This window comes from Serratia sp. DD3, from assembly GCF_000496755.2.
Genome location: NZ_AYKS02000112.1, coordinates 1 through 57,671, shown reverse-complemented (window position 1 = coordinate 57,671; position 57,671 = coordinate 1). Strand labels below are relative to the sequence as shown.

Below are 57,671 nucleotides of genomic sequence, written 5' to 3'. Positions count from 1 at the left end.
GAACTCTCTCCACAACACTAGGGAACTATCCGATATTTTTCAAAGGTAACGACACCGCGTCTTTCACGGATACGAATAATACAAATATAGGCACGTGGAACGGCTTTGCTATTGTGCCAACAGTTGGTGTAGGGCTTAGCCCCGGAGTGAGCCAAGGTAAGCCTGTTTTCTATGTTAACGCGAGAACAGGAATTACATATGCTCTGAACGGCTTGTTTGTCGGGAATAAGCCAGTAGTTGCAGGCGTTGATGTGCAAATTGCGCCGCCGCTGATTCCGTCTGCATCATCCGGTGAGCGTTATTGTAAAATCGCGCAGCAGAGCATTACTGCGGGGAGTAGTCGCGGAATGCTTTTTATGATTACCCAAGGGCGACAATACGGTGAAATTGGAATGGATATTGCGTATATCTATTTCAGTGCGCGGGGAGCAACCACAACTATCCTCGCGTCCAACGGGTTACAGATGATGAGGCACGGCATGACATCATCAAACCCTCTAAATAATATAAACTGCGGCGCAATATATAATACCACTACTGGGATGTGGGAATTATGGATATCCGGTAACGGATACAACTCTCCGCGCGTTGCACTGATTGGCAACGTTGAAACAGGAACGCTCAACGGTGTAACACCAATAGACGGGCTTGTGTGGACAGCAACAAAGCCCAGTGGATACACTCCAATTTCTGAAAAGCGCACATGGACGGATTTCAACACCACAGTGGACGCCAACGGCTTTATCAAAGCCGCTAGCCCCATTGTTAAGTTGTACGGTGATGGTTCCAGCGAGCTAAATGATGAGAGTCAGGGTGTGACAACTGAGCGCATTGATACTGGTATCTACCGGGTTTCCGGGGTGCTCGGGTTTAACGGCGATGGTGCATGGGGAGGGGCTGGGAACGGCATCGAAATTCCTGTTGATGATAACAAACGGCCAGTAATTTGGATTGAATCAAGAATACTGCCGGACGGCGACATAGAGATCCGCACGTATCATCGCACATACGATACGGGCCCATATTCAGCACGGAATATTGAAACCATGGACAGTGGCGAGGTTTACAACAATATCCCCATTTATGTACCAATGCCTGACGGCACACCGTTCGATATACCATCCGGACGCTGGATTGACCTGCGCGTAGAAATGCCCGCGAGTGATGAGCCAGACCCAATTTTTGATCAAGATGAGTAATGATAATGCCGGGAGGGAACCCGGCTATCTATGCAATATTGGTTCGTAACATGCCGCAATTAGGTTATGTAACTATATGATCAATGGTAAAGCAAACACGATTGTGACCCCGCTCTCCCTTTGGGGATTCTAGTGTTGACCTTTATATTCATTTTTATGAATATAAAATCAATACCGAGAAAAATGACAAAATGAACCATAAATTTATAAAAAAAGAGGGCATTGCCCAGTCGTTTCTGGCCCGTTATCTGTTAACCGAACAGCCAGGTAACCGGCTGAAAACCATCGATGCCCTGGCGAAAGAGAGCGACTTATCGGTCGGGCTGATGCAGGGGGCGTTAAAGAGCCTGGAGCAGGCGGGGGCGATTGGCATTGAACGCCGTGGGCGCAATGGCAGCTTTATTGTTACCGCTGACCAGAAGGTGCTGCTGAAACATGCCAATATCGGTAATGTGGTTTGTGCGATGCCGCTGCCTTATACCCGCATTTATGAAGGGTTGGCCAGCGGTTTGAAAGCCCAGTTTGCCGATATCTCTTTTTATTTTGCCCATATGCGTGGTTCGGATGTCCGTATCGAGTGTTTGCTGAATGGCCTTTACGATTTGGCTGTGACCTCCCGATTAGCCGCAGAAAGTTACGTTAAACGGCAACAGGTGCAGGTGGCGTTGTCTCTGGGGGAGCACAGTTACACCGAGCAGCACCAACTGATTTATCGGCGCGGTGAACGGGACACCATCCGCAAAGTGGGGATAGACAGCGCCTCTGCGGACCAGAAAATCATGACCGCCGCCTTTTTTGCCGGGCAGCCGATCACGCTGGTGGAGATCTCTTACCATGAGTGCCTGAAGCAGATTGTTAGCGGTGATATTGATGCTGCCATCTGGAACGTCGGCCATGATGATGATTTGACCCCACTGGGGTTGGTGACTGAATCCCTCTGTGGTGATGAGTGTTTTACCAGCGCGTCAGAGGCGGTGATCCTCACCCGGCCAAATGATGTGCAAATGCAGCAGTTGTTACACACCCTGTTGGATCGCCACCGGCTGTTACAACACCAGCAGCATGTGGTTGCTGGCGATATCAGGCCTGTGTATTGAGAGATAACAATGAGTAAGAGATAACCATTATTGAGGAATAACCGTGGAACAAAGATTACAACTGCTCCGTCTGGGTGGGGTGATTGATAGTGAGGTGCGTGATGGCATGCTCAAGGTGCTGGATGCGCTGGAGAACCGCTGGTCAATTACGGTGCGCAATGATCAGGGGATTATGGCGCTGACCCATATGGCCAGTGCGTTAATGCGCTCCAAGCAAGATGTGGTGATTCAGGGCTTGGATGAAGAACTGCTGCAAGAGATCCGCGAGGCAGAATGTTATCCGCAACTGCGGTTAATCCATCAGGATCTGTTACAAGTTTCCGGTCATCAAGTACACCCTAATGAAGAAGGTTACTTGTTGGCTAATCTCTATAGTTTATTACAGCATAGTTTATTGCAGCGGCAGGAGCAGGGTGAGCACTAGCGCACTGTTTTGTGATTTAAATATTCACATTAATGAAAATTAAACAGTGACGACCATCAGGGCTGCAGAAGGGAAAATATGTTTATTAATGCACTGCAAAAACAAAACCCCCGGCTGATTGATGCCGCCAGGGCGTTATGGGCTCAGGGGCTGATTTCACCTGATACCTATATCATTGATGTTGATAGGGTTATGGCTAATGCCCGTCTGCTGCTGCAAACCGCTCAGGCCTGTGGCATAGAACTCTATCTAATGACCAAACAGATTGGCCGTAACCCTTGGTTGGCGAAACGCTTGGTGGCATTGGGTTACCGTGGCGTGGTGGCGGTGGATTTCCGTGAGGCACAGCAGCTTGCTGCTGCCGGTGTGCCGCTGTGTCACGTTGGGCACCTGGTGCAGATCCCCGATAACTTGATCCCGCAAATATTGGCGCAGCGCCCAGAGGTGATAACGCTGTTCTCGCTGGAGAAAGCGGCCAAAATCTCGGCACATGCCCAGCAGTTAGGGATGGTCCAGCCGGTGATGTTAAAGGTCTTTGCCGAGGGAGATCTGCTCTATCCGGGTCAGGAAGCGGGTTTTGCATTGGAACAATTGCCGGATGTCGCGGCACAAATCGCGGCGATGCCAGGGTTAGTATTGCAAGGGGTGACTCACTTCCCTTGTCTGTTGTGGGATCCACAATTGCAGCAAACCTTACCCACTCATAATCTGCAAACGCTGCTGCGAGCCAGCCAGCAATTGCAGCAAAGTGGTGAGGACATCAAGCAGATCAACGCACCTTCTGCCGCTAGTTGCACCACCTTGCCGCTGTTGGCACAACAGGGGGCGACCCATAGCGAACCGGGCCATGCGCTAACTGGCACCATCCCCGCCAATATTACTGGGGAACAGCCAGAGCAGATTGCCATGCTCTATCTCACCGAGGTTTCCCACCATTTTGCTGGTAACAGCTACTGCTATGGTGGCGGCTACTATCGCCGTGGGCATCTCCAGCAGGCATTAGTGACCACTGATGAAAACGGTTTATGGCAGCGGGCAACAGTGCAACCGCCGGATGATTCAAGCATTGATTATCATATCGGTTTATCCGGGGTTTACCCCATCGGTAGCCCGGTGGTGATGTGCTTCCGTACCCAAATTTTTGTTACCCGCAGCGATGTGGCACTGGTGTCCGGTGTTGCCAGCGGCGAACTGAGGCTGGAAGGGATCTACGACAGTCTGGGCAATATGAAGAAGGGGAACGCCTGTGGCTAAGTTTCTGGTGCTGGTGATTGATAGTTTCGGTATTGGTGCCATGGACGATGTGGCACAGCAGCGGCCAGAGGACCTGGGGGCCAATACCTGTGCGCATATTTTGCAGGCCAACCCGGATGTCCGTCTGCCGATGTTGGAGCGCTTGGGGTTGATTAATGCATTGGGTTTTCAAGCCAATGTGATGCAACCCAGTGCCAGTGCGTTGTTTGGCCGGTCCAACCTGCAGCATGAAGGGGGGGATACCTTTATGGGGCACCAGGAGATCATGGGTACCCGGCCACAAGCACCACTCTGCATTCCTTTTTCAGCGGTGATTGATCAGGTTGAAGCGGCGCTGCAGCAGGCGGGCTATCAGGTGGAGCGCAAGGGGAACCCGCTGCAATACCTGTGGGTGAATGATGCGGTGGCCGTGGGGGATAATATCGAAGCCGATCTGGGGCTGGTATTTAATCTCACCGCCAACCTGACGCTGATCCCGTTTGATCAAGTGAAAAAAATGGGCCGCATTGTGCGTGAGCAGGTCAAGGTTGCCCGGGTGATTGCCTTTGGCGGCTTGATTGGCGATAACCAGCGCATTCATCAGGCGGCGGAGAGCAAGCTGGGTCAATATATCGGCATCAATGCTCCGGCCTCCGGTGCCTATGAAAACGGCTTCCAAGTGCTGCATATGGGGTACGGCGTCAATGCGGCGGTACAGGTACCAGAAAAACTGCATCAAGTAGGTATCAGCACAGTATTGATTGGGAAAGTCGCCGATATTGTGGAAAACCCTCACGGCACCAACTATCTCGATCTGGTGGATAGCCAGACGATTTTAACCATCACGCTGGCGGAGCTGCAAAAGCCGGGGGATGGTTTTATCTGCACCAATATTCAGGAAACCGACCTTGCGGGGCATGCCCAGAGTGTCGAGCGTTATCTTGACCGTTTACAACTGGTGGATCGTCATCTGGCGGACATCTTACCGGCCATTGGCGAGGGCGACTGCCTGATAGTGACCGCCGATCATGGCAATGATCCGACCATTGGTCATAGTAAACACACCCGGGAAAGGGTACCGCTGCTGGTTTATTCCCCAGGGGCCCCCACGGGGGATTTTGGCTTGCGTAGCAGCTTGGCTGATATTGGTGCCACGGTGTGCGATTTCTTTCACGCCCCGGCACCACAACATGGCAGCTCATTCTTACCCCTGATCCAGACCGATGATTCACTCAGGAGCCCCTTATGAGCAGCACAACCTGGATTGATAGTAGCGGTTACACCTATGTGCATGAGCATCTGCATATTGACCTTTCTGGTGGCAAAAACGATATCGACTGCAAGTTGGATCAATATGAGCTGATTTGCCAGGAGATGCGTGAACTGTTTGCCCTGGGGGTGCGCAATATTGTCGAAATGACCAACCGCTATATGGGGCGCGATGCCGCGTTTCTCCAAGCGTTGATGCGTGATAGCGGCATGAACATTGTCGCCTCTACCGGCTATTACCAGCAGGCATTTTATCCTGCTCATCTGGCACAACTGAGTGTGGAGCAAATTGCCGCTGAGATGTGCGCTGAGATTGAGCAGGGGATTGATGGTACTAGCATGAAAGCCGGTGTGATTGCTGAAATTGGCACCAGCCGGGGGAAGATTACTGATGAGGAGCGGCGGGTGTTTGCCGCCGCAGCATTGGCCCACCAACAGACGGGCAGGCCGATCTCCACTCATACTACCCTCAGCACCATGGGTTATGAGCAGTTACAACTGCTGAAAAGTTTGGGGGTTGCCGCCCAGCATATTGTGATTGGGCATTGCGACCTGAGCGACAATCTCGCCACCATTTTGCCGATTCTTGACCAAGGTGCCTGGGTGCAATTCGACACCATTGGTAAAAATAACTATTACCCAGACAGTAAGCGGGTGGCGATGCTGCAAGCTATTGCCGAACGCGGTCAACTGGGGCAAGTGATGCTGTCTATGGATATTACCCGGCGCTCGCATCTCAAAGGTAATGGTGGGATTGGTTTTGCCTACCTGCTGCACACCTTTGTGCCGATGTTGCTTGAGGCTGGTTTTTCGCAACGAGATGTGGATTTGATGTTACGTGACAATCCGGCGCGGTTTTTTAACTGATCGCTACTTACGCTGAATAAAAAAAGGGAAAACAGATGAAATTTGTTATTGGTGGCCAGATTGAAAAAGAAAAAATTGCTGATACGGTGCGCCGCCTGGCAGGCGATAAAGCAACATCCGTCAGTATTATGAATGATATTGAAGCGGCGATGAGCCTCAAAAGTGGGCAGGCGGATATCTATCTGGGTGCCTGTAATACCGGCGGTGGCGGTGCACTGGCGATGGCGATTGCCATTGCGGGGATGGATAAATGTGTCACGGTGGGTATGCCCGGCAAGATCCTGTCTGAAGCGGAAATTGTCGCCCATATCAAGGCGGGTAAAGTCGCTTTCGGCTTTACCGGTCAGGATATTGATGTGGTGGTGCCGGTGATCATTAACACGCTGCTCCCTAACTGAGGTTTTAGCTATGGATCACTCATTTTTAATGCGGTTGATTGAGATCGACCCGATGAAAGCGGGGTTGTTGGCAGTGATTGGTGCGATCTCCGCCATGATGGCTAACCGCGGGATTGCGGTATTCCATGATGGTCTGCGCCCACTGATACCAGAATATCTGGAAGGGCGTATGAGCCGTAAAGCGCTTGCCGCCACCAGTTTTGCCCTGAGCTTCGGGCTGATTATTGGCTTCGGGCTGCCATTTTCCCTGGCGGCACCGATTATTCTGGTGCATAGCCTGCTGCTGGGTACTGACGTGATCGGTGTTTGGTGTGCGGATAGCCGCAAGGGATTGATAGCATCCGGTATTATTGGTGCACTCTATGCTATCGCCCTGATGACCGGGTTGCGTTCGGTGGTGGAGCTGTTCAGCCATATGCCGGTTAACTTTATGGATAACCTGGGCAAAGTCGGTGACCCGATTGTCGCCTGCTTTGCGCTATTCCCGGCCATTGTGGTGGGTTATCAGTATGGTTACCGTAAAGGGATTTGGGTGCTGCTGGCAACGCTGGTGGGGTATCTGGCAACACAATCTATCGGTAGCCTGAGCTTTGGTGGCCTGATTGAAAAACCGGTGAAACTGGACCCTAACGGCACTGCGTTGCTGCTTTCCATGTTGGCGATGTTCTATTTCGCCATGAAAGAGCGCCCGGCGCAGGCCGAAGGGGGCACCCAGCAACCCGGTGCCAATGAGATGCTGGTGGGGCTGTTTTCCAGCCGTATCGCCCGTATTCAAAAGAACAAATGGTTGCTGGTGCTCAGTGGCGGTTTGACCGCAGTGGCGGCCACCATGTCATTTAGTCTGTTGGCGGAAGGGCCGGTGTCGTTGCAATTAATGGCCCATGGCGAACAACACAGTGCCATGTTGGTGGCATTGGCCCGTGCTATCAGTTTCGTGCCGTTGGTGGGGATGACGGCCATTGCCACCGGTGTTTACAGCCCGGATGGTATGAAGTTTGTGTTTGTTGCCGGCCTTGCTACTAATAACCCGTGGATCGCCTTTGTTGCCGGTTGCGTCATTATGTTGATGGAGATCCAACTGCTGACCAAAATCGCCATCGGCCTGGATAAATACCCGGGTGTTAAAGCCTGTGGTGACCATATTCGTACCGCCATCACGCGGATGCTGGAAGTGTCATTGTTGGTGGGGGGGATGATTGCCTCAAATGCCATCCTGCCGGGAATGGGCTTTATGGTGGTAGCGGGTCTGTACTTGCTGAACCGCACCTCGAAACGGCCACTGGTTGAGATGGCGATCGGCCCGATTGCCACCATTATCGTCGGGATATTGGCGAATGTTATTCATATTGTCGGTCTTGGCTGATAGTACGTTGGCTGATAGTACGACAGTGCACAGAGGTGAATCATGATCAGAACGTTTCCGCTCACCAGTATGGATATGGAGCAGGCACAGCAGGCTCAGTTCCGGCTGGTGGATACCATTTGCCGGCATTTCCCAGGGGCTGAGTTTTTAACTCAGGGTGATTTGGGGCTGGCTCCGGGGCTAAATCAGCCGCGGATTACCCGGCAGGTTGAAGCGGTGATTGCCGAGTTTTTTTCTGCCGAAGCGGCGGCCTTGGTGAGTGGTGCGGGGACTGGGGCGATTCGCTGTGGCTTGGCGGCGTTGCTGAAAACCGGTGATAGCCTGTTAGTTCATGATGCACCGGTTTACCCCACCAGTTTGGTGATTGCTGAACAAATGGGGTTAAGGCTGATTCGGGCTGATTTTAATCAAGCGGATCAACTGGCGGCAGCGGTGTGCGAGCACCGCCCAGTGGCGGCATTGGTGCAACATACTCGTCAGAAAATTGACGATAGCTATGAGTTGGCGGCGGTACTCAGTCAATTGGATCAACTGGCCATTCCCACGCTGGTGGATGATAACTACGCGGTGATGAAGGTGGCACAGATTGGCTGTGAGTTAGGGGCGACGGTGTCCACTTTCTCCAGTTTTAAGCTGTTTGGCCCGGAAGGGGTAGGGGTGGTGGTGGGTAAGCAATCGGTGATCACCGCTATCCGTAACAGCATGTACTCCGGTGGTAGTCAAATCCAGGGGCATCAGGCGATGGCGGTATTGCGTGGCTTGACCTTTGCCCCGGTGATGCATGCGGTTCAGGCGCGGGTGAATGAGGAGTTGGTGCGCCGTTTGAATCAGGGTGAAATTCCCCAGGTCAAACAGGCATTTCTGGCTAATGCACAATCCAAGGTGTTGCTGGTGGAATTTCACCAACCCATTGCGGCAGCGGTGCTGTCACATGCCCAGCAGTTGGGGGCGTTGCCTTATCCGGTAGGGGCTGAATCCAAATATGAGATCCCGCCGCTGTTTTATCGCGTCTCTGGCACTTTCCGCCAGTCAGACTCGACACTGGAACAGCGGATGATCAGGATTAACCCCAATCGCAGTGGTGCCGATAGCATTATTCGCATTCTGCAGGAGAGTTGCCAAGTCGCCAGTTGAGATTCCCTATGCCATATATAGGGGCGCTAATTGTGCCCCTATAATCTAGATATATCGGGCAATACTCAAAGAACCGAGCTCACTTAACGCTATAGCCAAACGGGAGTGATGCGGAACGCCGACACGCCGTGAACCCCTCCCTGGGGGCTCGTATCGCGCATCCCTGCGCTCCACGGTCAGCTAACCTGCATCATTCCCTCTAAGTATCATGAGTTAGATGATCTGCGGCATAATTTGCTGGCAGGTGATCGCGGTACGGTTGTTATCAATGATTTCAAATACCGCATCCAACATGGCCGGGACATCTTGCCTGACCATTTCAATTTCGTGATCCAGCAGTGCTACAAACGGGTCCCAGTCAAAGCAGCCAATTAGCGGGTGTGGCGTACTGCTGTCTGATGCGTCCAGCCATTTCACCACCCCTTCCAGCGAGATTGTTGAGTTGACGAATAAACCATAGATAGGCGTGGTGCTTTGTGCCATCCACTGGCTGAGGGCGTTTTCCGCTTTTTCAGCCGCATAACCACAGGTGAGAATCTGCTGTTTATCGACCTCCAGACCTAACTCCCGGTGCGCATCGGTGAATCCCCTGAGCCGCTCTTGAGTGTTGTGATCAGTGCCACGGCCACCAATAAAAATAAGCGGTTTGGCTGTACCGTAGCGCTTGCGGCAGTGGGTGAGTGTGCGGCGTGTCAGCTCCTTGGCCCCAGCATAGTTATCAGAAATTACCGAGGGAGCCAGTTTACCGGGTAAATCGAGGTTAATGGAGGGCACACCAAGGGATGCGCAGAGTGTGGTGATCTTATCCGGGTCAGTGGCACCGGTGGCGATTAGCCAGTCCACCTGATAAGAGAGCATGGTGCGAGCGGCGGCAATTTCTAATGCTGGGTCGCGTTGGGTACAGGTGATGATCGGGAATAATCCGCGTTTCCTGGCCATTACTTCAAAGCGTTCGGCAATAGAACCGAAGTAGCGGTTATCGTATTTGGGCACGATCATGCCGATAATCTTTGATTTTTCGCTACGCAGCAGGCTGGCTTGTTTATTCAGCGCATAGCCTTGTTCCTCAGCGGCACGGGTAATCTTTTCCGCCAACTGGGCACTGATACGGCGTTTTTTCCAGTTGCCGTTCAGCACGGAACTCACCGCCGTTGGCGATACCCCCAGCAGTTCAGCCAGATCATAAATAGTGGTTTTTTTGCTTTTTCCCCGTTGCGTCACGCTGTGTTCTCTTTTTAGCTCACTTGCGTTAGGTAGACTGACAGCAAAATGAAAAGGAGGCAACTTGAAGTAGGGAGAGTATAAAAAACCTGTTTATCTATTTTTATATGGCCGGTTTCGGTTGGCTAAATCATCGTGCCTAAAGCCGCTTCACGTTAGCATCTGGCTGGTGGGCATGATGCGGAACGCTGACACGCCGTAAACCCGTCCCTGGGGGCTCGTATCGCGCGTCCATGCGCTCAACGGTCAGCTAACCTGCATCATACCCATCCGCAGCACGATTAGGCGTCGCTATTGAGTGTTTTCGATGGCGTTAACTACCGTGTTCACCTCGACAATGGATTTATTGGGTGGGTGCTGGTTTTTATGTGTTAAGGGCATTGCAGGGTAGGGCGAACCCGCTTATGCACCCAATCGCTGTCACTGCCCATAATAAGCATTAGCCCCATGTTTACGTAGGAAATGCTTATCCAGCAAGGTACGGGGAAATGACACTGGCTGAGTGGCCAATTTAGTCGTCCACATATTCATATAGGCGATCTCTTCCAGCACTACGGCATTATGCACCGCGTTATCCGGGTCAGAACCCCAGGCGAAAGGGCCATGACCCTGCACCAGCGCGGCGGGGATCGCTAATGGGTCGATATTCATCTCGCGTAGCGTTTCAATAATTACCTGCCCGGTATTGGCCTCGTAATCCTGAGCGATCTCTTGGTCAGTCAACGGGCGCGTGCAGGGGATGTCACCATAAAAATAGTCGGCATGGGTGGTGCCCATGGCGGCCAATGGCAACCCCGCCTGGGCCCAAATGGTGGCGTGCCGCGAATGGGTATGGACAATTCCCCCCAGTGAAGGATAGGCGCGGTAGAGTGCCAAATGGGTGGCGGTATCTGATGAGGGTTTATATTTCCCTTCAACGACGTTGCCACTTTCCAGCTCGACAATAACCATATCGTCCACCGTCATTGTCGAATATTCAACCCCAGAAGGTTTTATGACGACCAACCCATGTTGACGATCAATACCACTCACATTACCCCAGGTAAAAGTGACCAGGTGATGTTTTGGCAAAGCCAAGTTTGCCTCAAAAACAGCGTTTTTAAGTTCAGGTAACATGATAAATTCCAGAAATAAAATTTTTAATTTAAGAAAGCACGGTGATATTTATTCTCTAACCACGCTTTGGCTTGTTTAATACGATTAAAATCTGTGCCGTCATTTTTCGCCCACATTTCAATTAGCCAGGCACCGCGATAATTAAGCGTATGGAGTGTGCGGAATACCTGATCAAAATCGACGCAACCCTCACCAAAAGGGACATCGCGGAATTGCCCTAAAGAAAAAGGGGAAACTTGTTGGGTATCTTTCAAATGAATAGCGGAAATTTTATCGATGCCTTTGCTTAATTCGGCGGCAACATCATTATTCCATGCGCTTAAGTTGCCGACATCCGGGTAGACACAAAACCATGGGCTGCGTATTTTGCTCTCTAAATCTAGCCAGCGTGAAATATTACTCATAAACACGGTATCCATGATTTCTACTGAAAGCATGATTTGTGCTTTTGCCGCTTCAGCCACTGCCCAGTGGATCCCTTCAATAAACAGTTCACGAGTTTGTGGGCTACTGGGCTCATAATAGACATCGTACCCTGCAAGCTGAATATTGCGGATACCTACCTGACTGGCAAATGCCAGTGCATCCAGCATTAAGCTACGGGCTTTTTCACGTGTTTCTGGGTTGATACTGCCGAACGGGTAGGCTCGATGGGCCGATAAACAGAGGCTCGGTACATCCATGCCGCTATTGATTTTCGCTGCGACAAATTCCAGCCGCTCACTGCGGCTCCAGTGCAATCGGGCTTGCCGCTGCGGTTTTTCATCCACTGACATTTCAACAAAATTAAAACCGAGGTTAGCAGCCTGGTCAAAACGCTCGGCCCAACTCAGGTCATCAGGGAGCGCTTTTTCATAAATACCTATTTTGGCTGTCATTTTACCGCTCCTACCTGTGATAAAGCGTCTGCCACTTGCAAGTAGCGGCTATAACCTTCGCGCAATTGCTGGTGGTGTTGCTGGTCAGGTTCAAATATCACCACTTCAGGTTGAGTTTGGGCGATCGCTTCACTGAAGCTGGCATAGACACCTTTGCCCACTGCGGCACATAACGCGGCAGCTCGGCAGCCAGCTTGTTCGATATCCACCACTTCGAGAGGCAGATTGGCGGCATCAGCGTACATCTGCGTCCATTTTTTCGACTGGCTGGGTCCACCGGTAAAACGGATTTTATTGATAGCCGGATTGAGGGCGATAATCCGGTCCTGGTGCACCAGATGAGAGAAGGTAATGCCGCGATAAATAGCGGCGAGCACATCTTTTTTGGTGTGATGACCACTTAAGCCAATTAACCCACCTTGCAGATCCATGGCTAAATTTGAACCAAACAGATAGGGCAGGAAGACCAGGTTGCTATCACTGCTCTCCCCAATCCACTGTTCAAATTCTTGATAGCAGTTGGCTTGGTCGCTAAAGAATTGTTTTACAAACCAGCTTAAATTGCTGGCAGAGGTCGGGCTGCCTTCATGAACAAAATATTTGTCCGGGATACAGTATTTCCCCCAAATATAGGGGTAGTCACTTTCGACAATACGGTCGGTAACGGAGGTGGCAATGCTCCAGGTTCCGGCTACCGCACTTAAGGTTTTATCATCATCAATGCCGGAGGCGATGGCTGAAGAAACCACATCAAAGAAGCCACCAAAAACTGCGGTACCGGGGCATAACCCGCTCTCTTGTGCCGCACTTGGGGTGACATAGCCGACACAATCTGTGGAGTTGACCACCGGGGCGGTTTTATCCACCACTTCAGGGATGCCAAATAACGCCATCATGTCGCTGTCGTAACGCGAAGTGAGTTGATTATAAAAATTGCTGCCAGAAATATTGGTGATTTCTGCATTAACTTCGCCAGTAAATTTAAAGCGGATATAATCATGCACCATCAAAACAGCATCTATTTTATCGTAATTGGCGGGTTCACGATCTTTCAGCCAAGCCAGTAAAGAGACTGGGTGCCCGGTCCATAACTGCTGTAGACCTTTAGGGTAGGCCTGTTTATCGATGCCGGTTTGATACCATTTTTTTACATAATCAAGTGCCCGAGTATCGGAAGAGATAATACCGTTGCGCACTGCCGCGCCATGTTTATCAATGGCATACAACCCTTTACCGTGTGAGGAAAAGCTAATGCCTTTAATACTGTCGGCACCCACCTGGCTTTGTTCAATCACTTTTCTTACCACATGGCAGACCGTTTGCCACAGTTCATCCATATTGCGTTCGGTAAACCCAGGTTGTTCTGACAGAACCTCGGCGTACTGTGCGACCACATGCACCTCGTTACCTTTTTCGTCATAGATGCCTGCTTTGGTCACCGTGCCACCAATGTCGATCCCGATGAAATTCATTATTTTTTCCTTAATTGGATGCTGTTAGGAAAAAGCGTGATTAACGCCGACTGGAGCTAATAAAGGTCGCACCCCAAATAATCAGGCCTTTAACCAAATATTGAACATAAGGTGAAATACCTAACAGATTAAGGCCGTTGTTCAGTACACCAAGCATCATGGCACCAATCAAAGTACCAATAATCATGCCCCGACCACCGGCAATGGACGCTCCCCCTAATACCACGGCAGCAATCGCATCAAGTTCAAAGCCAACGCCAGCATTGGGCTGACCACTCATTACGCGGGAGGTAAAGATCAACCCGGCGAACCCGGCAGTAAAACCACTGATGACATACACCATCAATTTATAATAATTAACCCGCAAGCCACTCAGCCTGGCGGCTTCTTCGTTGCCCCCCAGTGAGTAAACATAACGGCCGAAAGGCATATGGTTGAGGACGATATAGAAAATGATATACAGCAGTGCCATCAACACAATGGGAACCTGGATACCGAAAATATATTCCCGCCCCCAGAAGGCAAAGGAATCCGGCAGACCGGCGATGGGATAACCCCCGGTGTAAATCAGTGCTAACCCTTTGGCAATAATCATCGCCCCCAAGGTAACGATGATCGGGGGCATTTTCCCATAAGCAGTTAAAAAGCCATTGAGGAAACCAAATGCGACACCGGCCAATAAGCCAAGTGAAATGGCCATCCAAGGGTCAAGGCCATAGAACTTCATTAAGCCAGCCATTAATGTGCCGCATAAGGCCATCACCGCACCCACTGACAGGTCAATCCCCCCAGTTAAAATGGCGAAGGTCATGCCAATAGCAATAATCGCGTTAATCGACACTTGGCGTGCAACGGTGGATAAGTTTTCAATGGTAAGGAAATAGTCATTAAATATCGACATGCAGCCGAATAACAGCACCAAGCCAATAAAAGGTAAGAAGGCCGGGGTTTTCATTAATCGAGCCATCACCCCAATTTGTTTATGGGGTTTAACGATATTCTCAGTAGAAATATTGATATTACTCATTTTTACTCCCTAAATAATATTACCGGCGGCATGTAACATGATGCATGTCGAATTGATATCATCGCCTTCCAGTTCAGCGGCGATACTGCCATCACGGAAAACCATTACCCGGTCACTGACCCCAATAATTTCCGGTAACTCAGACGAAATCATGATGATAGAAATCCCTTGCTCCGTGAGTTTGCGCATGATCTGATATATTTCTGACTTGGCGCCAACATCAATACCCCGTGTGGGTTCATCGAAAACAAGAATGTTAATGTCATGATTGAGCCAGCGAGAGATCACCACTTTTTGCTGGTTACCACCACTTAATGTGCCGACCATGGTCCAGGCATCGGGGGTTTTTACCCCCACATGTGAGATTAATTTATTGGTGGTTGCTAACTCTTGTGAGTCGTTAATCAGTAAATGGTGCAGCGAATGTTTATTCAGCCAAATATTATCTTTAACTGAAAAGGGCAGAATGAGCCCCTGTGTTTTACGGCTTTCCGGTAATAGACCAATCCCCAGTTTTAATGCCTGGGCGGTGGAATTAATGGTGGTCGGTTTACCATACAAGGTAATGCTCTTATTAAAGCATTTATCGGCCCCGGTCATCGCCAGAATAGTTTCACTACGCCCTGAGCCGACCAACCCCGCCAGACCTAATATTTCCCCTTTGCGTAACGTCAGCCGGTTCTGTGGGCTGTCATTGGTGAGTTGAATTGCCGCATCCAGGATCACTTCCCGCGGCCCCAGGGTGCGTTTTTCTGGATAAATATTCTCCACCTCACGGCCCACCATCATTTGAATCATGGTGGCAATATCGACATTATCTACTTGAGCGGAACCAATATATTGGCCGTCACGCAGGATACTCAGGTTGTCGCAGATCTCATAAATCTCTTCCAGATGGTGTGAGATAAAGAACATCCCCACCCCTTTGGCTTTGAGATCTCGCATCACGCGGAACAGGTGTTCGGCTTCACTGGGGGTTAAGGTGGCGGTAGGTTCGTCAAGTACCAGAATGCGTGCCTCCAGTGACAAGGCTTTGGCTATTTCAACGAATTGCTGCTCGGCCACACTGAGATGACAGATTTGCTCATCGGGATTGAGCGTAACACCCAACTCATTAAAAATTCTTAGCGCCTCCTGACGCATTTTTTTACGATCAAGTAAACCAAGACTATTGGTTATTTCGCGGTTCAAGAATATATTTTCGTAGGCATTCAAGTAAGGAATTAAAGAGAACTCCTGAAAAATAATCCCCACCCCGGCGCGAATAGCATCACGATAGTTTTTAAAGTGTTGCTCTTCATCGTTGATGAAAATAGCGCCACTATCTGGTTGATAGATACCGCAAAGCACTTTCATTAACGTTGATTTACCGGCACCATTTTCACCGATCAGCGCATGAATTTCCCCACGCTTTAGCGTTATGTTGATATTATCAAGCGCTTTTACGCCGGGGAACGCTTTACTTACGTTCTTGATCTCCAGTAAATTCATGACACATATCACTCCGTCAGAATATACTCTTCATAATTCAAGTTTTAAGTTGCCCTGGTGTTGGCGATATTATTCACTTGAATTATTCAGAGTGTAGATTGCATTGCCTTAATCTAATATTTTTATATAAGGCTGCGAGTGGCTCGCAACCTTATTGGGTATGACAGACAATGTATTAATTACCAGTGGAAATCTTTAGCATTGGTTTTGTCGATCAGTTTAACATCGACGGGAATAGTGGCTGGGATATTAGCACCCCAATATTTAGCCAGTGCAATGCCTAAACCAATGCGCACCTGATCACGTGGGAATTGCGCTGCGGTGGCAATAAATGGCGTGTTACCTTTGGCAATTTCAGCCACGGCTTCTGGTGAACCGTCAACACTCACCAGTTTCACATCACGGCCAGCAGACTGAATCGCTGCCAATGCGCCCAGAGAGCCGACATCGTTCACGCTGAAAATACCGTTCAGGGTAGGGTTGGATTGCAGCATGTTTTCGGTGACACTCATGGCGGTATCACGTTCTTGTTTGCCATTCAGCTTAGTCAGGATTTTGATATCGGGATGCTTTTTCATCGCCGCTTCAAACCCGCGCACACGCTCAAGGATCGGTACTACCGGGATGCCATCCAGAATGGCGACGTTACCTTTGTTACCTAATGCAGCAGCCAGGCTTTCACCGGCAATAAAGCCAGCATCGTAGTTTTTTGAACCGACAAAGGAATCAATCGGGCCGTTGGCTTGCGCATCAATGGCGACGACCACTACCCCGGCTTTTTTCGCGGCAAGGACGGCTGCTTCAGCGCCAACACTGTCGGCAGGGTTAATTAACAGGATATCGATTTTTTTCTGAATCATATCTTCGATATCACTGATTTGCTTGGAGACATCGTGCGCCGCATCAGCCGTATATAATTTGGCATTGATATCGTTGGTGGCTGCCTCAAGGGACTGCTTCATGGTGACAAAGTATTCGTTGTTTAATTCTTGAAATGACATACCCACAGTTAATTGTTTGGCATTGACCCCTGACATTAACCCCAGGGATATTAAGCCGACCAATAACGTTTTGCATTTGAATTTCTTGAACATGTAACTTCTCCTTATATCACTACGCGGTATTGAGTTTATTGTTGTCGCTCTCGATAAATGAGAGCTTGGTTATGTACCCTTCCTTGGGCTGATTGAACAACTTACGGGTTTATAACGACTTTGATGGAATCAAGTGATTTGGCCATATCAAAGGCTTGCTGCCATTCATCAATCGGGTAGAAGTGAGTGACAATGCCTTCAGCGGTCGCCAAGCCACGGCTGAACAGGTCAATCGCTACGTCATAGCTGTAAGGGCCCAGGTGAGCACCACGAATATCCAGCTCTTTACGGTCGCCGATAATTGACCAGTCAACAGTGGTTTCTTTACCAAATACGCTGAACTCAACAAAACGCCCTAACTTGCGGATCATTTCCAGCCCTTGGGTGACACCAATGGGGGCGCCAGTGGCTTCAATATAGACATCACAGCCGTAGCCTTCGGTCATGGATTTGACCAGGCTGACGGCATCTTCTTTGGCTGCATTGATAACCACATCAGCACCAAACTTTTTCGCCAGTGCCAGGCGGTCTTCCATGGTGTCGATAACGATCAGCTTTTTCGGTGTTTTCAGGTGGGCGATCTGTACCATACACAGGCCCAGTGGCCCGGCACCGGCGATCACCACTACGTCGTTCAGGTCGATATCACCGCGACGCACGGTATGAATGGCGCAGGCCATCGGTTCGATCAGTGCCGCATCTGCTTCTGATAAGCTATCTGGAATGCGGTGAATAATGGCCCGCTCAGAGAAGCGCATATATTCCGCCATCGCACCGTCTGCCACGTCTTTCTGGAAACCGTAAATATCATGAACTTCACACATCCAATATTTGCCGGTTTTACAGAAACGGCACTCATTGCAAGGCACAATCTGCTCAGCAAGAATACGGTCGCCAATTTTCAGTTTATGTTTTTCAGCGGCTCCCGGGCCTAATTCGGCCACACGACCATAAAATTCGTGGCCAGGCACCACCGGGGTTTTTACCCAAGGATCATCCCCCCAAAACATCGGTGCGCCATCATTGGCTTTACAGTCACCGGCGCAAATCCCGCAGCCATCGACTTTTATGACCACTTCTCTCTCTTTTGCCACTGGGCGGTTAATTTTTTCAAAGCGATAATCTTTTGGACCATGACATACAACCGCTTTCATATTTTCAGGTAATTTTTCCATAGCAAGCCTCTTGTCCACAGATGACATTTTATTTAGCGAATGAATGGGCTATATAGCGGGTAACACCATATCCTTACGAATATATGCTACTCGAATTATTCAGACTGCAATTTAGACTACAAGTAAATTAATCTTTTTGGCTCAGTGATTAATCTGTTTCAATGGTTTCAATTTCTTTACATCGATACTTTTCCGCTGGTAGTTTATTGGTTATTAGCACATCAATATCACTCAAGTTGCAAATTTTATAAATTGAGTGTTGGTCAAATTTCCTGGAGTCAGCGAGCAATATTTTTTTATCTGTCACTTTTAACATTTCCTGTTTTAAACGGACATTGAGTTCACTGCCATCTCTAATGGCATATTCAGAGTCAATCCCCTGACAGGAAAAGAAAAATTTACTGACTTTAAAACTTTTAATTGTCATTTCTGCCACTGGCCCATGGAAATCACCATGTCGTTCAGAGTACTCACCACCCACGCTGATGATCCTGACTTTCTTACGACAGGCCAATGTCTGCACGATATTCAAAGAGTTAGTGATCACGGTGATATCAATATCTGGCATCTGTCGGGCGATAAACCAGCAGGTCGTACTGTTATCCATCATGATACAATCATTTTCTTTAATAAGTTGCAGCGCGGCCTTAGCTATTTTAGTTTTAAAATCAGTTCCTTCATGGGTCCGTTTAAGAAAAGATTCGGCTTTATCAACAAAATGTTTAAGCCCTGTTGGATGGTCACCTTCAACAGTAAACGCATTATTTTCAGGGAGTGCCGCTCCGCCGAAACTACGAACAATTTTCTTATTGGCTGCTAATACGGTTAAATCTCTACGAATAGTCTCAATAGAAACGTTAAATATATTTGATAATTCTTTAACCTGGGCAAAACCATTTTTTTGTATATGGTTGAATATTAATATATGACGTTCAACCTGCAGCATTAGTGCTCTCGATTATTATATTTTGTGTACGACTACAATACCTAATTTTGTCCATACTGTTAAGTGACTGGCCTCATACAATATCATATCAATGATGTTGATCCCCTTTCATTTGAGACTGATCGTTTCTTCATGCTCTTATCTTACAGTCCGTGTACATTTTTTTGTGATTAATATCTCAAATTATCCAGTTTTTAATGTTGCAAAAAATCGAGGTAAAACGGCTTCGGTCATAATCGGGCATATTTTTATGACCGATTGTGACCGAGTTGTTGGGTGTTTTGACGGTTTTTGAGCATCAATGCCCTAATTGCAGCTAAAAAACACATTTATACAGCAGGTTGAGCAATACACTATTGGCGCTGATAATGTAGTGAAATGTTGAGAGCGGTTACCCACCTTAGGGTGATCATTGGGGGCGCGAATTCAGATAATAAGTGCAACGAAGGGGGATGCCGCTGAGTTTGGCGCGGCACCCCTGAGGTACGCCAATTAGTGTGCTTTTCTTACTGATTTCGCGCACTGTTGTAGCAGTTGATAGGCTTGATAACGCTCAGCATGACAGTGTTTGAGCTGCTCTTCTGGATAATATTCACGGTCAAGATGGGTAAAGTGCTGCATGGCCTCGGCAACCGAGGCGGATATTTTACCGGCAACCGCACCCAGGATGGCTGACCCGAGCAAAACCGGTTCGCTGCATTGGGTGGTCAACACCGGGCGGTCACAGGTATCGGCCAGAATTTGCCTGACCAGCGGATGTTGACCCGCACCCCCACTGATAACCACATTTTCAGTCATCAGGCCCTGTTTGCTCTGCGCATCAATAATTTGCCGTAAGCCATAGCCGATTCCGCAAAGGCCAGCAACATACAGGGCGATCAGGCTATCCAGATCCCGTTCCATGCCCAGACCGGCAATAATGGCGCGTGCATGAGGATCGGCAAACGGGGCTCGGTTGCCCAAAAACTCTGGGACAACATGGATACCCTCAGCCAGGTTAACCACTTCGGACGCCGAGGTGACTTTTTGCAATGCCAGGTCGGCGAGGAATACCGGCAAGGGTACCCCGGCATTTTTCGCCAGTATTGATGCCTCCGGGGTTGCCGGGTGCAGTGTCAACAACTGGTCGATGGCGGCACCAGCGGCACTTTGCCCCCCTTCGTTTAGCCAATAACCCGGTACCATTGCGGAATAATAAGGCCCCCAAACCCCTGGGACGAAAATAGGATCCTGTGTGGTGGCCATGGTGCAAGAAGAAGTACCGAAAACATAGGCCAGATGGCTGGTGGCGCCAGCATTAACCCCAACGGTGCCAATGCCCCCTGCGTGTGCGTCGATCATGCCTACAGCAATGGGAGTACCTACGGGCAAACCCATTTCTTTGGCTGCTGCTGCCAACAAGCCCTGACCACAAGGGGTTCCGGGTTCAACGATATGCTGGCCGATGCGGGCGAAGTGTTCATCAGCCAACTCTTCGAGCCCAATGGTACGGAAGTAGCTTTCATCCCAGCGTTTTTCATGCGCCAGATAGGTCCATTTGCAGGTGACGGTACAGATAGAACGTGCCAGATCGCCAGTGGCTCGCCAGGTTAAATAATCTGCTAGATCAAAAAATTGCCAGGCCTGGTCATAGATATCCCGGCGGTGTTCTTTCAGCCAGGCTATTTTCGGGGTTTCCATCTCCGGGGAGATTTTGCCACCGACATATTGCAACACGGGATGCTGGGTGGCGTTAATGCGTTCGGCTTGCTCAGTGGCTCGGTGATCCATCCAGACGATGATATTACGCTCAGCCTCTTCTGAAGGGCCGACCGCCAACGGTGTGCCATTTTCACCCACCACCACCAGAGAACAGGTGGCGTCAAAGCCGACCCCGGCTACCGAAGAGGGCTCAATGCCGGAAGTGGCCACCGCTTGTTTGATACAGTGGCAAACCGCCTGCCAGATCTCCTGGCTTGACTGTTCGACGATATGGCCTGTATGGCGATATAGCGTGATCGGTTGGGTAGCATGGGCCAGTAAGGTACCTGCAAGGTCAAAAACACCCGCTCGGACACTTCCTGAACCCACATCCACACCAATAATGGTTTTATTGTTATTAGTCATAACCCAGTTCCTCGGTAACGATATATACCCGTCGCCAATGAAACCGCAGCGGTGTTGGCTGCCTTTACTCACCCCAGTCACTTACTCTTGTAAGCTCCTGGGGCTTCGCTCAGTTGCCGCCTACCTGCAACTTCATTGAACTTGGGGATAGCGATAGGTCGCGTTAATTTTTATTGTGTAGCTCAATCGATGGAGCAGCATTATCACCGAGCAATGGCGATATCAAGGTCAGTGTCAGGAGGGGCGTTAAATTTGTGAATCAGCTCGAAGAAATAGAGCGTCTCTCGCGGCTACAACTTACATAGCGATGGGTATAGATCGACTCCTTTGATTAATGACAAGGTAACTGAATGCTTACCCTCACTATAATTGAGCCCATTTTCTTTTCACTGGTATGCAAGCATGGCTTATCAACTTAACCTCAATTGGCCGGAATTTTTAGAACAATATTGGCAGAAAAAGCCGGTGGTATTGAAGAATGCCTTTCCAAACTTCATTGACCCGATTACGCCGGATGAACTGGCTGGCCTGACGATGGAGCCTGAAGTTGATAGCCGTCTGGTGAGTCAGCACAACGGGGTGTGGCAGGCGAGTTATGGGCCGTTTGAGCAATTTGACCATCTGGGGGAAACCGGTTGGTCTCTGTTGGCGCAGGCAGTGAATCATTGGCATGCTCCATCAGCCGAATTAGTGCGTCCGTTTCGTGTCTTGCCGGATTGGCGGTTGGATGATCTGATGATCTCTTTTTCCGTGCCGGGTGGCGGGGTGGGGCCGCATATTGACCAGTATGATGTCTTTATTATCCAGGGGATGGGGAGCCGTCGCTGGCGTGTTGGCGATAAATTACCGCTGAAGCAGTTTTGCCCGCATCCCGCCTTACTGCATGTTGAGCCTTTCGAGCCGATTATTGATGAAGATCTTGAGTCTGGTGATATTTTGTATATCCCACCGGGTTTCCCCCATGATGGTTTAACCCACACAACCGCCTTCAACTATTCTGTTGGCTTCCGTGGGCCGAATGGCAGGGATTTAATCAGTAGTTTTGCGGACTATGCCCTGGAAAATGACCTGGGTAGTGAGCATTACAGTGATCCAGATTTAACCTGCCGCGAACATCCGGGCCGGGTTGAGGATTACGAGTTGGATCGTCTGCGCCGCATGATGATCGATGTGGTTAATCAGCCGGAAGATTTTAAGCAGTGGTTTGGCCGCTTTGCCACCACGCCACGCCATGAGTTGGATATTGCCCCGGCAGAACCTCCTTATCAACCCGATGAGATCCTCGGTGCATTGATGGATGGCGAACACTTGATGCGTCTTAGCGGGCTACGAGTGCTGCAAGTGGGAGATGGCTTCTTTATCAATAGTGAAAGATTGGCCACTGTTGATCCGATTGCTGCGGAGGCTTTGTGCCAATACACCACACTGGGTAAAAAAGAGTTAGCTGGGGCGCTACAAAATCCGGCCTTCGTGGCTGAGTTAACTGCGCTGGTTAATCAGGGTTATTGGTTCTTTGACGAGTAATCAGGGTTTAAGTCGCTTGAATAATCATGGGCAGGCCAATGGGCCTGCCCATGGCTTTTAGGGCACAGAGGGTCAACTAAATAATGACCACTCTCACAGCCACCCTTGATGCCGAACAGCGTCATCATGCAACGAGAAAATGGCAGGAAGAGAACCGAGAGGCTATTGAGGCGTTAAACGGTTTTCATGATGAGCACGGTTGCTTTAGCGATGAGTACAGGACGTTTTAACGCTGCTATTCACCGTATACAGTAATACTGGAAAAAGCAGCACTATCCGCTGTTGCTTGATGTAACTAGCGATATTATCCGACAGTTAAACCGCCGACTGGTGATCCCGTTGTTGCCTGTTGAAAAATATCCGGGTGATAATCGCCCAGATCGAATGATCCCCCTTATACGATTTGATGACAGGTTAATTCCCGCAGTGGTTCAGTCGTCTTCCGAAAATAACCACTGCCAGAACGCTACCCCTGACGAATAAAGCTCACAAGCTTGGGTTGGGCAATACGCTGATAATCATGAGTATTGAGGATTAATGAGCGCTCCAGTGTGCCCGCATTAAAGGCCAATTCATCAAAACGTTGGAACAGCAATGGGTCGGCAACCAGCATTAATTCGGCATGGAAACTGAAGGGGGGAATGGCCCCAAAAACACAATCGGTCAGTTGGGTGACTTCCACAGGGCTGGCTAATGAGGCCCGGCTACCACCGACGCCTTGTGCCAAGGCCACCAGGTCTGCTTGCTGGTCAGCAGGTAATACCGCCAGAACATGTTGTTTGATGCCGTTACCCTTGACATGGCACACCAACGCTTTTGCGCCTTGCCCCAATTGGGTGCCGCGGATTTTAGCGACTTCTTCAGACTTTCCCGCCATTGGGTGTTCAACGACACGGTAACGAGCCTGTTGTTGGTCGAGAAGGGTGGTTAACAGGTTAAAGGTGGTAGTAGACACGCGCTATGCTCCTGATTATATCTACCCGTCGCCCTTCAAGCTGCCGCGAAAAAAGCGGCAACTTGAGTAAACCAGGGTTGGAATCAGTTTAGCATACCATTTAACACCAACATGGTAATCATCCCCCCGACAGCCGGAATCAGTGTACGGCGGACGATCATAAAGGGTGAGCACTCACCCGCTTTACTCACCGCAATGATCACACCCGAAACTGGGGAAATGGCTCTTCCCATTCCCGCCATTAATTGCATTGGCAGGAGCATGCTGACGGCACTTTCACCAAATTTGGCGGCAATGCCGGGTGCCAACCCTGAGAAAGAGAAGAAAGCGGCTACACCGGAGCCAGTAAGCGCTGCGGTTACACAAACCAGCAGTGCCATAACCACGGTCATATTACCAAAGCCAAAACCGGCGGATTGCACCGTCTGGATGATAAAGTCAACGGCACCAATGATTTGTAGGCCTTGTGCAAAAACATCGGCACAAACCAGCAGTGAAACAATACTGGTAAACATGGTGCCCATGCCTTGGAAAAAGGCCATGATGCCTTTACACGCCGCTTTGAAATCGCGCTTTACCAGTAATTCACAGAAAAATGCCAGCAGGGTACCGATAATCATCGCGGTCACCACATCCATCTTGATGCTGCTGACCACCAGTGGACTAAAGACAATCACCAATATTACCGGGAAGATAGGCAAGAATGCATAAAATGCCGGTACCTTGGCATTATCTTCACTGGTGAGAGACTCTGGTGATACTGGGGTGACGCGATGGCCATCTTTAGCATCAAAATAGCGTGCGCTGAAAAAGATCAGGATTGATACCACCAGCATGACACCTATCGCTACTGGCATCTGGTAGTGGGCAAAGTAAATGGCGGTCTCCATATTGGCATGTTTCGCCGCCAAGTTAGCAGTACCTACCGCAGGGCCAAGATCCATAAATGCTGACATCCCGATCATGGCAGCCGCAGCCGCTTTGCTCACCCCTAGCCGGACTAACACCGGGAAGAACGTCACCAATAACAGCATGGCCAGACCCGCCGCACTGGAAATCGCCACATGCAGCAGTTGAGATAAAATGTAGCCAATCGCCAGGATCAGGTAAGGGGCTTTGAACATTTGCAGTGGCTTGATACACAAGTTGACCATCGCATTGGATGCCTTGATACGATCCATATAGTCAGCAAAGCCACCAGCGGCCATGATGATTAAACCAATACCCGCTACTTGGGTGGTTAAAGACTCTTTAACAAAGGCAAAAATATCCCCACCCACCCAACCAATGGATTTTGCTTTACCGTACAAAATCGATTTTTCAGGGAAGAAGAGTGCTGTAATCAGTAATAAACTCAACCCGGCCAAGAGTAAAATGGTCTGTGGTTGATAGTTTTTGATAATAAACCAGGCGGCTATCACGGTAATAACCATGCCTATGATAAATTCAATCATCATGCCTCTCTTTTATTCAGGTCCATTTAATTTACCCCATTAGGGGTTATCTACCTGTCATCGAGTTTCACTTCACATTCACCCCTTGGGCTTAACGTGAAGTCGAATTTATTGAGCGATAAATTCGCGCAACAGCCTATTGTAATAATCCGGCGCCTGGAAATAAGGAGCATGGCCCAAGCCGGGCATTTCGACATGTCGGCTATAGGGCACCAGCGCTAATAGCTCGGCTTTCAACTGAGGTTGTACCACGCGGTCTTCTTCGCCGGTAAGGATCAAGGTTGGCATTTTGAGTTGTGGCAGTAGCGCGCGGTTGTCCGCCAGTTGCAGCATACGGGTTGCGCGCCTTAACCCTTCCAGATTGGTTTCTGCCGCAATTTCTGCGGCATAATCTAATACCGCTGTAGGGACATTGGCAAAGGGTAACAGATCACGAGCACGGTTTTTGCCATAGGCTTCCCGGCCGATTTCGGCGAGCTCTTTCAGCCGTTTTTCCAGTTTTTCTGAGCTTGGGGCAGATTCTGGTGCACCATAGCCTGGGTGGGTACAAGAGAGTACCAATGTTTTGACCTTATCCGGGTGGCGAGCGGCATAGCGGCTGGCGATGGTCCCGCCCATTGAATGCCCAACCAGGATAACTTTTCCAGTGGTACTGGTTTGAATCAGTTCATGCAGCATCTGCTCATAGGCGCTGATATCCGCAGGAACCAGGGCAGAGCTGGCATAACCGGGGGCATCCCAGGCGATAACGCGGTGACTCGGTGAGAAGGCGGCAAACTGGAATGCCCAGGCTTTGGAACTGCCTAGGATACCGTGCAAAAAGACAATGGTTTCACCTTCACCACTGGTGCGGAATGATAAATTCCCTTGGGTGGTCGCCATTATTTGTTGCTCTGGGCAGGCGGGGACGAGCTGGGATTCACTACTCATATTAAACCTCTTTACAACACCAATACTCAATGTTAGCCATTACATGGCGATATTATTATTTATTAAAGACATTAAATGCCTCAAATAAAGATTCCATTACCTGGAAGTTACCATTTAATTCATCCGCATTGACTTCACCCATATAATTAACCAAGGCTTCAATTAAGACAAACCCTGCGCTACGGCTGCTGAAAAGTCCGCTGTTTTGACTTTCCATCAACAGCATGGCAGTGGCAAAATGGCTGAATGGATTAACAGCATTGTCAGTGATAACCACGGTATCGCCACGGTTTTGATAGAACCATTTGATTAGCCGGGTGGTAACACTGGAAAAACGATAATAAGAAATGGCCAGCAGGACATCACCGGGTTGAGAGTCAATTAACTTATGGGGCAGGTTAGCAATATTGGCATCCAGTAATACAATGTCTTTCTTAATATAACGGCCAAGTAAATAAAAATACTCCGCGAGGGCATGTGCCGTTGCACTGCCGATAACATAAAGTTTCTTTTTGGGATCACCAATGAGTCCAATGGCTTTTTCCAGCTCTTCCACATTGAGGTTTTTTAGCGTGTTATTGATATTTCTAATGGTATCGCTGCAATGTTTCTCAATAAACGCGATATTGCTGTTTCTGCTTTTATGGTTATGAAAACGTTCAATGGGGGAGCGGTTTTTATGCAGATCCGGTTCAATGGCTGACTCTTTGAAATCACGAAAACCGCTGAAACCTATCTTCACCATAAATCTACCCAGGGTTGATTTGGCTATATTGATCTCATTGCAAATATCAATCACGGTACTGTAGGGGATGGATTCGAAATGCTTATTGAAGTAGTTGATGATTCGTTGGTCTGTTGCGGTCAGGCCAGTTAATGCGTTAATACGTTGAGAGAACTCTGCCCGATCCATGTCATCTTTCCCCCTGCGTAATTTGATTACCCATTAATAACCAAACCAAGAGGAGAGAAAAGGGGAATTCTCAGTTCCCTTACCAGAAATGGGAGTTACCCCACATTACGTTAAAGCCCCCAGGCAGATGACCATTGCCAGAGCGGCAACGGTCATCAGTGGGGGCAAATTCATGTTCTATGGCGATTAAGACTGCGCTTTGACATTATCTGCTTAAGCCAGGGGCTGTGAGCCATTCTGGCGTGCACTGCTGATCCAGGCAAATGACCCCATCAAGGCGATCGCCAGCAGTAAAATGTACTCCAGCGACATGGCATAGACCCCTTGAATGGCATAAATCACCACACTGATCACATTGATCACCACCCACAGTAACCAGTTTTCGACATATTTACGGGTCATCAAGATCATTGCAGCGATAGAGAGCACCAGCATCGTGGAATCCCACAATGGGAAGGCATCCGGTTGTAATTCAGGCATGACGACTGAGAGCCCAATAGCCTGCATGATGGAAATAGCAATACCGGTCAGCACCGAGAATACTGGGTCGATAAATTGGGTCATCAAGGCGATAGCCACCACACAGACCGCCAGCAACGTGAACGCTTTTTGCCGGGGCAACCAGCGAATTTTTAGTGCTGCTTCATGGTTTTCGTTTTGACGGCTCCAGGCATACCAGCCATACAAGTTGGCGACAAAGAAGAACACCTGGAGTAACAGGCTGGCATACAACTGGATCTGGAAGAAGATAGCCGCAAACAGGGTAACGTTGATCAACCCAAACAGATAATTGATGATTTTTTCTTTGCTGGCGAACCAGATGCACAACAGGCCAAAGATAGTACCGATGGCCTCAATCCAGGAGAGCGCATAACCCCCGGTACCCAGAGGGATATTGACCATAACGTTATTGATACTGAAGAAATCCATTATTGCGTCCTCTCAAGATGATCCTGATACATGGCTTCCAGTGCGAGTAAAATTTCATGCTCCTCGCCTTGTTGGCAACAGTGCTCTTGCTGTTGATAATCGTTAATGCTTTCCGTCAGACAACCTTCATGTTCTACCACGACGTTGAGGATGGAGGCGATACGCATGTTACGCAACGCACCCACCACCATGAGTGGTGCTGTCTCCATATCGGCGGCAAGAATACCTTTGGCTGACCAATAATTGCAGATTTCCTGTTCCCGGTCTGTGTAGAAGCTGTCATGACTGCGAACATAACCGCAGTGAGTAGTGTAGCCTAATTTCCTGGCCTGTTGGCGTAGTAAATAGACCAGATCACTGTCAGCACTGGCGGGGTAGCTGGTGGGGACATAAGCCTTACCGGTACCGTCATCCCGCACTGCGGCACTGGCAATCACCAGATCGCCGAGTTTCATTGACGGCTGTAAAGCACCACAACTGCCAATGCGCACTAGGCAGTCGACACCGATTTGGTGCAGTTCTTCTGCAGCAACAGCGGTAGAAGGCCCTCCCATCCCGGTGGATACGACCAACACTTCGATACCGCGGTACCATCCCCGCAGGGCGCGATACTCACGGTGTTGCCCAAAGTTTTCTACTTGTTGCAAAAACCGCGCGACATGTTCCACCCGCTGTGGATCACCGGGTAATAGTGCATAATACGCGTCGGTCATCTGCCGGCTCAGACGGATATGGGGTTGAGGTGAGTTCATATTACTAACCTGTTTTATTAACCTATTGCGGTGAACCGTTAACATACCGCCTGTCGCTGTAAACGCCTAGGGTCAATGACCCTGATTTGCTCACCATTGACGGTAATAATCTGCTGTTCCCGTAGGTCAAACAGAATACGGTTAATACTGCGTTGGGCTACGGCAAATTGCTCACTGAGCTGTAGTTTATTGACGGTAATCTCTCCGTGATGTTGGGCTCCCTGGTGTTGGTAGCTTTCCCAGAGCACCAGACAAACACGCTGGTGCAAGGAATAGAGATTATCTTCGCCTGCTTTTTTAGATAATTGATAATACTGACTGCTAAACGTTTTAATAATTTTCTGATTAAAGTGGTTATCTACGCTCAACCAATGGCAAAAGTCGGTGCGTGACAACGTCAACAGCGTGACGTCACTAATTGCCTCAACGGAACAGATATAGGGCCGTTGTTCAAAAATTTCTAGCTCACCGAGCATATCGCCTGCGTGATAACGTGCCTGTAGATATTTTCGCCCATCATTGGCATTGATAAAAACATCTACATTCCCTTGAACGATCAAATGAAACTGATGACAAATTTCATTTTGCTGGCAAATCAATGAGCCACCTTTGACTTGCTCTAATTTCCACTGACGTAAAATCGCCAATGGGCAGTATTTCAGCAGGTCATACAGAAGGGTGTTGCCAGTAATCAGTTCAACGATCCGTAACCATTCGCTGTTGTTTGGTTCGTTCTGCATAGTGATAACTATAAGGTTCTCTGTAAAGAAAGGACAGGACATCGGTCCTGAGGCAACATCAAAGATAGTATAAAACTGTAAGCAGCTTCATACATTAGAAGATTGTGTGGGACATCTGTCCCACGGTGGCTTGATTTTTTGCAGTGGCATCATAGAAAGTAGAAACCCTGGTGATATATCCAGAGTTTCTTAACTTATTTAGGGCGCAGGGAGTTCAAGGTTTGCAGGGTACTGGTGATATCGACCTCATGTTCAGAGAAAGTGTAGACCTGCCCTTGAAAAGTGGTGATCGATATCATGTTGAGTGTTTCTGTCGCCTCAGGTGTTTGCGCCACTTGTGGCCGGATGCGGTTCATCAGTAACCCCACGGAAAGCACAGTATTTTCTTTATCTACTTCAGTTTTGAGTGGGACTTCTTTAGTGAAAGTCTGGTAAGACTTGATGCTGGTAATCTTGATTTTCTCATTGGCAATAATGATGTGCTTACTGATGGCTTGTACTTTTACTGCATAAGCGGAAGGGCCTTTCGTATTGTTGGTGGGCTCAAATGTCACCAGCGCATTTTTCTTAATCAGTTCTGGGTTTTGCACTTTGATCACGTGAAAATAACGATTTTCCCCGTTTTCATCGGTGATAAAGCCGAAGCCTTTGTCTGCAAAAAAAGTCGTTATCTTGCCGTTCATGGTCATTCTCATTAAGTCTTTGGTTACTGTGTTAATGATAGCGTGGAATGCGTTGCGGTGACAGGGCAAAGTCAATCAGACAGGGCGAAAGAGCAGCCAAAGTTCAGCTCGGTGGTTCGGGTTGGCAGGCTAAGGTTTGGCCGGGTGTCAGCGGTGATTACGTTTGAGCAGCAAACTTTTTTACTTTTTATCGCCTTTATGTGATCTCGACTATGGACAAAACTCCATCTAATTGCTGTACTGTATATGACACAGAGTTTGTGTCATACATTCACGTTAAAGGTAAGTTTGATGTCAAAGATTAAAGGTAGCGTTAAGTGGTTTAATGAATCTAAAGGTTTCGGTTTCATTACTCCTGAAGATGGTAGCAAAGATGTTTTCGTTCACTTCTCTGCCATCACCAGCAATGGTTTTAAAACTCTGGCTGAAGGTCAGCGCGTAGAGTTTGAAATCACCAATGGTGCCAAAGGGCCATCTGCTGCAAACGTTACTGCTATCTAAGCTACAGTAGCTTAAATTCTGAAACCCGCTCTATGAGCGGGTTTTTTTGTCTGTTTTTAATCCGGGGTCGTACAGGGAAAATGCGCTGTTGAGCGACGGTTACTGCCCGCAGAACCACCAGACCAGCATAAAGGCCAGCAGGGTCATTGACAGTGAACCCGCCAAGTTGAGAAATATATTGGCGAGAGCCCAAGCAATGCGGCCATCTTGCAACAGATAAACTACCTCAAACGAAAAGGTAGAGAAGGTGGTCAACCCACCACAGAACCCAGTGGTAATCAGTATCTTCCAGGTAGGATCAAGCTGCGTCATGCGGCTTAATAGCGCCAGAGCGAGCCCGATAATAAAGCCCCCTACCAGGTTGACCGCTAAAGTACCCACAGGAATGTGCGGGTGCAGTGGGTTTAACCGTAGGCTGATTGCCCAACGCAGCACACTACCTAAGCCACCACCAATAAACACTGCCAGCAAAGAATTGAACATCAATGAAACCCTTTCATAAAAATGGGTAAAGACTCAGAAAGGTACAGGCATAAAGCTACGTTGCTCTCTGCGAGGTAGCGTAGACACCATCAGCCTAATGGGGCGGTTATGGAGGCATGTCATCTCCGTTTGTCAGCCAGTTTATCCCTGGCGTGCGGCGGAATTTTACACCTTACCGATTTGATTTTGTAGTCTCACCGTTGATTTCCTCCGCTGTCACTAGCCAAGTGCATTCACGTTACAGGGAACGGCTAACTTTGAGGAACCGCGCGTTCCATGCGGTTACGACCATGGCTTTTAGCCAGATAGAGGGCATTGTCAGCGGCTTTCAGCCACTCCTGATAACTTTTCATTTCCGGTTGGTAATCGGCAACTCCCGCGCTGATATACAGCTTTAAGTCAGGGGCATCACGGAAGGTGACTTCCCTCAGGTGCTCCTGGATCCGGCTTAAAGCCTGGCTGGCTTGCTCTGGAGGGGTATTGGGTAGCAATGCACCAAATTCATCGCCCCCATAGCGGCCAACAATATCCATGGTGCGCAACCCGAGCACCAGTTCCTCTGCAAGCACAATGAGCGCTTCATCACCGAGGGCATGGCCGAATGTATCATTGATAGCCTTAAAGCGGTCTATATCGATCAAGATCAGCGTTGCGGTGTGATTATAACGTCGGCAGCTGTCGAACTGATTGCGTAACAGGTGTTCCCAATGGCGGCGGTTATAAACACCCGTCAAGCCATCACGCATGCTGATACGAACCACTTCGCGTTTCTTTTCTACTAGGTGTTTGGCGGCACGATAGGTCACCAGACCAAACAGAACCGGATAAATAAACAGTACCGGCAGGTAGAAGTAGAGTTGCAGTGGTGTGGTTTGCGGGGTGAAAGGAAACCCTAATAGTGCACTGGTCAATATTGCCCCAACAATCTGCGCAACCACCCCTTTGAGAAACAGGCTATAACTCCCAGCGGCAGTATTGTTCATGCCCATCATCGCCAGAAATACGATAGTGGGTAGTGCACTGAAGCCCATCACGGCTATCCAGACGCCAGCTAGCAAGGAATCAATCAATAGATTACGGGTTTCAGTTACTAATGGTTTTTCAGAATGGATTGACCATTGATAGGCGATATGTGGCCAGATCAAGGTATAAATAATCAGTAAGCCCCAAATGAAAGGCGATGAATGCAGGGGATAAATCGTGGCGGATAGACCAAAGAGCCCAAGTCCCAGACCAACAATGCGTGGCAGGTAAGTACGCTTGGCGAAGCTAAGGCCTGCAAATTTGCTATCAATGATCAATGGGGTATAGGCCATCAAGTATCTCCCTTTGCGTCATGCGGTTGCGGAAAGTATCTTTCCTATCATCTAGCATAGAACATCCTGACAACTTCTTACTCTGTTACAAACTTGCGGTGTGTTTAAAATGCTAAAGTGGCATTCAATCTATAATAATAGGCAAGGTTTATTACCCGACTGTGCTTGGCTGCCATAGATAAATAATGAAGGCGAATATGGCAGGTATCAGCATGACCAAGCTACTGGTTATTACGGTGTTGATAGTCTGTTTGATAAAAACGGGTGCTGTTTGGCACCCGTTTTTGCATTTGTTCGTTGAAGCGTAACAAAAAGTAATTTTTTATTTAACTTCAAGCCCTTTGGCCTGCAAGTCAGCATGGTAGGAAGAGCGGACAAACGGACCACAGGCGGCATGAGTGAACCCCATCGCCATGGCTTCTTGTTTCATTTCATCAAATTCTGCCGGGCTGACATAGCGTTGTACCGGTAGATGGTGGCGGCTGGGCTGTAGATATTGCCCTAACGTCAGCATGGTTACCCCATGGCGGCGCAAGTCGTGCATTACTTCGATGATCTCTGCATTGGTTTCCCCCAAGCCAACCATCAGGCCCGATTTGGTGGGGATATCGGGATGGGTTTGCTTAAAGCGCTCCAATAATTTCAGCGACCATCCGTAATCGGCCCCCGGACGCACCTGACGATAAAGGCGCGGGACGTTTTCCAGGTTGTGGTTAAAAACATCAGGTGGGGTAGCGGTAAGAATCTCCAGTGCGCGATCCATCCGGCCACGGAAATCAGGTACCAGGGTTTCAATTCTGATGGTTGGGCTTTTAGCACGAATGGCAGTAATGCAGTCAGCAAAATGTTGTGCGCCACCGTCACGTAGGTCATCACGGTCAACCGAGGTAATCACCACATAACGCAGAGCCATGTCAGCAATGGTTTGTGCCAGTTTTTCTGGTTCGTTAGCATCGGGAGCCATAGGGCGGCCATGAGCAACATCACAGAACGGACAGCGGCGGGTACAGATTGCCCCGAGGATCATAAAGGTGGCGGTACCGTGGTTAAAACATTCAGCCAGGTTGGGGCAAGAAGCCTCTTCACATACCGAATGTAGACCATTTTTACGCATTGCCGCCTTGATACCTTGAATACGGGTAGAGTCGGCGGGGAGTTTTATTCTCATCCACTCGGGTTTGCGTAACAGCTCCTGCCGTTCGGCGACCACCGTTTTCACTGGGATCAACGCCATTTTGTCTGCATCGCGGTATTTGACGCCGCGTTCCATCTGAATTGGTTTACTCATAATTGTGCAGGTTCCAGTCACCAAGCTCGACTGTCTGGTAGCCGAGTAAATGAACAAATTGTTGTATCAGGATAGGGTGTACATCGGTGATGCCGATTCCTGGGGCAAGTGTGCTCACTTGTGTCATTTTCATTCCCGCATAACCACAGGGGTTAATGCGTTGGAATGGGGAAAGATCCATGGCGACGTTCAAAGCCAGACCATGAAAGGAGCAACCTTTGCGGATGCGTAAACCCAGTGAGCAAATTTTCTCTTCGCCAACGTAAACACCGGGTGCATCAGGTCGGGCACGTGACTCAATGTTGAAGTGAGCCAGCGTATTGATCACCGTTTGTTCCAGCGCGGTAACCAATTGTCGAACGCCCATTTTATTGCGTTTTAGATCGATCATTACATAGAGCACTTGTTGGCCTGGGCCATGGTAGGTCACCTGCCCACCACGGTCACTCTGAATCACCAGAATGTCACCCGGTGTCAGGAGATGTTCTGTTTTACCTGCCTGGCCTTGGGTAAATACCGGGTGATGCTGAACCAGCCAGAGTTCGTCCAGCGTGGTGTCACTGCGATTATCAGTAAAGCAGTGCATGGCTTGGGATACCGGCTGATAGGGCTGTAACCCCAATTGGCGCAGAATGATCTTGTTATGTTGCAAACGTGGCATCATCAAGTTACACAAGTGGTAGAGCATTATAGCGGGCACACCGCTCCGCGACTAGCAGTTATCCCCATGGGGACGGTTGCCTATACCTATAAGGCGTGCGGTAAAGGCTGGTGGAGTCGAAGGGTTACAGCACCATGCGAACAATGTCAATGTTACCCAACTCTTCGTATAACGTTTCTACCTGCTCGATATGCGTGGCGTTAATGGTGATAGAAACCGAGTGATAATTGCCTTTGCTGCTGGGTTTAACTTGCGGGTTATAATCCCCCGGCGCATGGCGTTGTACCACTTCAACCACTTGGTCGACCAATTCAGGCTGGGCCAGCCCCATCACCTTATAGGTAAAGGAGCAGGGGAATTCGAGTAGTTCATTTAGTTTAGTCTTTTGCATTAGAAAGGCGCTCCAGGTGTGGTTATTGTATAAATCATAACTCCCGCCGGAGCGGGAGCTGATGTTAAATCAAATATGGGGCTGTAATACCCGGTTTCAAGGGTTAGCCGAACCAGTGATGGAACATCAAGCGGATATAATCAAATAGACGACTGAAGATACCCCCTTCTTTCACTTCCTTCAGAACCACTAAGGGGCGCTGATCGATGGTTTTGCCATCTAACTGGAAGTTGATAGTGCCAACCACCTGGTTTTTTGCCAGCGGAGCATGAATTTCCGGGGTGTTGAGTACATAGCTGGCTTTAAGGTCTTTCATGCGGCCGCGTGGGATGGTCAGGTAAGCATCTTTGTCGACACCCAACTCTACGCGGTCAGCATCACCGAACCAGACCGGCTCTGAAGCAAACTCTTTCCCTGCTTTTAATGGTGCAACCGTTTCAAAGAAGCGGAAGCCCCAGGTCAGCAATTTTTTACTTTCGGCCTCACGGCCTTTATAAGTACGCCCACCCAGCACGACAGAAATCAGCCGCATTTCACCTTCTGTTGCCGAAGCGACCAGGTTATAACCAGCGGCATCGGTATGGCCGGTTTTAATACCATCAACGTTCAGGCTGGTATCCCACAACAGACCGTTACGGTTTAATTGGCGAATATTGTTAAAGGTGAACTCTTTTTCTTTGTAAATGGCATATTCATCCGGAACATCGCGGATCAAGGCTTGGCCGATCAACGCCATATCGCGGGCTGAACTGTATTGCCCCTGGGCATCCAGGCCATGCACTGTCTGGAAATGTGTATTCTGCAGACCGAATTGTTTGACGTAGGTATTCATCAGGTTAACGAACGCATCCTGGCTACCGGCGACGTAGTTAGCCATCGCCACGCAGGCATCATTACCGGACTGCAAGTTGATGCCGCGCGTCAGTTTGGAAACTGGCACACGATCACCGGGTTTCAGAAACATCAGCGAGGAGCCTTTGAACACCGGGTTGCCGGTTGCCCAAGCATCTGGGCCGATAGTAACCAGATCTTCCTGGCCAATCTTGCCAGATTTCAATGCCTGCCCGATGACATAGCTGGTCATCATTTTGGTCAGGCTGGCGGGATCACGGCGAGTGTCAGCGTTTGATTCCGCTAATACTTTACCGGAGTTGTAATCGATCAAGATGTAAGCTTCCGCATCAATTTGCGGTACACCGGGGATCATGGTTTGAATATTAGTATCATCAGCCTGGGCAACTGGCGCTGCACTTATCGCGATAACTGCGCCGAGGGTTAGGCTCTTGATTAAGCGGAAAGAAGTTACATGTTTCATGATCAGGACGACAACATCCGTAAAAGTAAGTGATAAAACGAGCCATACTATAGCAGATGGGACTCGGACAGGCATTAGACATTCATTTGACAGCAGCGGGTTTACACACATTTACCTGCAAGAAAATGTTTCAGACATCGGTACGGCGGGCCTCTATCCAGGTTCATTAAAGCTGCTGACTGAGGGCAGCAACCGGAATGAACCTGACAATTGACTTAAGGCACGGCAGCAATAAAGGATTGCTGTTGCGCCTCATCGGTCAGACGTTGTTGCAATTGTTCGGCCTGTTGGCGATTGCTGAATGGGCCTAATTGCACACGATAGACACTGCCATTGGCTTCGACTTTGCCGGGAACGCCAAACTGTTGGCTCAATTGTTGTTGCCAACTCTGTGCACGTTCCGCATTGCTCAGTGCCCCAACCTGTACGACAAAGTGGCCACTGGCACTCGTTTCCGCGTGGGTTACCACTGCAGGGGCAACGTTGGAAACACTGGCAGTAGGGGCTGCTGGTTGAGGTTCAGAACCTTCCAGCACGCCGGTCGGCAAGGGGCTAGGTGCACCAATAAAACCGCCCTGACGGGGGCTGCTGTCAGCCGATGGGGTTGGACTCGCCTCATCAATGTTTAGGCTGCTGTTGTCAATGGGCCTGACGTTAGCCTCCGGGGGGACGGAAACATCCTTCTGTATGGGGGTGCCCATGCTACCAGAGCTGAGCTCTGGGCGTGCGGGGAGTGCATAACTCTGTTTAGCCACCGTGGTACCTACCGTCCCCGGGCCGCTTAATGTGCCATCCTGAGCCACGCTGATAAAGTCCACTTGCACTTTGGTCTTATTCGACAGGTTGAGGCGGTCGGCGGCGGCTTTCGACAGATCGATAATGCGCCCTGGGGTATAAGGGCCACGATCATTAACACGTACCACCAGTTGCCGGCCATTAGCCAGATTGGTGACGCGGACATAACTCGGAATTGGCAATGTAGGGTGCGCTGCCGTTAATGCATTGGGATCAAATTGCTCACCAATGGCGGTGGTATTACCACTGGCTTCTTCACCATACCAGGCCGCCAGACCGGTTTGTGAGAAATTTTGCGGATCTTTTATAATCTGATAGGTGGTGCCATTTACCGTATAATCTTGCATATTCCGCGGGTTATAAGGCTCATAATGCGGTTCGGCACCACCGATTTCAGTTGCTTGGCCATTATAGGGCGCCTGTGTTGGTTCTGTTGTGGTGGTACAGGCTGAAAGTAATACTGCAACGGCAACAGCGCCACCCCAAAGCCACTCCTTACGCATTAACGACCCCCTATAAATTTTTAGACAGCATTTTTCGGTGTGTGTGGATCGACATGACAATGCCGAACCCAGCCATAAGGACAATCAGTGCTGACCCCCCATAACTCACTAAAGGCAAAGGTACGCCAACTACCGGTAAAATACCACTCACCATGCCAATGTTAACAAATACATAGACAAACAAGATCAGCATCAGCCCACCAACCATTACACGGCCGAAGGTGGTCTGTGCTTGTGCGGCGATCACCAGCCCACGGATAATGACCAGCAGATACAGCCCTATCAGTAGCAGAACACCCATTAGCCCAAGTTCTTCGGCCAAGACTGCGAAGATGAAATCAGTATGGCGTTCAGGCAGAAACTCCAGTTGGGACTGGGTACCGTGCAACCAGCCTTTACCGAAAAGACCACCAGAACCAATGGCGATTTTCGATTGGATAATATGGTAGCCGGCCCCGAGAGGGTCGCTCTCTGGATCGAGTAGCATCATCACGCGGTCCCGCTGATAGTCATGCATCAGGAAAAACCACAGTACAGGAATAAAAGCGCCTACCAGGATCACTGCAACGCCAATCAGCTTCCAGCTCATCCCGGATAAAAACAGCACAAACAGACCTGAAGCGGCAATCAAAATTGACGTTCCCAGATCGGGTTGTGCGGCAACCAGTAAGGTAGGCAGGAAAATCAGCACTAACGCGATAGCGGTATGTTTTAAAGAAGGGGGGCAGACATCGCGGTTCATAAAGCGCGCCACCATTAATGGCACGGCAATTTTAGCAATCTCTGAGGGTTGGAAACGGACAAAACCGAGATCCAGCCAACGTTGTGCACCTTTACTGATCTGACCGAACGCATCCACTAGTACCAGTAGGATCACACTGAAAATATACAGATAAATCGCCCAATTTTCATAAACTCGTGGTGGGATCTGGGCCATCACGCCCATAATGACCAACCCCATCAGCATCTGACCGACTTTACGCTCCATCATCCCCATGTCCTGGCCACTAGCACTCCATATCACACAGGCACTGTAAACCAGCAAGGCCAGAATAAATAACAGCATTAGCGGGTCAATATGGATTTTGGTCCAGATAGAGTTTTTTTGTTGGCTTTCAGTCATGTTATACCTTAATCACCTTCTACACCCGGTGGCAGTGGCGCAGCATCGGGTAATTGCGTGTTATTGTCGCCCAACAAAATGTGGTCGAGGATCTGGCGAGTAATGGTCCCCACCGCTGGACCAGCTCCTCCATTTTCTAGGATGACGGCGACCGACACGGTTGGGTTATCGAATGGCGCAAAGGCGGTCATTAATTTATGGTCACGTAGATGCTCCGCGAGCTTGTGAGCATTATAGGTTTCATAGCCGAATACCTGTGCCGTACCGGATTTTGCTGCCGCTTTATAGGGGGCGCCTTCAAAGTATTTACGTGCCGTACCATTAGGCCGATTGGCGACGCCATACATACCATCTTTGACGATTTCCCAGTAACCAGAACGAACATCACCGATCTGTTTATGTTCTTCCTGACGGAACGGTACTAATGCACCATTGACTCTGGTGCTCTGTAACAGATGCGGAATAATGACATTACCATCGTTAATCAGGGTATTCAGTGCTTTTGACATCTGGATCGGGGTTGCCGTCCAGTAACCTTGACCAATCCCCACCGGAATGGTGTCACCCTGATACCAGGGTTTTTTAAATCGTTTGAGTTTCCACTCACGTGTTGGCATCAGGCCGGCGCGCTCTTCAGCAAGATCAATGCCGGTGTAGTCACCGTAACCGAATTTGCTTAACCAGCTCGATAACCGATCAATGCCCATATCATAAGCCACCTGGTAGAAGAAGGTATCCGCAGATTCTTCGATGGCTTTGGTGACATTAAGGCGGCCATGCCCCCACTTTTTCCAGTCACGGAAACGTTTTTCTGAACCCGGTAATTGCCACCAACCAGGATCAAAAACCACGGTATTTTTGGTAATGACCCCAGCGCTGAGCGCTGAGACAGCAATATAAGGTTTCACTGTCGAAGCAGGGGGGTAGATACCTTGTGTGGTGCGGTTGATCAGTGGGCGGTTTGGATCATCGAGTAACCCCTGGTAATCCTTGCTGGAGATACCATCCACAAACAGGTTGGGATCATAGCTGGGGTTGGAAACCATCGCCAAAATACTGCCGGTACGTGGATCGCTAACCACCACCGCAGCACGGCTGCCTACCAGTAATTGTTCAATATAGCGCTGCAGGTTGAGATCCAGTGTCAGATAAATATCCTGACCAGCAACCGGCGGTTGTTCATGCAATTGACGGATCACTCGGCCACGGTTATTGACCTCGACTTCTTCATAGCCGGTTTTGCCGTGCAGGGTATCCTCATAGAAACGTTCAATACCCAATTTCCCGATATCATGGGTGGCGGCATAGTTAGCCAGTTTGCCGTCTTTATCCAGGCGTTCGACATCCCGGTCATTAATTTTTGATACGTAACCGATAACATGAGTGAGCGCGGAGCCATAAGGGTAGTAGCGGCGTTGATAGCCTTTGACTTCAACCCCTGGGAAACGGAATTGATTGACCGCAAAACGGGCGACCTGAACCTCGCTAAGCGCTGTTTTTACCGGAATGGAGACGAAACGACGTGAACGCTTGCGCTCTTTTTCAAAGTTGGCGATATCCTCATCGGTCAGATCGACCACCGGACGTAATTCCTGCAAGGTGGCTTTCAGATCGTCGATTTTCTCTGGCATTAGCTCCAACTGGTAAATGGTACGGTTCAGTGCCAGTGGAGTACCGTTGCGGTCATAAATCATGCCACGACTGGGAGCGATAGGGACCAGCTTGATGCGGTTTTCGTTGGAGCGAGTGCGATAATCCTCAAAGCGAACGATTTGCAGGTTATACATATTGGCAATCAGGATGCCTGTCATGATCAGAATAGCCAGCAGTGCCACCAGGGCACGGCGTACAAACAGGGCAGCTTCCGCAGTATAGTCGCGAAAAGGGTTACGTTCTATTTTCATCCCGTTGCTTTATTTCACTCTATGGCGGTCATTTTACTCGGTTACAGCCACCTGCGATCATTCGCGGTGGTAAGGATGATTGGTCGTAATACTCCAGGCACGGTAGAGACTTTCGGCAACCAGTATTCGCACTAAAGGATGTGGCAACGTCAATGGCGAGAGCGACCAGCTTTGTTCCGCCGCTGATTTACAGGCCGGTGACAATCCCTCAGGACCACCGATTAACAGGCTGACGTTACGGCCATCCTGCTTCCATCGTTCAAGCTGTTGCGCCAACTGAGGCGTTTCCCAGGGCGAACCTGGGATATCCAGCGTGACAATGCGGTTACCTTTACCGACTGCTGCTAGCATCTGCTCACCTTCCTTGTCCAAAATGCGTTTGATATCCGCATTTTTTCCGCGTTTACCTGCCGGGATTTCGGTCAGCTCAAGTGGCATATCTTTCGGGAAGCGAGACAGATAATCCATAAAACCAATCTGCACCCAGTCTGGCATTTTAGTACCGACTGCAACCAATTGCAGTTTCACCAGTTAACTCCAGAGCTTTTCCAGTTCGTATAGGCGGCGGCTCTCTTCTTGCATCACATGCACGATCACCTCACCCAGATCGACCACGACCCAGTCGGAAGCTTCCCGGCCTTTCATACCATACAATTCTATACCTGCAGCACGAGCTTCCTGCACGATATATTCGGCGATTGACATGACATGGCGGGTAGAAGTGCCCGTGCAAATGATCATGCAGTCGGTGATACTGGATTTGCCCTGGACATCCAGGGAGATAATATCCTGACCTTTTAGATCATCGATTTTATCAATCACGAAATCTTGGAGCGTTTTGCCTTGCAAAGGTTCCCCCTTGAGGATGTTCTGTTTATCCGGCTGCTTAATAATAGCGCGAATCATGGTGGTGTCGGCTGGATTTCACTGAAAGCGGGTTGAGCATGACCTTGACAACGGTCTGCGGAGGCTTCAGTGGATACCCGAAAAATAGCGGGGCAGTATAGCATGCGGCCTAGCGATATAAACCCTGTAACTCGATATAACGCAGCACCGAGTGCGGTAATAGAGCATCACAACCCATGCCCTGATGAAGACGTTGGCGTATTTCGGTGGCAGATATCTCCAGTAATGGGGTATTCGCCCGGTAGATATAGCCACTGGGTTGCTGGCTGAGCAAGGTCGGATCACTAATCTGGTGTTGCTCCAACCAGCCTTGTAGCTCGGTACTGTCCATTTGCTGCTGGTAGCCAGGGCGAGCTAATACTAACAGATGGCAGACATTCAGCAGATCTTGCCAGCGATGCCACTTATGCAAAGACAGCAATGAATCCTGACCGATGATAAATGCCAGAGGTAATGCAGCGCCACGTTCTTTACGTATCATTTCTAACGTATCGATGGTGTAAGAAGGTGTTGTACGCTGTAATTCGCGCTCATCCACGGTGAACAACGGGTGATCCGCTATCGCCAGCTTGACCATGGCTAACCGCTGTTGCGGGTTGGCTTCCGGCTGTGGGCGATGTGGCGGCACATGATTGGGTAGCAGAGTCACCTGCTGCAGTCCCACCTCGTTTGCCAAGGCTTCCACCGGGCGCAGATGGCCGTAGTGGATCGGGTCAAAAGTGCCACCAAACAGAGCATGTAAGGTCAGTGCGTGTAACGGCTGGTTAGTGGGCATCGGCGAAACTCGTGGGTAACGGTTTACCGCACAGCAACATCGACAAGGTTTCCAGCTCTGACCACACCGATTGGCTGTACTCTTGTTTAAGCAGAACTTCGATTTTTGCCAGCAGGTGCACGGCCTGCTGTAATTGCTGGCTAGACAGGCGTTGCAATGCTTGGGTGATCAGGTTACGGCGGTTTTGCCAGACTTTTTGCTGATCAAACAGGGTACGCAGTGGAGTGGTTGCCATCCGACGCTGCAACGTGAGTAATGTTAATAGCTCCCGTTGCAAGGTTCGCAGCAGGATCACCGGCTCAATATCTTCTTGTTGCAATTGCTGGAGAATATGCCAGGCACGTTTACTTTTGCCCGCCAGCAGCGCATCCAGCCAGTGGAATGGGCTGAAATGAGCCGCATCGTTCACGGCTTGCTCCACTCGAGGCAAAGTCAGTTTGCCATCAGGGTGCAGTAACGCCAGTCTTTCCAACGCTTGAGCGAGTGCCAAAAGATTGCCTTCATAGCAGTAGCACAGCAGTTGATTCGCGGCATCATCCAGCTCAAGCGACATCGATTTGGCCCGCTGTGTTACCCAACGGGGGAGTTGTGCCTGCTCTGGCGTCTGGCAACTGACTAAAACCCCATTAGGGCTAACGGCTTTGAACCAGGCGCTGTTTTCTTGTGCTTTAGTCAAACGCGGGCCGCGCAGTACCAACAGGATATCCTGATGTAGCAAACTGGCCAGTTTGGTTAAATGTTCAGCCATCACCGCGGTTAGGCCGTTGTCTGGCAAGGTCAATTGCAGGGTTTGCCGGCTGGAAAACAGACTCATCGCTTGGCAGATGCTGAAGATGGCATCCCAATCGGTTTGGGCATCCAGAGTTATTGAGTAATGTTCGCTAAACTGCTGTTGTTGGGCAGCCTGGCGGACTAAATCCTGACTTTCCTGCAGCAGCAACGGTTCATTGCCACTCAATAAATAACAAGCGCGCAACCCCTCTCGGAGTTGCGCGGCAAGTTGTTCAGGATAGATACGCATCATGGTGCGTTAGCACTTACCGTTTTTTTATCCATAGCCGTTTTTTTACTCATATCAACGGCCTTTTGCTGCTCGCTTAATTGGGCGGCTTGGATCACCGACTGGAATTTACGCAGAATTTGTTGCGCGGCCTGTCGGCGCATTTCCTGCAGGATTATCTCCTGCTCAGAATCTTTCGCCAGTGCGGTTAATGGGTTATCAAAGAATGTGCGGAAGACCTTGACGTTGATCGGATAGAGGTCATGCCCAGGCAGCAACACCTGCGCCTGAACCGTCATCACCATTTGAAATTCCGCTGTTTTACCATCCTGAAAGATTGACACCGTGTCTTGGCTTTGTGTCGAACTCACGATACGTAAAGAAGGAACCTCTTTTTGGGCCGGATCATATTTGACCACATTAGTACCGCTAAGACGTAATTGCTCACGCACTGCCCGAGTCAGTGGACCAAAGGGATCGTAGCTGTCCAGGATCAGGGTATGCAATTCCGTGGGCACCTGGGTGTTGCCACGCAAATGAAACCCACAACCGGCGGTGACCAGCACCGCTAACCCCAGTAATAACGTTAGAATGCGATGTTGCACAAAGTCTCCTTGTGTTAACCCACAACCAGGTTAAGCAATTTGCCTGGAACATAAACCACTTTACGCACTGTAACCCCTTCCAGATACTTGGCCACCAAATGTTCCTTTGCGGCCTGTTCACGGACTTGATCTTCAGTGGCGTCAGCGGGTACGGTAATTTTCGCACGGACTTTGCCGTTAACTTGTACCACCACCAACTTGGAGTCTTCTACCATCGCGGCGTCTTCTGCTACCGGCCAGGGTGCAGTATCCACATCACCGGTACCGTTTAACGCTTGCCACAAGGTAAAGCAGATATGCGGGGTAAATGGATAGAGCATCCGCACTACCGCCAGCAACGCTTCCTGCAGCAAAGCACGATCCTGCGCGGTTTCTTGTGGTGCACGGCCCAGTTTATTCATTAACTCCATTACTGCGGCAATGGCGGTGTTAAAGGTCTGGCGGCGGCCAATATCATCGGTCACTTTTGCGATGGTTTTATGCACATCACGGCGTAACGCTTTCTGATCTTCATTCAGCGCAGCGACATTCAGTGGCTGAACCGCACCTTGCTCCAGGTGATCGTAAGCCAGTTTCCATACGCGCTTCAGGAAGCGATTCGCCCCTTCTACACCTGACTCCTGCCATTCCAGGGTCATTTCAGCCGGAGAAGCGAACATCATAAACAGACGAACGGTATCCGCACCGTATTTTTCCACCATGACTTGTGGGTCGATGCCGTTATTTTTCGACTTCGACATTTTGCTCATGCCAGCATAAACCAATTGATGGCCTTGTGAGTCGGTGGCGTTGACAATACGCCCCTTTTCGTCACGTTCAACAATGGCGTCAACCGGGGAGACCCAAATGCGCTCACCATTACTACCGCTGTAGTAAAAGGCATCAGCCAGCACCATACCTTGGCACAAGAGGCGCTTGGCTGGCTCGTCTGAATCCACCAGCCCGGCGTCACGCATCAACTTGTGGAAGAAACGGAAATACATCAGGTGCATGATGGCATGTTCGATCCCCCCCACATACTGATCCACAGGCAGCCAGTAGTTGGCGGCGGCAGGATCTAACATCCCTTGGTCATATTGTGGGCAGGTATAACGCGCGTAATACCAGGAAGACTCCATAAAGGTGTCGAAGGTATCGGTTTCACGCAACGCGGGTTGACCGTTAACGGTGGTTTTCGCCCATTGCGGATCTGCTTTGATTGGGCTGGTAATACCATCCATCACCACATCTTCCGGCAGGATCACCGGCAGTTGGTCTTCTGGGGTTGGCATCACTGTACCATCTTCCAGTGTGACCATCGGGATCGGCGCTCCCCAGTAACGCTGGCGGGAAACGCCCCAATCGCGCAGGCGGTAGTTGACCTTACGTTGGCCGACTCCCTGCATCACCAGTTTATCTGCAATGGCATTAAACCCGGCTTGATGATCCAGACCATCAAATTCACCTGAATTGAACAGAGCGCCTTTCTCGGTCATTGCCTCGGTGCTGATATCGGGCTGGCTGCCATCGAGATTCAGTATCACCGGCTTGATCGGCAATTGGTATTTAGTGGCAAATTCCCAGTCGCGTTGATCGTGAGCGGGAACTGCCATCACCGCTCCGGTGCCATATTCCATCAACACAAAGTTGGCAACCCAGATAGGCAGCTTTTCACCGTTGAGAGGATGGATGGCAAACAGGCCCGTGGCCATGCCTTTCTTCTCCATCACCGCCATGTCCGCTTCGGCAACCTTGGTATTACGGCATTCATCAATAAAGGCGTTCAGGGCGGGGTTATTTGTTGCACCTAGCTGTGCCAGCGGGTGGCCAGCAGCCACCGCCAAATAGGTTGCCCCGATAAACGTATCCGGGCGGGTGGTATAGACGGTCACTTTTTCATCGCTATCGGTGACGTCAAAGGTAATTTCCACCCCTTCAGAACGGCCAATCCAGTTACGCTGCATGGTTTTTACCTGCTCAGGCCAACTTTCCAGTGTGTCCAGGTCGTTGAGCAGTTGATCAGCATAAGCGGTGATCTTGATAAACCATTGCGGGATCTCTTTACGTTCAACTTTGGTGTCGCAGCGCCAGCAGCAGCCGTCAATCACCTGCTCGTTGGCCAATACGGTGAGATCATGTGGGCACCAGTTCACCGCAGAGGTTTTTTTATAAACCATGCCTTTTTCATACAGTTTGGTGAAGAACCACTGTTCCCAACGGTAATAGTCAGGCTTACAGGTGGCAATTTCACGATCCCAGTCATAGCCGAAGCCCAGCAATTTAAGCTGGTTCTTCATATATTCGATGTTGTCATAGGTCCAGGGTGCAGGCGCGGTATTATTTTTTACTGCGGCCCCTTCCGCGGGTAGACCAAAGGCATCCCAGCCAATCGGCTGCAGCACATTTTTACCCAGCATCCGCTGGTAACGGGAGATCACATCGCCGATGGTGTAGTTACGCACATGGCCCATATGCAAACGACCCGAAGGGTATGGCAACATGGATAGGCAGTAATACTTTTCCTTGCTTGCGTCTTCGGTAACCTTGAATGTCTGTTTCTGTTGCCAGTGAAGTTGTACGGTTGATTCTATCTCTTCGGGGCGATATTGCTCTTGCATGGTGGCCAGTGGTCCTGTAGGTGTTTAACAGCTACATCCGTAGCATTTATTTGTCTATGCTCGATGAAATTTGAAAGATAACGGGCATATCTGATAGATCCGCATAGCATAGCTGATAAGGCTGCTTGACAACAACACTAAGCGTTCCCGATTCAAGTATCTGCGATGGGATAGATAGTATCCCTAGCACGCAATGACGATGGGTTTATTTTACTTGCCATGATATCACTCACAATCTGCAGATCTCGCAGCAGGTCAAATTGCAATCAGTGATTTACGGCTAGAATAATAACAGGTAGCTTAAGAGAACACGCTTGTCACAGTCATTGACCCGGGAGAGGCTATGAGCAAAGTTACTCAATACTATCGTGAGTTGGTTGCATCATTGACAGAACGCCTAAAGAATGGCGAACGTGATATTGATGAGTTGGTGGCCAGTGCCGAAAAATACCTCAATGAGGTGGAGGAGTTGACCCGTCATGAGGTGGATCAACTGGTTCTGGCAGTACGACGCGACTTGGAGGAGTTTGCCCGTAGTTATGAAGAGAGTCGTGAGGCCTTTACTGACAGTGTCTTTATGCGGGTGATCAAAGAGAGTCTATGGCAGGAACTGGCCGATATCACTGACAAAACGCAGTTGGAATGGCGTGAGGTGTTCAAGGATGTCAGCCACCATGGGGTCTATCACAGTGGTGAAGTGGTTGGGCTAGGCAATCTGGTTTGTGAAAAATGCCACTATCACCTTGCCTTCTATACCCCGGAGATTTTACCCCGCTGCCCTAAATGTGGGCATGACCAGTTCCAGCGCAAGCCCTTTGAACCTTGATGGTACGCCGGGCTTGCAGCAGTGGTGGGTAGCCGCATTAATGTAAAATTTTGGCCAGGAAGTCTCTGGCGCGTTCGGAGGTGGGGTTGTTGAAGAAGTCATCTTTATTGCGATCTTCGACAATCTTGCCTTCATCCATAAAGATCACCCGGTGAGCCACCTTACGGGCAAAGCCCATCTCGTGGGTAACCACCATCATGGTCATCCCTTCTTGCGCCAGTTCCACCATTACATCCAGCACTTCATTGATCATTTCAGGATCAAGGGCCGAGGTCGGTTCATCAAACAGCATGGCGATAGGGTCCATACATAGTGCGCGAGCAATGGCCACGCGCTGTTGTTGACCACCGGAAAGTTGACCAGGGAACTTATTGGCATGGGCGGACAGGCCGACTCGCTCCAGTAATTTCAGGCCTTTTTCCCGCGATGCAGCTTTGTCTCGCTTGAGAACTTTGACTTGTGCCAGTGTCAGGTTTTCAATGATCGATAAGTGGGGGAACAGTTCGAAATGCTGGAATACCATGCCCACCTTGGAACGTAATTGTGCCAGATTGGTCTTCTTGTCGTTAACTTGTATGCCATTAACCAGAATATCCCCTTGTTGGATCAGTTCTAGCCCGTTAACTGTTTTAATCAGGGTGGATTTGCCTGAACCAGAAGGACCACAAACCACCACCACTTCACCTTTTTTGACTTCAGTGGTGCAATCGGTCAACACCCGAAACTGACCGTACCACTTGGAAACATTTTTCAGGGATATCATCAAACTGTCCTTTTCTTCAAATAGCTTACCAGTGCCGAAGCGGCCAGACTGATAATAAAATAGACAAAACCGGCGAACAGCACCATTTCTACCCGCGTACCGTCACGCTCACCAATATTGGTGGCCGTGCGGAAGAAGTCAGCCAGGCTCAACACATAAACCAGTGAGGTATCCTGGAAAAGTACAATTCCTTGCGTCAAGAGTAGGGGGACCATGGCACGGAAAGCTTGTGGCAAGATCACCAGTTGCATTGATTGCCAGCGGGTCATCCCCAACGCCAGTGAAGCAGCAGATTGGCCGCGTGAAACGCTTTCGATACCTGCCCGAATAATTTCCGAGTAATAAGCCGCTTCAAACAACGAAAAGGCGACCATCGCCGAGATCAGGCGAATATCGTTTTTTGGTGATAAACCAAGGACCTGTTGTAAGAAGCTGGGAACCACCAGGTAGAACCACAGCAATACCATCACTAGCGGGACAGAGCGAAACAGGTTGACATACAGCGCCGCAAACCAACTGAGGGGTTTGATCGGTGACAAGCGCATAACCGCGAGCACGGTACCCCAGAGAATGCCAAATACGATGGCGACCACGGTGATTTTCAGCGTGATCCCCAGGCCCTGCAGCAGGTAAGGGAGGTTTGGGACAATCGATCCCCAATCAAATTGATACATTACTTGCTCCCCATATTGCCAGGTAACTGCACTCTCTTCTCCACCAGACGCATCAACAGCATAATGACAGCGTTGATAGCGACATAGGCCAAGGTGATAGCAGTAAATGATTCATACGCATGAGCTGAGTAATCGAGCAGTTTGCCTGCTTGCGCCGCCATATCCACCAAACCGATAGTGGAGGCGATGGCAGAGTTTTTTACCAGGTTCAACATTTCGGAGGTCATCGGCGGCACAATGATCCGGTAAGCATTGGGCAATAGCACATAGCGATAGGTTTGTGGCAATGTCAGCCCCATGGCTAACCCTGCAGCCTGCTGACCACGGGGCAGTGATTGAATGGCTGCACGTACTTGTTCACAGACGCGTGCCGCAGTAAACAAGCCAAGGCACAGCATGGAGGAGACAAAGAACTGAACGTTGGGATCCAGCTCCATTTTGAACCACATACCGATCTCTGTCGGCAGCAGTTCGGGGATCACCAGATACCAGGTGAAAAATTGGACGATCAGCGGTACGTTACGAAATAGCTCTACATAACAGGTACCCAGCGAGGAAAGGAAACGGTTAGGCACGGTGCGCAAGATGCCAAACAGTGATCCCACAAAGAAAGCAATCATCCAGGCACACAGGGAGAGGGCGATCGTGACCTGAAAACCGGACCACATCCAGCCCAGATAGGTGGTATTGCCGAAGGGGGCCGGCTGCAAGAAGATACCCCAGTTCCAATCAATTGACATAACAAACTCCATTAAACATCGAGCATGATGGGGGTTCGGCGGTAGCTCACACGCACGGGTCAGGTTGTTTTTTGCGTATGAGACCCTGAACTTGTCTGGAGCAATGCGGGAGGGGAACTACCCCCCGCATTTCTGTCTGCCCTCAGTCAGCCATCAACATGGCCAGTGATACTGGCCTTATTATTATTAATTTAATGCTTTGTCATTCGGCTCTTTGAACAATTGCTTCATGTCATCAGACAGTGCGAAGTTCAAGTTGAGGTTTTTCGGTGGGATAGGTTGTTTGAACCAGGTATCAAACCATTGTATAGCCTGACCCGAGGTTTGAACTTGGCTGATGGTCTCATCAATCAATTGTTTAAATTGCGGGTCATCTTTGCGCATCATACAGCCATAGGCTTCTCTGGATTGCGCAGTGCCGGTGATTTCCCACTGGTCAGGCTGCTTGGCTTTGGCCCGTTCGCCTGCAAGTAGGGCGTCGTCCATCATGAATGCCACTGCACGGCCGCTTTCCAAGGTACGGAAAGAGTCACCATGATCTTTGGCACTGATGATGCGCATTTTCATCTGCCCGTTGTCATTGAGTTTGTTGAGCAGGACTTCAGACGTTGTCCCCGAAGTGACCACCACGGTTTTACCCGCCAGGTCTTTAAAGTCTTTGATATCGGAGTCTTTCTTCGCTAGCAGACGAGTGCCGACAATAAAAATGGTGTTGGAGAATGTGGCTTGTTGTTGGCGCTCAAGGTTGTTGGTCGTCGAACCACACTCAAAGTCGTAAGTCCCGTTTTGTAACAATGGGATACGATTCTGCGAGGTGATGGGGATCATTTTCACCTGCAGATTGGGTTGGTTCAATTTCTTCTTGATGGCATCAATAATTTGGTTGGAATAGTCCTGGGAGTAGCCGACCACTTGCTGTTGATTATCATAGTAAGAGAAGGGGACCGAAGACTCACGGTGGCCGACAACAATCACGCCGTTATCGTTGATTTTCTTTAGTGTACCGGTCAATTCTTCCGCATGGGCTACGCTACCCGCCATACCGATAAACAGTAACGATAACGCCAATTTACGTAGTTGCATGGTTTAACTCCTTTGTTGTTGTAATAGTCTGTACTCAGGGAGTGTTGAGCTAAAGCGACTATTCGAGGTTTGAGTTATTTAGCGTATGAAACCGCTAAAAAATAGCTCAATGTAAATATAATGTAATTAAATTGTTTTGTTTTTTGCGACATCACACGCACCAAATTAATGCAATAAACCCACTGCACACCAGTAAAGTGCGCGTAATACGCTGGAGTTGTGCATATATCCACGTTCTTTCGGGCTATTCAGGGGGCTGTGCTGCCGGACCTTAGCGGCTAACTGGCGATAACCTGGATTTGGATATGATTTTATTAAAGCAAGGAACATGCCAAAAATCGGCGCCATGAAATGTTAAGGCGTGGTGAGAAAAGCACGGCAAGGCGCCGTGCTTAAGAGTGGAAGGTTATTTGCGGCGCCAACGAGCGACCAGGGCAATAGCACCTAACAGCGCACTGATCAGCCAAATGGGGGCTGAACCAAAACGCGCGTAAGGGGTGATCCCGCTGGTGGGGGTGACCGTCACTTCCAGCACGCTTCGGGTGAATTGTGGGATGGAAGCCTGTACTTCACCTGTCGGCCCAATCGCTGCAGTAATGCCGTTATTGGTGGCGCGTAGCAACGGCCGGCCTAATTCCAGTGCTCGCATCCGCGCCATTTGGAAGTGCTGCCATGGGCCAATAGAGTTGCCGAACCAGGCATCATTCGAGATGGTCAGCAGGAAATGGGTATCTGGATGCAAATTATCCCGTACTTGTTGACCCAGCACAATTTCATAGCAGATGGCCGCAGTCAGGTTGTAACCGCGCACACTCAACGGTGGCTGCACATAATTACCACGGCTGAATGAGGACATTGGCAAATCAAAAAGTGGCGCTAATGGCCGCAGCAGAGTTTCCAGCGGTACAAATTCACCAAAGGGCACCAGATGGTGTTTGTCGTAACGATTGCTGGCGGGGTAACGGTAGGGTTCCTCTTCCCCAAGGACGATCACACTGTTGAAGATCTCTCTGCCCTGTGGTGTGGCGCGGACATCGACAATCCCGGTGATCAGGCTGCTGTTGTTAGCTCGCATCATCTCATCAAGCATGGTCAGAAAGCCATGTTGGTTGCTTTCCACATCCGGAATGGCGGACTCCGGCCAGATGATAATGGGGGCTTTACCGATATAGGGCCTGCTCTCATCCAGATAGGTTTGCAGCGTATTTTGCAACGCACTGGGGTCCCATTTCAGCGATTGTTCGATATTGCCTTGCACCATGGCGATATTCACCGCCTTCTCCGGCAGTGGGGTAAACCACTGCAACTGGCGCAGTGGCCAGGGCAGCAGTAACATTGCCAGCGCAATCACCCCAGGGGTAATGCGCCGCTGGTTAATGGCAAAAACCAGTAGCCCACTGAGAGACATTAAAATTAAGGTGATGGCATCCACGCCCAGCAATGGCGCGATACCTTGCAGCGGACCATCAATCTGGCTATAGCCAAATTGCAACCAGGGGAAGCCAGTGAGCACCCAACCGCGCAGGAACTCGGTCAGTTGCCATACGGCTGGGGCGGCAATGGCCAGTTTCCACCAACTGGTCTGTGGCCAGATACGGGTCAAGAGCCCAGCGAATAGCCCGGTGTAGAGTGAGAGATAGGCGGCCAGCAGTACCACCAGAAAGAGATTGATGGCAAAGGGCATACCACCGAAATCAGCAATGCTGACATAGACCCAGTTCACGCCAGTGCCAAACAGCCCCATGCCCCAGAAGAAGCCCAGCATAACAGACTGTTTCGTGGTGCGATTAAGCGTAATCGCTAACAGACCGACCAGGGAAACAATCGCCGCTGGCCAGATATCGTAAGGTGAGAATGCTAATGTGCCGCAGGCACCGGACAACAGCGCCAGCAGGGTACGAACCCACTGGCGTTCAAGTAAGGGGGCTTTAGCCATAAATGATTTATTCTTCCAGTTTCGGTGGTGGCGAGTCGTCCGGAATTTTGACATGAACCTGGATGATACGTCGACTGTCGGCCATGGTCACTTTAAACAAGTAACCTTCGATTTCGATGGTTTCCCCCCGCGCAGGCAGGTGACCGAAGGCTTGCATCACCAGACCACCAATGGTGTCAACTTCCTCATCACTGAAGTGAGTACCAAATGTTTCGTTAAAATCTTCGATAGGGGCCAGAGCGCGCACGGTAAACATGTGGCGATTCAGTTGGCGAACATCGAGATCTTCCTCATCGTCGTATTCATCTTCGATTTCACCCACAATCAGTTCCAGAATATCTTCAATGGTGACCAGGCCAGAAACACCACCGAATTCATCAATGACAATCGCCATATGATAACGCTGGGAGCGGAACTCTTTCAGCATCCGGTCAACCCGTTTGCTCTCAGGGACCACAACGGCAGGGCGCAACACCTTGTCGATGCTGAATGGCTCGGAATCTGCGCGCATAAACGGCAATAAATCCTTAGCCATCAGAATACCTTCGATGTGATCCTTGTCTTCACTGACTACCGGGAAGCGGGAGTGTGCAGATTCAATAATCACGTCCAGGCACTCTTCAAGGGTCTGGTTACGCTTTACGGTGACCATCTGGGAACGCGGGATCATGATGTCACGTACCCGTTGCCCGGCGATATCCATCACCCCTTCGAGCATGTCACGGGTATCGGGATCAATCAGCTCGTTTTGCTCAGAGTCGCGGATCAGCTCAACCAAATCGTCACGATTTTTAGGTTCACCATGGAACAAATGGTTAAGGATAAGAGTAAAGAACCCCTTTTTGGGACTGGGGCTGTCATTGCTTTGTGAATGGTCGTCGCTCATGGCGTTTTAGTTAATATCACTCAGGTCAGAGGGATCAAAATTAGCAACATACTCTTCATTCTTCAAGTTGATTGGGTGTTGGCTGCGTTCGTTCGCACCAGTCACATAGTTATCTATGCTCCTGGCGACTTTCGGACTTGCCGCCTGCAAGCAACTCGAATTATTTTGAGTACAGTTCCCATGCAGGGCAAGGGCTGTTTGCTAACATCAGATGGGATCTTTTTCCGCCAGGTAAGGGTCTGGGTAGCCCATCTCCTGCATAATCTCGGTTTCCAAAGATTCCATTTCTTCGGCTTGCTCATCTTCAATATGGTCATACCCTAGCAGATGAAGGCTACCGTGAACAACCATATGTGCCCAATGGGCCTCCAGCGTTTTTTGTTGTTCAACGGCTTCCCGTTCCACCACCTGACGGCAAATAACCAAGTCCCCCAACAGCGGTAATTCGATTCCCGCCGGGGCTTCAAACGGGAATGACAGCACATTGGTGGGTTGGTCTTTGCCGCGATAAGTGAGATTCAACTGCTGGCTTTCCGCTTCATCCACCAGGCGGATAGTGACTTCCGACTGTTCCTGAAACTGTGGCAAGACCGCGTCCAGCCAACGCTGGAATTGGTTTTCAAGGGGTAGCCCTTCACTGTTGTCACAGGCCAGTTGTAAATCGAGGATCACTGGGCTCATGGCATCTCCTGCCCGGGGGCGGTTAACGCATCACGTTTGCGTTGCTCGGCGAGGGCATCTTTGCGTTTCTGTTCGGCGGCTTCCCAAGCTTCATAGGCGATCACCACGCGGGCGACCACCGGGTGCCGTACCACATCTTCACTGTGGAAAAAGTTGAAACTGATCTCTTCCACTTCAGAGAGCACTTCCACCGCATGGCGCAGGCCAGATTTCTGGTTACGTGGCAGATCGATTTGCGTCACATCACCGGTAATTACCGCTTTCGAGTTGAAACCGATACGCGTCAGGAACATTTTCATCTGTTCGATGCTGGTGTTCTGGCTTTCATCCAGAATGATAAAGGCATCATTCAATGTGCGGCCACGCATATAAGCTAATGGGGCCACTTCGATCACATTCCGTTCGATCAGTTTTTCCACTCGTTCAAAGCCGAGCATTTCGAATAGGGCGTCATACAGGGGGCGCAGGTAGGGATCAACTTTCTGGCTGAGATCCCCAGGCAGGAAGCCAAGTTTTTCACCCGCTTCCACTGCTGGGCGAGTAAGCAGGATACGGCGGATCTCTTGACGCTCTAGGGCATCTACCGCAGCGGCAACCGCCAGATAGGTCTTCCCGGTACCGGCAGGGCCAATACCAAAAGTGATGTCATGAGCGAAAATATTGGCGACATATTGCGCCTGATTGGGGGTACGGGGCTTTACCATGCCACGTTTGGTCTTGATGGTAACCGCTTTACCATAATCTGGGACGCTTTCGGCAACCTGCTCCAGTACCCGGCTCTCTTTGATAGCCAAGTGGATCTGCTCTGGATCGATATCTGGGGTCACGCCACGAATCGGTGCGGTATCCACATACAGATGGCGCAGAATATCCGCTGCGGCAGCAACACAAAGGTTTTTACCGACCAACTTGAAGCGATTATCCCGCCGGTTGATTTCAATCCCCAACCGACGTTCGAGTTGTTTGATATTGTCATCAAACGGGCCACAGAGGCTCAACAAGCGTTGGTTATCTGCAGGCTCTAACAGGATTTCTTGTGTTGCGACGTTCAAACGATTCCTCAAGGCTCATTCTGGGCCTGGTTAATGTCATCTAATCTAATTTCAGTGTATATCCCCTTTGATGGGAATACCTTGAATTATTCATGCCGTGTGGCACAGGTGCAAGTCCTTACACCTGTGACACATGCAATCCGGGCAAATCGTTCGGCCCAGAAGAGCAGATTAGTTCTTTTTCACAAATTCCGATTTCAGCTTCATTGGGCCAAAACCGTCAATTTTACAATCGATGTTGTGATCACCCTCCACCAGACGGATGTTTTTCACTTTGGTGCCAATTTTCAGCATGGAAGAGCTGCCTTTCACTTTCAGGTCTTTAATGACCGTCACAGCATCACCATCAGCGAGCAGATTGCCATTGGCATCTTTGACAATCAGGGTATCGGCATCTTCAGCGCTGGCGTTGTCGCTCCACTCATAGGCGCACTCGGGGCAGATGAACAGGTCGTTATCCTGGTAGGTATATTCGGAGTTGCACTTCGGGCAGTGTGGCAGTTGCATTAGATTATTGCCTCTTTATTAAAATAAAAAAAATGACCAGGCAATATCTGCCTGGTAAAAAATAGCAAAGTGACGGTATTGGGCAGCAGCGTCTAGGTTGTCTATTCGTTTCACTGCCATTCAAGTTGCTGGCGCATTTGGCCGCCTAACGGCAACTTGAATCGGCGAGGCTATAGACGCCAATCCGCATCAAGGCTGATAGCTGCCCACACCCAGAGCATCTTCTTTACGGGTACGAGCGATCACCGATTGCGGCGATTCATGTACCCGTAACGCCATCTGTTGTTCAGTACGGACCAACGCGCCGCGCAGCGAGTTACTGCGTACCTCGGTAATTTCCACATCAACAAACTGGCCAATTAAATCCGGTGTTCCCTCAAAGTTGACCACCCGGTTACATTCGGTGCGGCCAGCCAGATCCATCACGCTCTTGCGGGAAACTCCCTCCACCAGAATGCGTTGCTCAGTGCCAAGCATACGGCGGCTGAACTGCAACGCCTGTTGGTTAATGCGCTCTTGCAGAATATAGAGCCGCTGCTTTTTCTCTTCCAGGGTGACATCGTCAACCATATCCGCGGCCGGTGTTCCGGGGCGTGAGGAGTAGATAAAGCTGTAGCTGAGATCAAAATTGACGTCGGCAATCAGGTTCATGGTTTGTTCAAAGTCGGCTGCAGTCTCCCCTGGGAAGCCAACGATGAAATCAGAACTGATCTGTATGTTGGGCCGGGCTTTACGCAGCTTGCGAATAATAGACTTATATTCCAACGCGGTGTGAGCACGTTTCATCATGGTCAAGATGCGGTCTGAACCACTTTGTACCGGCAGGTGCAGGAAGCTCACCAGCTCAGGGGTATCTTCATACACCGCAATAATATCGTCGGTGAATTCTATTGGGTGGCTGGTGGTAAAACGCAGACGGTCAATACCGTCAATGGCCGCCACCAGACGCAGCAATTCAGCAAACGAACAGATATCGCCATCGTAAGTCGCACCACGATAAGCATTCACGTTCTGCCCCAGCAGGTTGACTTCGCGTACCCCTTGGGCCGCAAGTTGGGCGATTTCGAACAGGATGTCATCGCATGGGCGGCTGACTTCTTCACCACGGGTATAAGGCACAACACAAAAAGTGCAGTATTTATTGCAGCCTTCCATGATTGAAACAAACGCCGTGGGGCCGTCAGCGCGGGGTTCGGGTAACCGATCGAACTTTTCGATTTCCGGGAAGCTGATGTCGATAACCGGGCTACGGGTGCCAGTCACCTGTGCGATCATCTCTGGTAGACGATGCAAGGTCTGCGGGCCAAAGATAATATCGACACAGGGTGCGCGTTGGCGGATATGCGCGCCTTCTTGTGAAGCAACACAGCCACCCACGCCAATAATCAGGTCAGGTTTCTTCTCTTTCAGTCGCTTCCAGCGGCCTAACATATCGAAAACTTTCTCCTGTGCCTTTTCGCGAATAGAACAGGTATTCAGCAGCAACAGGTCCGCCTCTTCAACGTTTTCGGTTGGTTGGTAACCCAGTGTGCTACCCAGTAAATCCGCCATTTTTGATGAGTCATACTCATTCATCTGGCAGCCCCAGGTTTTGATATGTAGTTTTTTCGTCATTGACTTGTCATTACCCGTGGAGAGAGAAAAATGTGTTATGTGCCATAGATACTCAGATTGCTTCAATCTACAGCCGTGCTGGCTGCGATCTCAATAAATCAGAGTATATAGGTGGGGTATTGTAATCATTTGATGCGGCTGTGACCAGTGACGTGAAAGCAGCATGCGGCCCGAAGCCAGATCCGGTACACTAAAGTTCGCGTACCGCGATGACGCAGCCCCAGCAATACTCAGCTAGACAGCATGATGCGGGGGATTTTGGGCGGCATGGCACTCAACGAATCAATAAGCATAACGAAAATGAAAACTTCGCAAAAACAGGTTGATGTCCTGGTGGTGGGGGGCGGCATGGTAG

General features: G+C 49.8%; 56 protein-coding genes, 1 pseudogene and 1 riboswitch (1 of these 58 running past the window's edge). Of the genes and pseudogenes, 14 read left to right on the top strand and 43 right to left on the bottom strand.

Annotation, left to right across the window (positions count from 1 at the left end; translation table 11 throughout):
• From IO95_RS23690 to IO95_RS20895, 9 genes are all read left to right on the top strand, one after another.
• Positions 1-1,199, top strand: partial view of a hypothetical protein gene (locus tag IO95_RS23690; protein ID WP_023489964.1) — the 3' portion only. It extends 517 nt beyond the left edge of the window; only the last 1,199 of its 1,716 coding nucleotides appear in the window; its start codon lies off the left edge, out of view; the stop codon is at positions 1,197-1,199.
• A 191-nt stretch (positions 1,200-1,390) separates the two neighbouring features.
• A complete protein-coding gene (gene yhfZ / locus IO95_RS20930; RefSeq protein WP_023489963.1) occupies positions 1,391-2,296 on the top strand; it encodes a GntR family transcriptional regulator YhfZ in 906 nt (301 codons plus the stop codon).
• Between the two features lie 43 nt (positions 2,297-2,339).
• Positions 2,340-2,720: a hypothetical protein gene (locus tag IO95_RS20925; RefSeq protein WP_023489962.1), complete on the top strand. Its 381-nt coding sequence runs from the start codon at positions 2,340-2,342 to the stop codon at positions 2,718-2,720.
• Between the two features lie 78 nt (positions 2,721-2,798).
• Positions 2,799-3,974, top strand: a complete 1,176-nt coding sequence (locus IO95_RS20920; RefSeq protein ID WP_023489961.1) for a YhfX family PLP-dependent enzyme — start codon at positions 2,799-2,801, stop codon at positions 3,972-3,974.
• Positions 3,967-5,202 (top strand): phosphopentomutase, encoded by a 1,236-nt coding sequence (locus IO95_RS20915; RefSeq protein ID WP_023489960.1) that lies wholly within the window; start codon positions 3,967-3,969, stop codon positions 5,200-5,202. The genes IO95_RS20920 and IO95_RS20915 overlap by 8 nt, the downstream gene beginning before the upstream one ends.
• Positions 5,199-6,089 carry a phosphotriesterase-related protein gene (locus IO95_RS20910; protein WP_023489959.1) on the top strand — a complete coding sequence of 297 codons (891 nt, stop codon included), beginning with the start codon at positions 5,199-5,201 and terminating at the stop codon, positions 6,087-6,089. The genes IO95_RS20915 and IO95_RS20910 overlap by 4 nt, the downstream gene beginning before the upstream one ends.
• A 35-nt stretch (positions 6,090-6,124) precedes the next feature.
• The gene (locus tag IO95_RS20905; RefSeq protein WP_023489958.1) at positions 6,125-6,487 is read left to right on the top strand and encodes a DUF2620 domain-containing protein; all 363 of its coding nucleotides are present in this window, start codon (positions 6,125-6,127) and stop codon (positions 6,485-6,487) included.
• Positions 6,488-6,497: 10 nt separating this feature from the next.
• Positions 6,498-7,850 (top strand): YhfT family protein, encoded by a 1,353-nt coding sequence (locus IO95_RS20900; RefSeq protein ID WP_023489957.1) that lies wholly within the window; start codon positions 6,498-6,500, stop codon positions 7,848-7,850.
• A gap of 45 nt (positions 7,851-7,895) precedes the next feature.
• Positions 7,896-8,984 (top strand): aminotransferase class V-fold PLP-dependent enzyme, encoded by a 1,089-nt coding sequence (locus IO95_RS20895; RefSeq protein ID WP_037387080.1) that lies wholly within the window; start codon positions 7,896-7,898, stop codon positions 8,982-8,984.
• 213 nt (positions 8,985-9,197) lie between these two features.
• Here the strand turns inward: IO95_RS20895 and IO95_RS20890 are convergent, their stop codons facing one another.
• The 10 genes from IO95_RS20890 to IO95_RS20845 form a co-directional block, all read right to left on the bottom strand.
• Positions 9,198-10,205, bottom strand: coding sequence for a substrate-binding domain-containing protein (locus tag IO95_RS20890; protein WP_023489955.1), 1,008 nt, complete (start codon positions 10,203-10,205; stop codon positions 9,198-9,200).
• 420 nt (positions 10,206-10,625) lie between these two features.
• Positions 10,626-11,321, bottom strand: a complete 696-nt coding sequence (gene araD, locus IO95_RS20885) for an L-ribulose-5-phosphate 4-epimerase (protein WP_023492624.1) — start codon at positions 11,319-11,321, stop codon at positions 10,626-10,628.
• 23 nt (positions 11,322-11,344) lie between these two features.
• Positions 11,345-12,199 carry an L-ribulose-5-phosphate 3-epimerase gene (locus IO95_RS20880; RefSeq protein WP_023492625.1) on the bottom strand — a complete coding sequence of 285 codons (855 nt, stop codon included), beginning with the start codon at positions 12,197-12,199 and terminating at the stop codon, positions 11,345-11,347.
• Positions 12,196-13,671 (bottom strand): FGGY-family carbohydrate kinase, encoded by a 1,476-nt coding sequence (locus IO95_RS20875; protein WP_023492626.1) that lies wholly within the window; start codon positions 13,669-13,671, stop codon positions 12,196-12,198. Before IO95_RS20875 ends, IO95_RS20880 begins: the two co-directional genes overlap by 4 nt.
• A 40-nt stretch (positions 13,672-13,711) precedes the next feature.
• Positions 13,712-14,638, bottom strand: a complete 927-nt coding sequence (locus IO95_RS20870; RefSeq protein WP_051791322.1) for an ABC transporter permease — start codon at positions 14,636-14,638, stop codon at positions 13,712-13,714.
• A gap of 69 nt (positions 14,639-14,707) precedes the next feature.
• Positions 14,708-16,189, bottom strand: coding sequence for a sugar ABC transporter ATP-binding protein (locus IO95_RS20865; protein WP_023492628.1), 1,482 nt, complete (start codon positions 16,187-16,189; stop codon positions 14,708-14,710).
• A 179-nt stretch (positions 16,190-16,368) separates the two neighbouring features.
• Positions 16,369-17,226, bottom strand: a complete 858-nt coding sequence (locus IO95_RS20860) for an ABC transporter substrate-binding protein (RefSeq protein WP_235186811.1) — start codon at positions 17,224-17,226, stop codon at positions 16,369-16,371.
• 158 nt (positions 17,227-17,384) lie between these two features.
• The gene (locus IO95_RS20855) at positions 17,385-18,458 is read right to left on the bottom strand and encodes an alcohol dehydrogenase catalytic domain-containing protein (RefSeq protein ID WP_023492630.1); all 1,074 of its coding nucleotides are present in this window, start codon (positions 18,456-18,458) and stop codon (positions 17,385-17,387) included.
• Between the two features lie 148 nt (positions 18,459-18,606).
• Positions 18,607-19,404, bottom strand: a complete 798-nt coding sequence (locus IO95_RS20850) for a DeoR/GlpR family DNA-binding transcription regulator (RefSeq protein WP_037387047.1) — start codon at positions 19,402-19,404, stop codon at positions 18,607-18,609.
• Between the two features lie 492 nt (positions 19,405-19,896).
• Positions 19,897-21,510, bottom strand: coding sequence for an FGGY-family carbohydrate kinase (locus tag IO95_RS20845; RefSeq protein ID WP_023488930.1), 1,614 nt, complete (start codon positions 21,508-21,510; stop codon positions 19,897-19,899).
• 402 nt (positions 21,511-21,912) lie between these two features.
• Here IO95_RS20845 and IO95_RS20840 point away from each other — a divergent pair, with 402 nt between their 5' ends.
• The 3 genes and pseudogenes from IO95_RS20840 to IO95_RS24490 all read left to right on the top strand — a co-directional run.
• Positions 21,913-23,034, top strand: a complete 1,122-nt coding sequence (locus IO95_RS20840) for a cupin domain-containing protein (RefSeq protein ID WP_023488929.1) — start codon at positions 21,913-21,915, stop codon at positions 23,032-23,034.
• An 83-nt stretch (positions 23,035-23,117) separates the two neighbouring features.
• Positions 23,118-23,264 carry a type II toxin-antitoxin system CcdA family antitoxin gene (locus tag IO95_RS24495; RefSeq protein ID WP_023488928.1) on the top strand — a complete coding sequence of 49 codons (147 nt, stop codon included), beginning with the start codon at positions 23,118-23,120 and terminating at the stop codon, positions 23,262-23,264.
• A 2-nt stretch (positions 23,265-23,266) separates the two neighbouring features.
• Positions 23,267-23,445: pseudogene (locus IO95_RS24490) on the top strand (CcdB family protein); the annotation flags it as partial.
• Between the two features lie 55 nt (positions 23,446-23,500).
• Here the strand turns inward: IO95_RS24490 and IO95_RS20835 are convergent.
• The 8 genes from IO95_RS20835 to IO95_RS20800 all read right to left on the bottom strand — a co-directional run bounded on the left by IO95_RS20835 (position 23,501) and on the right by IO95_RS20800 (position 30,391).
• The gene (locus tag IO95_RS20835) at positions 23,501-23,989 is read right to left on the bottom strand and encodes a YbaK/prolyl-tRNA synthetase associated domain-containing protein (RefSeq protein WP_023488927.1); all 489 of its coding nucleotides are present in this window, start codon (positions 23,987-23,989) and stop codon (positions 23,501-23,503) included.
• An 83-nt stretch (positions 23,990-24,072) separates the two neighbouring features.
• A complete protein-coding gene (gene dcuC, locus IO95_RS20830) occupies positions 24,073-25,443 on the bottom strand; it encodes a C4-dicarboxylate transporter DcuC (protein ID WP_023488926.1) in 1,371 nt (456 codons plus the stop codon).
• A 108-nt stretch (positions 25,444-25,551) separates the two neighbouring features.
• Entirely contained in the window at positions 25,552-26,373 is an 822-nt protein-coding gene (locus IO95_RS20825; RefSeq protein ID WP_023488925.1) for an alpha/beta fold hydrolase, read from the bottom strand.
• A 55-nt stretch (positions 26,374-26,428) separates the two neighbouring features.
• Positions 26,429-27,286 carry a MurR/RpiR family transcriptional regulator gene (locus tag IO95_RS20820; protein WP_023488924.1) on the bottom strand — a complete coding sequence of 286 codons (858 nt, stop codon included), beginning with the start codon at positions 27,284-27,286 and terminating at the stop codon, positions 26,429-26,431.
• 213 nt (positions 27,287-27,499) lie between these two features.
• The gene (gene pnuC, locus IO95_RS20815) at positions 27,500-28,216 is read right to left on the bottom strand and encodes a nicotinamide riboside transporter PnuC (RefSeq protein WP_023488923.1); all 717 of its coding nucleotides are present in this window, start codon (positions 28,214-28,216) and stop codon (positions 27,500-27,502) included.
• Positions 28,216-28,968 carry a nucleoside phosphorylase gene (locus IO95_RS20810; RefSeq protein ID WP_023488922.1) on the bottom strand — a complete coding sequence of 251 codons (753 nt, stop codon included), beginning with the start codon at positions 28,966-28,968 and terminating at the stop codon, positions 28,216-28,218. The genes pnuC and IO95_RS20810 overlap by 1 nt, the downstream gene beginning before the upstream one ends.
• A gap of 38 nt (positions 28,969-29,006) precedes the next feature.
• Complete coding sequence (locus tag IO95_RS20805) at positions 29,007-29,708, bottom strand: Crp/Fnr family transcriptional regulator (protein ID WP_037387042.1); 702 nt, start codon at positions 29,706-29,708, stop codon at positions 29,007-29,009.
• Positions 29,709-29,902: 194 nt separating this feature from the next.
• Entirely contained in the window at positions 29,903-30,391 is a 489-nt protein-coding gene (locus IO95_RS20800) for a cold-shock protein (RefSeq protein ID WP_023490240.1), read from the bottom strand.
• Between the two features lie 291 nt (positions 30,392-30,682).
• Between IO95_RS20800 and cspE the strand changes: the two genes are divergently transcribed.
• The gene (cspE, locus tag IO95_RS20795) at positions 30,683-30,892 is read left to right on the top strand and encodes a transcription antiterminator/RNA stability regulator CspE (protein ID WP_023490239.1); all 210 of its coding nucleotides are present in this window, start codon (positions 30,683-30,685) and stop codon (positions 30,890-30,892) included.
• Positions 30,893-30,991: 99 nt separating this feature from the next.
• Here the strand turns inward: cspE and crcB are convergent, their stop codons facing one another.
• The 15 genes from crcB to leuS form a co-directional block, all read right to left on the bottom strand.
• Positions 30,992-31,375, bottom strand: a complete 384-nt coding sequence (gene crcB / locus IO95_RS20790; RefSeq protein WP_023490238.1) for a fluoride efflux transporter CrcB — start codon at positions 31,373-31,375, stop codon at positions 30,992-30,994.
• A gap of 73 nt (positions 31,376-31,448) precedes the next feature.
• Positions 31,449-31,511: riboswitch (Fluoride riboswitch) on the bottom strand.
• A gap of 115 nt (positions 31,512-31,626) precedes the next feature.
• Positions 31,627-32,691: a diguanylate cyclase gene (locus tag IO95_RS20785; protein WP_023490237.1), complete on the bottom strand. Its 1,065-nt coding sequence runs from the start codon at positions 32,689-32,691 to the stop codon at positions 31,627-31,629.
• Between the two features lie 322 nt (positions 32,692-33,013).
• The gene (lipA, locus tag IO95_RS20780; RefSeq protein WP_023490236.1) at positions 33,014-33,979 is read right to left on the bottom strand and encodes a lipoyl synthase; all 966 of its coding nucleotides are present in this window, start codon (positions 33,977-33,979) and stop codon (positions 33,014-33,016) included.
• On the bottom strand, positions 33,972-34,643 hold the full coding sequence (gene lipB / locus IO95_RS20775) for a lipoyl(octanoyl) transferase LipB (protein ID WP_023490235.1): 672 nt from the start codon (positions 34,641-34,643) through the stop codon (positions 33,972-33,974). Before lipB ends, lipA begins: the two co-directional genes overlap by 8 nt.
• 121 nt (positions 34,644-34,764) lie before the next feature.
• Positions 34,765-35,031 (bottom strand): DUF493 family protein YbeD, encoded by a 267-nt coding sequence (gene ybeD, locus IO95_RS20770; RefSeq protein ID WP_023490234.1) that lies wholly within the window; start codon positions 35,029-35,031, stop codon positions 34,765-34,767.
• A gap of 103 nt (positions 35,032-35,134) precedes the next feature.
• Positions 35,135-36,346, bottom strand: a complete 1,212-nt coding sequence (gene dacA, locus IO95_RS20765; RefSeq protein ID WP_023490233.1) for a D-alanyl-D-alanine carboxypeptidase DacA — start codon at positions 36,344-36,346, stop codon at positions 35,135-35,137.
• Positions 36,347-36,561: 215 nt separating this feature from the next.
• A complete protein-coding gene (rlpA, locus tag IO95_RS20755; protein WP_023490232.1) occupies positions 36,562-37,644 on the bottom strand; it encodes an endolytic peptidoglycan transglycosylase RlpA in 1,083 nt (360 codons plus the stop codon).
• A 10-nt stretch (positions 37,645-37,654) separates the two neighbouring features.
• Positions 37,655-38,767, bottom strand: coding sequence for a peptidoglycan glycosyltransferase MrdB (gene mrdB / locus IO95_RS20750; protein ID WP_023490231.1), 1,113 nt, complete (start codon positions 38,765-38,767; stop codon positions 37,655-37,657).
• Between the two features lie 8 nt (positions 38,768-38,775).
• Positions 38,776-40,671 (bottom strand): peptidoglycan DD-transpeptidase MrdA, encoded by a 1,896-nt coding sequence (gene mrdA / locus IO95_RS20745; RefSeq protein WP_023490230.1) that lies wholly within the window; start codon positions 40,669-40,671, stop codon positions 38,776-38,778.
• A 57-nt stretch (positions 40,672-40,728) separates the two neighbouring features.
• A complete protein-coding gene (gene rlmH, locus IO95_RS20740; protein ID WP_023490229.1) occupies positions 40,729-41,199 on the bottom strand; it encodes a 23S rRNA (pseudouridine(1915)-N(3))-methyltransferase RlmH in 471 nt (156 codons plus the stop codon).
• Positions 41,200-41,202: 3 nt separating this feature from the next.
• Entirely contained in the window at positions 41,203-41,520 is a 318-nt protein-coding gene (gene rsfS, locus IO95_RS20735) for a ribosome silencing factor (RefSeq protein ID WP_037387077.1), read from the bottom strand.
• A gap of 166 nt (positions 41,521-41,686) precedes the next feature.
• The gene (nadD, locus tag IO95_RS20730) at positions 41,687-42,352 is read right to left on the bottom strand and encodes a nicotinate-nucleotide adenylyltransferase (protein WP_023490227.1); all 666 of its coding nucleotides are present in this window, start codon (positions 42,350-42,352) and stop codon (positions 41,687-41,689) included.
• A complete protein-coding gene (holA, locus tag IO95_RS20725) occupies positions 42,342-43,376 on the bottom strand; it encodes a DNA polymerase III subunit delta (RefSeq protein WP_023490226.1) in 1,035 nt (344 codons plus the stop codon). Before holA ends, nadD begins: the two co-directional genes overlap by 11 nt.
• Entirely contained in the window at positions 43,373-43,957 is a 585-nt protein-coding gene (lptE, locus tag IO95_RS20720) for an LPS assembly lipoprotein LptE (RefSeq protein WP_023490225.1), read from the bottom strand. The genes holA and lptE overlap by 4 nt, the downstream gene beginning before the upstream one ends.
• 14 nt (positions 43,958-43,971) lie before the next feature.
• Complete coding sequence (gene leuS / locus IO95_RS20715) at positions 43,972-46,554, bottom strand: leucine--tRNA ligase (protein WP_023490224.1); 2,583 nt, start codon at positions 46,552-46,554, stop codon at positions 43,972-43,974.
• Between the two features lie 343 nt (positions 46,555-46,897).
• On the opposite strand from leuS, the gene IO95_RS20710 reads away from it, so the two are divergent.
• Positions 46,898-47,380 (top strand): zinc ribbon-containing protein, encoded by a 483-nt coding sequence (locus IO95_RS20710; RefSeq protein ID WP_023490615.1) that lies wholly within the window; start codon positions 46,898-46,900, stop codon positions 47,378-47,380.
• A 37-nt stretch (positions 47,381-47,417) separates the two neighbouring features.
• Here the strand turns inward: IO95_RS20710 and IO95_RS20705 are convergent, their stop codons facing one another.
• The 10 genes from IO95_RS20705 to miaB form a co-directional block, all read right to left on the bottom strand.
• Positions 47,418-48,143, bottom strand: a complete 726-nt coding sequence (locus IO95_RS20705) for an amino acid ABC transporter ATP-binding protein (RefSeq protein ID WP_023490616.1) — start codon at positions 48,141-48,143, stop codon at positions 47,418-47,420.
• Entirely contained in the window at positions 48,143-48,817 is a 675-nt protein-coding gene (gltK, locus tag IO95_RS20700; protein WP_023490617.1) for a glutamate/aspartate ABC transporter permease GltK, read from the bottom strand. The genes IO95_RS20705 and gltK overlap by 1 nt, the downstream gene beginning before the upstream one ends.
• Entirely contained in the window at positions 48,817-49,557 is a 741-nt protein-coding gene (locus IO95_RS20695; protein ID WP_023490618.1) for an amino acid ABC transporter permease, read from the bottom strand. The genes gltK and IO95_RS20695 overlap by 1 nt, the downstream gene beginning before the upstream one ends.
• Positions 49,558-49,743: 186 nt before the next feature.
• Complete coding sequence (locus IO95_RS20690; RefSeq protein WP_023490619.1) at positions 49,744-50,640, bottom strand: amino acid ABC transporter substrate-binding protein; 897 nt, start codon at positions 50,638-50,640, stop codon at positions 49,744-49,746.
• Positions 50,641-51,046: 406 nt separating this feature from the next.
• On the bottom strand, positions 51,047-52,576 hold the full coding sequence (gene lnt, locus IO95_RS20685) for an apolipoprotein N-acyltransferase (protein WP_023490620.1): 1,530 nt from the start codon (positions 52,574-52,576) through the stop codon (positions 51,047-51,049).
• A gap of 7 nt (positions 52,577-52,583) precedes the next feature.
• The gene (gene corC / locus IO95_RS20680) at positions 52,584-53,462 is read right to left on the bottom strand and encodes a CNNM family magnesium/cobalt transport protein CorC (protein WP_023490621.1); all 879 of its coding nucleotides are present in this window, start codon (positions 53,460-53,462) and stop codon (positions 52,584-52,586) included.
• A gap of 207 nt (positions 53,463-53,669) precedes the next feature.
• Positions 53,670-54,143, bottom strand: coding sequence for an rRNA maturation RNase YbeY (ybeY, locus tag IO95_RS20675; protein ID WP_023490622.1), 474 nt, complete (start codon positions 54,141-54,143; stop codon positions 53,670-53,672).
• The gene (locus IO95_RS20670; protein ID WP_023490623.1) at positions 54,140-55,195 is read right to left on the bottom strand and encodes a PhoH family protein; all 1,056 of its coding nucleotides are present in this window, start codon (positions 55,193-55,195) and stop codon (positions 54,140-54,142) included. The genes ybeY and IO95_RS20670 overlap by 4 nt, the downstream gene beginning before the upstream one ends.
• Before the next feature lie 171 nt (positions 55,196-55,366).
• Positions 55,367-55,702, bottom strand: a complete 336-nt coding sequence (locus IO95_RS20665) for a zinc ribbon domain-containing protein YjdM (protein WP_023490624.1) — start codon at positions 55,700-55,702, stop codon at positions 55,367-55,369.
• Positions 55,703-55,891: 189 nt separating this feature from the next.
• Positions 55,892-57,316: a tRNA (N6-isopentenyl adenosine(37)-C2)-methylthiotransferase MiaB gene (gene miaB / locus IO95_RS20660; protein WP_023490625.1), complete on the bottom strand. Its 1,425-nt coding sequence runs from the start codon at positions 57,314-57,316 to the stop codon at positions 55,892-55,894.
• Positions 57,317-57,671 lie beyond the last annotated feature (355 nt).

Excerpts from the sequence above, each read along its gene's own strand:
- yhfZ (WP_023489963.1), top strand. The coding sequence starts at position 1,391 with ATGAACCATAAATTTATAAAAAAAGAGGGCATTGCCCAGTCGTTTCTG.
- IO95_RS20920 (WP_023489961.1), top strand. The coding sequence starts at position 2,799 with ATGTTTATTAATGCACTGCAAAAACAAAACCCCCGGCTGATTGATGCC.
- IO95_RS20910 (WP_023489959.1), top strand. The coding sequence starts at position 5,199 with ATGAGCAGCACAACCTGGATTGATAGTAGCGGTTACACCTATGTGCAT.
- IO95_RS20905 (WP_023489958.1), top strand. The coding sequence starts at position 6,125 with ATGAAATTTGTTATTGGTGGCCAGATTGAAAAAGAAAAAATTGCTGAT.
- IO95_RS20900 (WP_023489957.1), top strand. The coding sequence starts at position 6,498 with ATGGATCACTCATTTTTAATGCGGTTGATTGAGATCGACCCGATGAAA.
- araD (WP_023492624.1), bottom strand. The coding sequence starts at position 11,321 with ATGTTACCTGAACTTAAAAACGCTGTTTTTGAGGCAAACTTGGCTTTG.
- IO95_RS20880 (WP_023492625.1), bottom strand. The coding sequence starts at position 12,199 with ATGACAGCCAAAATAGGTATTTATGAAAAAGCGCTCCCTGATGACCTG.
- IO95_RS20875 (WP_023492626.1), bottom strand. The coding sequence starts at position 13,671 with ATGAATTTCATCGGGATCGACATTGGTGGCACGGTGACCAAAGCAGGC.
- IO95_RS20870 (WP_051791322.1), bottom strand. The coding sequence starts at position 14,638 with ATGGCTCGATTAATGAAAACCCCGGCCTTCTTACCTTTTATTGGCTTG.
- IO95_RS20865 (WP_023492628.1), bottom strand. The coding sequence starts at position 16,189 with ATGAATTTACTGGAGATCAAGAACGTAAGTAAAGCGTTCCCCGGCGTA.
- IO95_RS20860 (WP_235186811.1), bottom strand. The coding sequence starts at position 17,226 with ATGTCAGGGGTCAATGCCAAACAATTAACTGTGGGTATGTCATTTCAA.
- IO95_RS20855 (WP_023492630.1), bottom strand. The coding sequence starts at position 18,458 with ATGGAAAAATTACCTGAAAATATGAAAGCGGTTGTATGTCATGGTCCA.
- IO95_RS20850 (WP_037387047.1), bottom strand. The coding sequence starts at position 19,404 with ATGCTGCAGGTTGAACGTCATATATTAATATTCAACCATATACAAAAA.
- IO95_RS20845 (WP_023488930.1), bottom strand. The coding sequence starts at position 21,510 with ATGACTAATAACAATAAAACCATTATTGGTGTGGATGTGGGTTCAGGA.
- IO95_RS20840 (WP_023488929.1), top strand. The coding sequence starts at position 21,913 with ATGGCTTATCAACTTAACCTCAATTGGCCGGAATTTTTAGAACAATAT.
- IO95_RS24495 (WP_023488928.1), top strand. The coding sequence starts at position 23,118 with ATGACCACTCTCACAGCCACCCTTGATGCCGAACAGCGTCATCATGCA.
- dcuC (WP_023488926.1), bottom strand. The coding sequence starts at position 25,443 with ATGATTGAATTTATCATAGGCATGGTTATTACCGTGATAGCCGCCTGG.
- IO95_RS20825 (WP_023488925.1), bottom strand. The coding sequence starts at position 26,373 with ATGAGTAGTGAATCCCAGCTCGTCCCCGCCTGCCCAGAGCAACAAATA.
- IO95_RS20820 (WP_023488924.1), bottom strand. The coding sequence starts at position 27,286 with ATGGATCGGGCAGAGTTCTCTCAACGTATTAACGCATTAACTGGCCTG.
- pnuC (WP_023488923.1), bottom strand. The coding sequence starts at position 28,216 with ATGGATTTCTTCAGTATCAATAACGTTATGGTCAATATCCCTCTGGGT.
- IO95_RS20810 (WP_023488922.1), bottom strand. The coding sequence starts at position 28,968 with ATGAACTCACCTCAACCCCATATCCGTCTGAGCCGGCAGATGACCGAC.
- IO95_RS20805 (WP_037387042.1), bottom strand. The coding sequence starts at position 29,708 with ATGCAGAACGAACCAAACAACAGCGAATGGTTACGGATCGTTGAACTG.
- IO95_RS20800 (WP_023490240.1), bottom strand. The coding sequence starts at position 30,391 with ATGAACGGCAAGATAACGACTTTTTTTGCAGACAAAGGCTTCGGCTTT.
- cspE (WP_023490239.1), top strand. The coding sequence starts at position 30,683 with ATGTCAAAGATTAAAGGTAGCGTTAAGTGGTTTAATGAATCTAAAGGT.
- crcB (WP_023490238.1), bottom strand. The coding sequence starts at position 31,375 with ATGTTCAATTCTTTGCTGGCAGTGTTTATTGGTGGTGGCTTAGGTAGT.
- IO95_RS20785 (WP_023490237.1), bottom strand. The coding sequence starts at position 32,691 with ATGGCCTATACCCCATTGATCATTGATAGCAAATTTGCAGGCCTTAGC.
- lipA (WP_023490236.1), bottom strand. The coding sequence starts at position 33,979 with ATGAGTAAACCAATTCAGATGGAACGCGGCGTCAAATACCGCGATGCA.
- lipB (WP_023490235.1), bottom strand. The coding sequence starts at position 34,643 with ATGATGCCACGTTTGCAACATAACAAGATCATTCTGCGCCAATTGGGG.
- ybeD (WP_023490234.1), bottom strand. The coding sequence starts at position 35,031 with ATGCAAAAGACTAAACTAAATGAACTACTCGAATTCCCCTGCTCCTTT.
- dacA (WP_023490233.1), bottom strand. The coding sequence starts at position 36,346 with ATGAAACATGTAACTTCTTTCCGCTTAATCAAGAGCCTAACCCTCGGC.
- rlpA (WP_023490232.1), bottom strand. The coding sequence starts at position 37,644 with ATGCGTAAGGAGTGGCTTTGGGGTGGCGCTGTTGCCGTTGCAGTATTA.
- mrdB (WP_023490231.1), bottom strand. The coding sequence starts at position 38,767 with ATGACTGAAAGCCAACAAAAAAACTCTATCTGGACCAAAATCCATATT.
- mrdA (WP_023490230.1), bottom strand. The coding sequence starts at position 40,671 with ATGAAAATAGAACGTAACCCTTTTCGCGACTATACTGCGGAAGCTGCC.
- nadD (WP_023490227.1), bottom strand. The coding sequence starts at position 42,352 with ATGCCCACTAACCAGCCGTTACACGCACTGACCTTACATGCTCTGTTT.
- holA (WP_023490226.1), bottom strand. The coding sequence starts at position 43,376 with ATGATGCGTATCTATCCTGAACAACTTGCCGCGCAACTCCGAGAGGGG.
- leuS (WP_023490224.1), bottom strand. The coding sequence starts at position 46,554 with ATGCAAGAGCAATATCGCCCCGAAGAGATAGAATCAACCGTACAACTT.
- IO95_RS20710 (WP_023490615.1), top strand. The coding sequence starts at position 46,898 with ATGAGCAAAGTTACTCAATACTATCGTGAGTTGGTTGCATCATTGACA.
- IO95_RS20705 (WP_023490616.1), bottom strand. The coding sequence starts at position 48,143 with ATGATATCCCTGAAAAATGTTTCCAAGTGGTACGGTCAGTTTCGGGTG.
- gltK (WP_023490617.1), bottom strand. The coding sequence starts at position 48,817 with ATGTATCAATTTGATTGGGGATCGATTGTCCCAAACCTCCCTTACCTG.
- IO95_RS20695 (WP_023490618.1), bottom strand. The coding sequence starts at position 49,557 with ATGTCAATTGATTGGAACTGGGGTATCTTCTTGCAGCCGGCCCCCTTC.
- IO95_RS20690 (WP_023490619.1), bottom strand. The coding sequence starts at position 50,640 with ATGCAACTACGTAAATTGGCGTTATCGTTACTGTTTATCGGTATGGCG.
- lnt (WP_023490620.1), bottom strand. The coding sequence starts at position 52,576 with ATGGCTAAAGCCCCCTTACTTGAACGCCAGTGGGTTCGTACCCTGCTG.
- corC (WP_023490621.1), bottom strand. The coding sequence starts at position 53,462 with ATGAGCGACGACCATTCACAAAGCAATGACAGCCCCAGTCCCAAAAAG.
- ybeY (WP_023490622.1), bottom strand. The coding sequence starts at position 54,143 with ATGAGCCCAGTGATCCTCGATTTACAACTGGCCTGTGACAACAGTGAA.
- IO95_RS20665 (WP_023490624.1), bottom strand. The coding sequence starts at position 55,702 with ATGCAACTGCCACACTGCCCGAAGTGCAACTCCGAATATACCTACCAG.
- miaB (WP_023490625.1), bottom strand. The coding sequence starts at position 57,316 with ATGACGAAAAAACTACATATCAAAACCTGGGGCTGCCAGATGAATGAG.